The sequence below is a fragment of the Xylanibacter caecicola genome (assembly GCF_013166515.1).
Classification (GTDB): Bacteria; Bacteroidota; Bacteroidia; order Bacteroidales; family Bacteroidaceae; genus Prevotella; species Prevotella caecicola.
In genome coordinates this window covers 1-52,047 of record NZ_JABKKJ010000017.1, presented here as the reverse complement: position 1 = coordinate 52,047, position 52,047 = coordinate 1, and the positions used below count along the sequence as shown (strand labels likewise).

The following is a 52,047-nucleotide window of genomic DNA, read 5'->3' as shown; positions in this document are numbered from 1 at the left end:
GACAATTACATTCGGAATGTCGGAAAGAAACTGAATCTCCGTCCACGCAAAAAACTCAATTTCTCAACTCCAAAAGAAGAATTCTTCAAACAAATCGCTATTTTTGCACTTGCCAGTTGAACCTGCGTTCCACTTGTTTTTATGTCTTTGCAGAATAAAAGCAGGTGGAATGTAACGCTGTTATATGAAAAATATATACCTTTGCCCCGATAAAACCAAAACATATATTGTAGATATGATTAACATTACATTTCCGGACGGTTCTGTTCGCTCGTATGAACAGGGCGTGACAGGATTACAGATTGCCGAAAGCATATCACCGGCTTTGGCACGCGACGTATTGGCTTGCGGTGTGAACGGTGAGACAGTGGAACTTAATCGTCCTATAACCGAGGATTCGAGCATCGCGCTCTACAAGTGGGATGACGATGAAGGCAAGCACGCCTTCTGGCATACATCGGCACACTTGCTGGCAGAGGCGTTGCAGGAACTGTATCCCGGTATACAGTTCGGCTTCGGTCCTGCGATAGAAAACGGATTCTTCTATGACGTGCTTCTTAAGGACGGCGAGTCTATAAAGGAAGCTGACTTCCCGAAGATAGAGGCAAAGATGAAGGAACTTGCCGGCAAGAAAGAGCCGGTTGTTCGCAAGGAAGTAGCCAAGGCCGATGCACTTAAAGAGTTTGGCGCGGCAGGTCAGACGTACAAGTGCGAGCACATCGATCAGGATCTTGAGGACGGCACCATAACAACCTATACCCAGGGAGCGTTTACAGACCTCTGCCGTGGTCCGCACTTGCTCAATACCGGTGTTATAAAGGCAATAAAGCTGACGAACGTTGCCGGCGCTTTTTGGCGCGGTGATGCCACACGCGAGCAGATGCAGCGTCTTTACGGCATAACGTTCCCGAAGAAGAAGATGCTCGACGAGTATCTTGTGATGATAGAAGAGGCAAAGAAGCGCGACCACCGCAAGATAGGTAAGGAGATGGAACTCTTCATGTTCTCCGAGCGTGTGGGTAAGGGACTGCCTATATGGTTGCCCAAAGGCACCGAACTGCGCCTGCGCCTGCAGGACATGCTGCGCAAGATACAGAAGCGTTACGGGTATCAGGAGGTGATAACCCCGCATATCGGCAGCAAGAACCTCTATGTAACCAGCGGTCACTATGCACACTACGGCAAGGATTCGTTCCAGCCCATACATACACCCGAGGAGGGAGAGGAGTATATGCTCAAACCTATGAACTGTCCTCACCACTGTGAGGTGTTCGCATGGAAACCGCGTTCGTATAAGGATCTGCCCCTGCGCATTGCAGAGTTCGGAACTGTGTACCGTTATGAGCAGAGCGGCGAGCTGCACGGACTGACACGTGTTCGTTCGTTCACGCAGGACGACGCCCATATCTTCTGTCGTCCGGACCAGGTTAAGAACGAGTTTTTGCGTGTGATAGACATCATACAGACCGTATTCTCAACGTTCAACTTCTCTGATGACAACGTGGAGGCACAGATTTCTCTGCGCGATCCTAACGACCATGAGAAGTATATCGGAAGCGACGAGGTGTGGGCTTCGGCTGAACAGGCTATCATCGAGGCATGCAAGGAGAAAGGTCTTAAGGCAAAGGTTGAATACGGCGAGGCTGCTTTCTACGGACCGAAGCTCGACTTCATGGTGAAAGATGCCATAGGACGCCGTTGGCAGCTCGGCACAATACAGGTTGACTACAACCTGCCGCAGCGTTTCAAGCTGGAGTATACCGATGAGGACAACACCAAGAAGGCGCCTGTGATGATACACCGTGCACCGTTCGGCTCAATGGAGCGCTTCTGTGCAGTGCTGATAGAGCATACTGCCGGTCATTTCCCGCTGTGGCTGACTCCCGATCAGGTGGCGATACTTCCTATCAGTGAGAAGTTCAACGACTATGCCGCAAGCATTGCAAAATACTTTGACACAGTGGGAGTTCGTGCAATGGTGGACAGTCGCAATGAGAAGATAGGACGCAAGATACGCGACAACGAAATGAAACGCATTCCTTACATGCTTATTGTCGGCGAGAAAGAGCAGGCAGAGGGCACTGTTGCCGTGCGCAAGCAGGGACAGGGCGACCAGGGAACCATGAAGGTGGAAGACTTCGCAAAGAAGATAAACGATGAAGTTGCCGAAATGTTGAAGGCAACCGAAATACATCCATAAAGAATATAGCATATAAAGTAAAAAGCAGCAGATTATTACAATATTATGGTATTGATAATGATCCGCTGCTTTTTTGATTTTTTGTAATGTCTGATACCTATAAATTAAATGTATTATGAAAAAACATATATTCATTATATGTATGCTTCTTATTCTCCCTTTGGGTTGTTTGAAGGCTGAAACACTAAAAATACGAGGAGAACTTTACAACCTTGATGAATCGGGATCTGTGAGTAAAAGGGCTGATTATGACCTTATCATTCATGTCCCTGACATGAATGATAATGGTATGACCGTAATCTTACAGCCTTTGAAAGGAGATAAAAGGGAAATGATAGACTTTCCGATAGATGATGTTTTTTATGATTATGAAAGCATCGTGGATGCAGCTGTACTATATAGTGGTCCGAGATTTAGTACTTATGATGAAGATTACGTTATTGGTTCTGCTGCTCTTATTTCAGTGAAGAGCAGTAAGAGCGATGTGCGTATTGGGATTGTAAAAGAAATAAAACGCATGTTTCTTGCGAAAGATAGTAAGGTGTGGCGGAAGTATGATAACGAAACGGATTTTACATATTTAGGAATATGCCCAAATGAAGAATTGGGCAGCATGATAGGAACAATATTTGCACGTTATAATTTAAAGGAAAGCAGTGTAGAACGTCCTGTGGAAAAAGGAGATCCAATGGAGCCAACAGTCTGTATCGGAGACATGAAAGTCTTTACAGATTATTTCTATGCCTTTAAGGACCACGTTTTAGTTGTTTTAACTCTGGATGCTTTTCATCTGCAATCATTTGACATATCTGCAGAGGTTTATAGCAATTCAACAAAAATTACATCCCAAACAGTGGGTTGTGTGTTGGATTCTGAGCATGAATGGATTTTTAATAAAAAGATCTACATTCCGTATGAGGATTTAAAGAATTGCAGTGAAGGACAATTGCTCGAAATACATATAAAGTGCAATTCAGATGATGGCGAAGTTAAAACAATCTCAGAAGTGACTTTGCCGAAAATTATACGTTATGAAAAATAATAAGATTGTTATATGAGCTGCGCCCCAAAAGTCCGATACAAGACTTTGGGGCGCATTCTTTATGTTGATGTTTTATTAAAAAATACAACATTCAATGTTTTTTGTCAGTTCAGGATCTCCACATACGGTGTATATACTGGAAAACGTTCCGTAAACCATTTGTCGAGTTGTGCTTCTGCTTTGGCTTCAATTTCAGGTGTTATGTGATGGCGCACTTTACGGTAAGCCATTGTTAAGGACATCAGCTCATCTATGATGCCTATTATCGGAAGACGCTTTGATGACATAAGGTTTATTGGAAGTACTATGTATGACAATGCCGACAAAATCATTATCTTGTCCGATTTAGGCGTTTTGTCACTCATCATTACATAATACAGCAAAAGAACGGGGCGCATGCCCTTTCTGCCGGCTTTTTTCGCAAACTCTAAAATGTTATCCCACAAATTAATAATCGTTACATTCATATACAATCTTTTTATATGTTATCAAATATGCACTATAATGGAAGTGCATTGCAAAAATAGGGAAAATATATAACATGCCGTATTTAATAAAATTCAATTCTTTATAAAAAACAATATACGAAGATTTGCTTTTACATATATTATAATATGTCATCGGATATCCTCGTATTTTATTGAAAATATGCTGTTTAATATAAAATAAATTGTTTTTTTATTTTGCAGTTCGTATGTTTTATCGTAACTTTGCAGCCGCTTAACATAAAAAGTTTTGATGAAGAACGACAGAAAGACCAATCAGTATCGTGTAAACGAGCAGATACGTGTAAGAGAAGTACGTATAGTAGGTGAAAGCGGTTCCACCGTGATGCCTACACGGCAGGCACTTGACATGGCACGCCAGCAGGGAGTGGATCTCGTGGAGATAAGTCCTAACGCGCAGCCGCCGGTTTGTCGTCTCATCGACTACAGCAAATTCCTTTATCAGCAGAAGAAGCGTGCAAAGGAACTTAAGGCAAAGCAAGTGAAGCAGGAAGTGAAGGAAATACGTTTCGGACCCCAGACCGATGATCACGACTACAACTTCAAATTGAAACATGCAAAGGAGTTCTTGGAAGATGGAAACAAAGTGCGTGCATACGTGTTCTTCCGCGGACGTTCAATTCTTTTCAAGGAACAGGGCGAAGTCTTGCTGTTGCGTTTTGCCAATGATCTGGAAGAATATGGCAAGGTTGAGCAGATGCCGTCATTGGAAGGAAAGAAAATGTTTCTGTATATAAATCCGAAAAAGGCGGGCGTTGCAAAGAAAAGTCAGCAGAAGATGGATCGCGAGCGTCGTGAAGCCGAATCAAAGGACAGTGCTGTCGCAAATGAAGCAAATGAAATGCCTGCTAACGGAGGACTGCTTGCCAATGCCAAGATAAGTGCCGATGCACTTGAAAAGTTGAAAGGCGAATAACAGAAGGTTTTTCCTTTAATATATAATAAGGTAAAGAGGACGGTGCGTAACGTTTGGTATATACGTTGCCACTATGATTAAATAACAATTTAAATTATAAAACAATGCCAAAAGTAAAGACAAATTCCGGTGCCAAGAAGAGGTTTCGTTTCACCGGTACAGGTAAGGTTAAGAGAAATCACGCTTACCACAGTCACATCTTGACTAAGAAAACAAAGAAGCAAAAGCGTAATCTTGTTCACTCAACTCTTGTTGACAATAGTAACATGAAAGCAGTTCGCGATCTGCTTTGTCTGCGTTAATCAAAGTCAAACAAAAATTTAAAGGAAGAAAATTATGCCAAGATCAGTAAATCACGTTGCTTCAAGAGCAAAGAGAAAAAGAATTTTAAAACTTACACGCGGCTACTACGGAGCTAGAAAGAATGTTTGGACTGTTGCGAAGAACACTTGGGAAAAGGGTTTGACTTATGCTTATCGTGACCGTCGTAATAAGAAACGTAATTTCCGTTCGTTGTGGATTCAGCGTATAAATGCTGCCGCACGTCTGCATGACATGAGCTACTCTACACTTATGGGTGCTCTGCACAAAGCCGGTATCGAGATAAACCGTAAGGTTCTTGCTGACCTCGCTGTTAACAATCCCGAGGCATTCAAGGCTATCGTTGAGAAAGTAAAGTAAAAAATAAGCGATTGTCTTTGTCAATGAGACGATACAATGATATTAAAAGGAGAAAGTTCTGAACGGACTTTCTCCTTTTTTGTTTTAGCCTTTTCGTATTCTCACACCTTCATAAGGTCGCTCATTATACCGTCGCTGACGAACAAGCCGTTGCGTGTAAGGCTCAGATGAGACTGTGACAGGCAGAGATTGCCGGAGGAAATATGTTTTTCGCCATTTGTCAACAGATAGTCGGTGTATGGTTTGCCGAATGTCATTTCGAGTTTTTGTAAATCTATTCCCTCGCATGTCCTAAGTGCAGTCATGACGGTATCGTTGTAACAAGTGTCGGTGTCAAGCTCCTCACTTTCCATGGGGATGATGCCATTGTTTATACTTTCAATGTATTTCCTTATGTCGGCAATGTTCCACTGTCTTGAAACAGTATCAAAAGAATGGGCGGCAGCACCTATACCTATATATGGTATGCCTTTCCAGTAGTTGCCGTTGTGGCGTGAACGGAAGCCGGGAAGTGCGAAGTTGCTTATTTCATAGTGTTCGTAGCCGGCAGCAATCAGACGCTCTGAAAGATTGTAGTACATGGTGCGACTCAGCTCTTCGTCGGTTTCGGAAACAATGCCTTTTGCAAGCATGTTGTGTAGCGACGTTCCTTCTTCGTATGTAAGGCTGTATGCAGAGATGTGCTGTACGTCAAGGGCAAGAGCATGTGATACGTCATCGTTCCATTCGTTTATGGTTTCATCTGGGAAACCGAACATAAGGTCTATACTGATATTGCTTATGTCGGCATGCCGCAGCATGGATATGGCATTGCCTATTTGTTCGGCTGTATGTCTGCGGCGGATGAACTTAAGACGACTGTTATTGAATGTCTGAACTCCCATGCTTATTCTGTTTATCGGAAGTTGAGATATAGTGTCTGCCATGTCGGTGGTGATGTCGTCCGGATTACATTCCATTGTTATCTCGGCATTTGGGGATATGTCATACACCTTATTATTATATATGGTATCAAACAGTCTGTGCAGTTCTTCTTCTTTTAATTGTGACGGAGTACCTCCTCCGATATATATCGTGTCTATTTGTTCATGAATATAGTCACGGCGCAAATCAAACTCTTTGCAAATGGCATTTATGTATTCCCCGCGGAGAGACAATAGTGTTGTTGAGTAGAAACCGCAATATATGCAGCGACTGCTGCAAAAAGGTATATGTATGTATAGACCTGCCATAAACAATATTTTAGGTTGATGATAAACTGATATAATTACCAACAAAATTACTAATATGTTTTAAAAATTTATTCCTTTTATATATAATCTTTTGCTTTTCGGTCAAAAAGTAGTATCTTAGAGCCCAATATATGTTTAACGTCTTAAATCTAATATAGTATGAAAGTTTATCAGACTAATGAAATCAAGAACATAGCCTTGCTCGGTAACGACGGCTCCGGTAAGACCACCCTCACGGAAGCACTGCTCTACGAGGCAGGCATAATTCAGCGTCGCGGGCGTATCACAGCCAAGAACACTGTAAGTGACTATTTCCCCGTAGAGCAGGAATACGGATATTCTGTCTTCTCAACCGTATATCATGTTGAGTGGAACAACAAGAAACTTAATATTATAGACTGTCCCGGTTCGGACGACTTTGTCGGTGCTGCCATGACTGCACTTAATGTAACGGATACGGCAATACTGTTGCTTAACGGTCAATATGGTCCGGAAGTGGGAACACAGAACCATTTCCGTTATACTGAGAAACTTAAGAAGCCTGTAATATTCCTTGTCAATCAGCTTGATTCGGAGAAATGCGACTATAACAACGTGTTGGAGCGCCTGACGGAAATATATGGTCCGAAGGTTGTTCCGGTTCAGTATCCGCTCAACGAGGGACCGGGTTTCAATGCCCTTATTGATGTTCTTCTTATGAAGAAGTATTCGTGGGGACCTGAAGGTGGTGCTCCTACGATAGAGGACATTCCGGCAGAGGAGATGGACAAGGCGATGGAAATGCATAAAGCACTTGTTGAGGCTGCTGCCGAGAACGACGAGACTCTTATGGAGAAGTTCTTTGAAGAAGAGGCTCTTACCGAGGATGAAATGCGCGAAGGTATACGTAAAGGTCTTGTAACACGTTCGATATTCCCAGTTTTCTGTGTTTGTGCAGGTAAGGATATGGGTGTAAGGAGACTTATGGAGTTTCTGGGAAATGTCGTTCCTTTTGTTGATGAAATGCCGAAAGTACACAATACACGAGGTGAGGAGATATCAGTAACTACAGAAGGACCTACGTCTTTGTATTTCTTCAAGACCGGTGTAGAGCCTCATATCGGTGAGGTTTGTTACTTCAAGGTGATGAGTGGAAGCGTAAAGACCGGTGACGAACTCTCGAATGCCGACCGCGGTTCGAAAGAACGCTTCGGTCAGATATATGTATGCGCTGGTGCTAACCGCCAGCCAGTGGACCAGCTTAATGCCGGTGACATAGGGTGTGCTGTGAAGTTGAAAGATGTGAAAACAGGTAACACGCTCAATGGTAAGGACTGTGAAAACCGTTTTGATTTTATAAAATATCCCAATTCAAAGTTCTCTCGTGCCATAAAGGCTGTCAATGAAGGAGAAACAGAAAAACTTATGGCGGCTCTTCTTAAGATGCGTCAGGAAGACCCCACATGGGTGATAGAGCAGAGCAAGGAGTTGCGCCAGACCATTGTTCACGGTCAGGGAGAGTTCCATTTGCGCACATTGAAGTGGCGTTTGGAGAATAACGAGAAGATACAGGTGAAGTTCATTGAACCCAAGATACCTTATCGTGAGACGATAACAAAGTCGGCGCGTGCCGATTACCGTCACAAGAAACAGTCGGGCGGTGCCGGTCAGTTTGGTGAGGTACACCTTATAATAGAGCCTTATGCAGAAGGCATGCCTGACCCGACGGTATATAAGTTCAACGGTCAGGAATTCAAGATGAATATCAAAGGCAAGGAAGTTGTCGACCTGGAGTGGGGCGGTAAGCTCGTATTCATCAACTCCGTTGTCGGAGGTGCAATAGACACAAGGTTCATGCCGGCTATATTGAAAGGTATAATGGAGCGTATGGAACGCGGACCGCTCACGGGCAGTTATGCACGCGATGTACGTGTGATTGTGTATGACGGAAAGATGCACCCTGTTGATTCAAACGAGCTCTCGTTCATGCTCGCAGCACGTAACGCATTTGCCGAGGCGTTCAAGAATGCTGATCCGAAGATACTTGAGCCTATTTACGACCTTGAAGTGTATGTTCCTTCCGATTTCATGGGCGATGTCATGAGCGACTTGCAGGGACGCCGCGCTCTCATCATGGGTATGGACAGCGAAGCCGGATATCAGAAACTGCAGGCAAAGATACCGCTCAAAGAACTTTCCAACTATTCTATATCCTTGAGTTCCATAACAGGAGGTCGCGCCTCGTTTACAACAAAGTTCGCAAGTTACGAGCTTGTGCCCAATGACGTTCAGCAAGAACTAATAAAGGCTCATGAGGCAGATGAGAATGAGGAATGACGTTTCCTTGACAAGAAAAAGATTTAAACAGTGGAGGGTGACAGCCTTTATATAATGAAAGCATAAAGGTCTTTCAAGTCAACAGTTTTCACTGTGATGTATTTAACAGCCATATCATGGTTTCCTACACAGGACCCGGATATGGCTGTTTTTGCAGTCAATTGTTTGCTTGTAGTGTATTGAATATATTATTTCGGTATGCTTTATAGTGTAATATAGATGCCGATACGCAGTCATTGCGATTGCTGCTTTTATTGCATTAATGCGTATTTTAATCTTTATTTTATAATACGAACTTAATAATTATCAACTTTGTTTTTAAATTATTGGTTAATATGATTAAAATTAACGGAATTTATTAACCTAAAATAAACATCGTATTCTATTTTACAATATATTTGCGATATGAAAAAGAGGACAATTTGGATAATAGCAATAATAATGGGGCTTTCGTTCCTTGCGCTTCTCTTCCTCCAGCTGAGATATATCGATGCCATGGTGAGGATGAAGAAGGAGCAGTTTGACGAGTCGGTGAACACCGCCCTGTATCAGGCGTCGAGAAATCTCGAGCTGAATGAAACTTTGCGCTATTTGGAAAAAGATGTCAACGAAACGGAGCGCAAGTCGTTAAAGCAAGATACTACAAGCATGTATCAGGAATACGACAACCGTGCAGGCATGCCCGCACATCAAAATCCAGGTATAGGAAAAAGTGGTGCGATATATTCGTCTTTCGAATTGAAGACAATGGCTGTCAAGCCTTCGTCAATGCCTAAGGCCGTTATTCTGAAGAACGACAAGAACTATATATCGGATGCCACAAAATCGCTTCAGGAAATAGTGAAAAACCGGTATATATATCAGAAAGCATTGCTTGATGAAGTTGTATATAACTTGCTGTACACGGCATCTGACAAGCCTCTGAAAGAACGTATAAATTTCAAGATACTCGATCAGGACTTGAAAACAGAGCTTATAAACAATGGTGTGAACATACCATATCACTTCACCGTCACTACACAGGACGGGCGTGAAGAGTACCGTTGTCCCGACTATACGGATGAGGGCAAGGAGTATTCATATTCACAGATACTTTTCCGCAATGACCCCTCTAACAATCTTGGTGTGGTGAATGTTCACTTTCCGGACATCAACAGCTATATATTCAGCAGCATACGTTTTGCCATACCATCCATACTGTTTACGGTTGTGATGATTATAATGTTCATCTTCACGGTAATAGTTGTCTTCAGACAGAAGAAATACAGTGAGATAAAGAACGACTTTATAAATAACATGACCCATGAGCTTAAAACTCCGATAAGCAGTATCTCGCTAGCGGCACAGATGCTTAATGACGAGGCTGTTACGAAAAGTCCCACGATGATGAAGCATCTTGGCGGTGTTATAAACGATGAGTCGAAGCGCCTGAGGTTTCTTGTAGAGAAAGTATTGCAGATGTCAATGTTCGACAAGAAGAAAGTAACTTTCAAGAAAAAGGAACTTAATCTGAACGAGCTTGTCGAGACTGTGGCAAATACGTTTACACTGCGCGTGGAACATACCGGCGGACATATAAAGACGATACTCAAGGCTGTATATCCTATGATATATGTTGACGAGATGCACTTTACTAACGTCATATTCAATCTGCTTGACAATGCAGTGAAATATAAGCAGCCTGACAAGAGTCTGGAACTGACGATAAGGACATGGAACAACAAGGAACGTCTTTTCTTTTCGGTGAAGGACAACGGTATGGGAATAAAGAAAGAAAACCTTAAGAAGATTTTCGAGAAGTTCTACCGTGTGCACACCGGCAACGTGCATGATGTCAAAGGGTTTGGTCTCGGTCTTGCATACGTCAAGAACATCGTGCATCAGCACAAGGGAGAGATAAGCGTAAAGAGCGAACGTAACGAGGGAACGACATTTATTATATCATTACCAATAATTAAAAATTAAAGATTATGGACGAGAACTTAAGAATTTTATTGTGCGAAGATGACGAGAACTTAGGTATGTTGCTTCGTGAGTATCTGCAGGCAAAGGGTTACACGGCAGAGCTCTGTCCTGACGGTGAAGCCGGTTACAAGGCGTTTTTGAAGAACAAGTTTGATATCTGCGTGCTTGATGTTATGATGCCGAAGAAAGACGGTTTCACGCTCGCCAAGGAAATAAAGCAGGCGAATGCCGAGATGCCGGTTATCTTCCTCACGGCAAAGACGTTGAAGGAAGATATTCTGGAAGGTTTCAAAATCGGTGCGGACGACTACATCACCAAGCCCTTCTCAATGGAAGAACTCGTTTTCCGTATTGAAGCAATTCTACGTCGCGTACGCGGAAAGAAGAACAAGGAGAACACCGTTTACCACATCGGACGTTTCACCTTCGACACACAGAAGCAACTGCTTTCTATTGATGACAAGCAGACAAAACTCACAACGAAGGAAAACGAACTGCTTGCACTTCTATGCAGTCATGCCAATGAGATACTGCAGCGCGACTTTGCATTGAAGACTATATGGATAGACGACAACTACTTCAATGCACGCTCCATGGATGTTTACATCACAAAACTGCGCAAGCACCTCAAGGATGACGACCAGATTGAAATCATAAACATTCACGGAAAGGGCTACAAACTTATCACTCCGGATCAGGATTAATGTGAAAGCATCGTGTTTCTAACGACTTTCATTCATTTGAAGTCTGTATATATGGCGGCTTACCGATATGGTAAGACCGCCATTTTTCATATATGAAAACCTGTCTTGTAACGTCTTGACAATCAGAATGATACCTTTTACGATACAAAAGGTGGCATTTCAGGGGCTGAAAGAGGCTCTTTCGGGAGGTGAAAGGTGCTCTTTTAGAGGCTGAAATGCCACCTTTGGCAAAGATGTGTGGGGTGTTTAGAATTTTAGGCGCAGCTCGGCGTTTAGGCAGAAGGGGGCTCCGCGCTGGGCAAAGTACTGTCTTTTGCCGGATGCGGCGCTGTCGAAGGCAAAGGTGTTGTAGTGTGTGCCGGTTATGTTATTTGCACGTATGCTCAGTACAACCTTGTCCGTAGCCACGTCTATGTGTGCTCCGAGCAGAGCGTAGAAGTCCTGGCTGTAGGTGTTTGCTTCGTCCCACCATATCTTGCCGCACGCCGTCAGCGACGCGCCTATGATGATGTTCTTTACCAGCGAGCCGTTTGTGCGTATGCGGTAGTCGGTGTTGGCGCCGAGCGTGTGCGCCGGAACAAAGGGAACTTTGTTGCCGCGATAGTCAACGGTTGTGACGTCTGCATCGCCCGAGCCGGCGGAGATGTTGTCCTTGTAGTCGCGGAAGATGCTGTGCGTAAATCCGTAGCTTGCCGCCCACGACAGCCGTTCGTCAAAGGCGCTGCCGCGAAGCGATGCCTCGAAGCCGCAACCGGTGCTGCGCCCGGCGTTGACCATCATTCGTCCGAAACCGTAGTTGCCCGCCATTACAGACAGCTGCTGGTTGCGTATGGTCATGTAATATACGGCGATGTCGGCGTGCATCATGTTGCCGAAGAGGTTGAGATGTGCGCCCGCCTCGTAGTTCCAGCTCTCCTCCGGCTTGTAGGCTATCGTGCGGTTCACGTTGTCATAGTCTGCGGCGGTGTGCTCCACGTCATGGTCGCCACGCATTGCCGCCTGGCTGTTGGCGGTTATTTCGGTCTGCAGGATGTCCGAGAACATCTGTATGTTGAAGCCTCCGGCACGATAGCCCTTGCTCACCGTGGCATAGATGTTGCTGCCGCGGCTGTCCGTGCGGTATGTAATTCCCACTTTGGGCAGCAGCTGGTTGTAGGCGTTCGATGTCTTGCTTTTCAACGTCGACGTCAGTGTGTTTGTCGCCTCGCGCCCCATAACGTTGGCGGTTACGCCCATTGCCGCCTGTGTGTCGTAGTGCAGGCGCACGTTGTTGTGGTCGTAGCGCAAGCCGAGTGTGGCTGTGATGTTTTCGCCCAGGTCGATGTTCGACTCGTGGTATATGCCGATGTTCAGCTGCGGAGTGTGGAACATTGCCGGTACGGCAAAGCGTGTGCTCACCGATACGCCGCCTGCACGCTCCACGGCTGCCTTTGCCGCCGCTTCCGCCGCCGTTGCGGGCATGCCGCTCTGTATCATGTTCTCCTTCATTGCACCCACGATTGCCGTGTACATCTGTGCCTGTATGGCGGAGGAGATGCGGCGGGTGAAATCGTTGCCGAAATATACCGGGGCGTCGGTGCGCAGCCATTGGTACGAGGCGTAGACGCCCGTCGTGCGGTGCCATGCGTCGCGTGGGTTGTTCTTCAGCGTAAATTCCTGCGTCACGGCGTTCTGGAACTGGCGTTGTTCAAGATACATGAAGTCTTGCGGAAGATAGTCCTGGTCCATCATCATGTAGTCTTTGAGATACTGATAGCTCGTCGTGGAGTTGAGCAGAAAGCTGTCTCCGCTGTATTTCACGTGCACGCCCGTGTTGAGCATGTTGCGCCGGTAGTTGCCCTCGCGGTTTGTCGCAGGCGAGTCGGTGTCGCCCGTTGCCGTGTCGAGCGTGCCGTAGGGGAATCCGTTCTGGCGCACATACTGGTAGTCGGCAATGAAGTCGATGGTCGTGCGGTGCGTCGGCATGTATATGAGGCGTGTCTTTCCGCCCGCCTCGTTGTACTTGTCGGCGCGTCCGCCCGTGACGGCGTTGCGGAAGAAGCCGTTGCCGCCGTTGTAAAAGCCGGCTGTAGAGAATGCCAACTTGTCCGACGGGCGGTGATAGTGTGCCACCTCGGCATGGCGCATGCCGTGCGAGCCGCCGCCGCCGATTATCTCGCTTCCTCTGTACATCAGCGGGTTCTTGGAATACACGCGCACCAGTCCGCCCTCGGTGTTCATGCCGTAGAGCGTGCCTTGCGGTCCGCGCAGGATGTCCACGCGGTCGGTCTGATAAGAGTGGAAGTTGAACGCGCTCTTGCATACCAGCGGTATCCCGTCGACGTACATGCCCACCGCCGGATTGTTGACGCGCGAGCCTGTGCCGCGTATATACATCGACGATGTCAGTCGGGAACCGTATTCGGGCATGGCGAACGAGGGCACGAAGCCGGAGAGGCTGCGTATGTCGCGCGCACCGGTGCGGTTCATGTCCGCCGTGGTGAATACTGATGAGCTTAGGGGTTGCTGTCTCAGGCGGAACGCTTCTTTGGGAAGTGAGACGACAACCACCTCGTCGAGGTCGACGACGCGTGACGAGTCGGCTGCCGTGCCGTGCGTGTCTGCCGCCGATATAGTTGCCGCCGCCGTTATTGCGAGTACGGCTGATGCCGTGAAACGTTTAATCATTGTCTGTACATTTGTTTAACGGGTGCAAAGGTACTTATAATATGGTGGGCGGGCAATCCATATTTATGTGGATTTTGAGGTGTGAGGGCTTTAAAGTCTTTAAGGTCTTTAGGGTCTTTAAGGACTTTAAGGACCTTAAGGACTTTAAAACAACCTCAAAAAGGGAAGAGCAGCGGCAGCACGAGCATCATCACGGCTCCGATGGCTATTTGCAGCGGCAGTCCCACCCGGACATAGTCCATGAAAGAGTAGCGCCCGGCTTGCATGACGAGCGCGTTGGGCGGAGTGGAGAACGGCGATGCGAAGCACATGCTTGCTCCGAGGGTCACGGCGAAGAGCATGGGGTAGGGGCTTACGCCCAGTTCTACCGCCGACGACAGGGCGATGGGCGCCATGAGCACCGCCGTGGTGGTGTTGCTGATGAACAGCGAGAGCAGCGAGGTGGTGATATAAATGCCGGCAAGGAGCGGCAGCGGACCGGCACTGCCGAAGAGGCTTACCATGGAATGCGAGATGAGCGCCGACGCACCGGTCTTTTCCAGCGCGACGGACATCGGCATCATGGCGGCAATGAGCACGATGCTCTCCCAGTTGATGGTCTTGTATGCAGACTCGACGTTCTTGAAACAGCCCGACAGCACCATCATGACGCCGGCTATCATCACGGCGGTGACAGGGGCGACGGGAATGAAGTCGAACACCATCATCGCCACCATTGCCAGCATTATCGCGGCTGCCAGCGGCGCCTTGTAGTCGAGCGTCACCTTTGCCGCCTCCTCGAGCGGTTGCCCGAGAACCACCCAGCGATCCTCGTCGTTGCCCAACCGGGCGATGTTCTCCCATGTTCCCTGCACAAGAAGCACGTCGCCGGAGCGCAGCTTCGCCTCGGCAAGATTGTCCATTATATACTCGCCGCGCCGCCTTATGCCGATAACGTTTATCGAATATTTTGCCCGCAGGGCGGCTTCGCGCAGCTGTCTGTCTATGAGCCGCGACGCCGGGAGGATTACGATTTCCGCCATGCCGAGGTCGTAGAAGTCGAGGGCGTTGCTGCCGCCGGCCGCATCGCCTGCTGTCGCGGCATTTGCCAACTTGAAGTCGTGGGCGAACTTGCGCGCCGCCTCTTTCTTGCCTGTCACATAGATTATATCCCCCTCGCGCAGAACCGTCGACGGTGCGGCAAGCTTCTGCTCGACGCTCTTGAGCAGACTTTTGCGGCTGTTCTGTTCGCGGCGCACCTCGAGCACGGTCAGTCCGTAGCGGTTGTAAATGTCCAGTCCGGCGACGGTCTTTCCCGCCATGGCAGACGCAGGCGTCACCGCGTAGCGTGCCAGGTTGTCGGCAAGGCGATATTCTTTTACCAGCTCTCGCAGCGTTTTTACGCGTGCCCCTTTTGTGCCGTCCTTGTCTTTCTTTCCCGTCAGCAGCAGCCGGCTAAGCGGAAACAGCACCGCCATGCCGACGACAAGCACCGTCAGACCGACGGGCATGAAGGCGAAGAACGACAGCGGTTCGTAGCCCTCGGCGGTCAGCGTGTCTTGTATCACAAGGTTTGGCGGCGTTCCTATCAGCGTGAGCATGCCGCCGAGGCTGCTTGCAAATGCCAGAGGCATGAGCAGGCGCGACGCGTTGAGCCGTGCCTCCGCCGCCATGCTGACGATGATGGGGAGCATGAGCGCCACGGTGCCCGTGTTGCTGACGAACGCTCCGATGGCGGCAGTGACGATCATCACCATAAAGAACAGCCGTGTCTCGTTGCCTTTGGCGAGTTTCATCATGCGGCTGCTTATCATCTTTGCCAGTCCGGTCTGCAACACGGCGCCGCCCACGACAAACAGTCCCGTCATCATGATGACCACCGTGCTGGAGAAGCCCGACAGCGCCTCCTCGGGCGTAAGGACGCCGATGAGCATCAGCGTGATGAGCGCACAGAGCGCGACGATGTCCGAACGTATCTTGCCCGTGGCGAAGAGTATTGCCGTTATGGCGAGTATTATTAGCGTTATGTACATGATGTTTGTGCCTTTTTTGTTTGCAAAGATAAGCCATGTGATGCGTGTTTCCCGTCGGTGGCAGGCTTTTTTACTATCCTTTAACTTTTAAGGTTGGGGCTTTAGGTTTCAGGTTGGGGCTTTAGGTGTCGGGTGAATATAGTATGGAAATCTGTACTATATAGTATGGAAATCTGTACTATATAGTAGAGAAAGCTGTAGCATATAGTAGAGAAAGCTGTAGCATATAGTAGAGAAATGTATCGCATATGAGATAGAAACGTAACGCATATGAGATAGAAATGTAACGCATATGAGATAGAAATGTAACGCATATGAGATAGAAACGTAACGCATATGAGATAGAAACGTAACGCATATGAGATAGAAATGTATCGCATATGAGATAGAATACTCCCGCTCGGCAAAAAACAAATGAATTTGTTGTTTTGCTCCCGACTTATCCGTATCTTTGCATCAATCGAATCGCTTTGCGACCGTGAACCGGGGCAAAGCCCCGACTTTCACTTTCGATTTTCTGCGAATATACTTCGTATATTTGACGCACAAAATTGGCTTCGCCACCGCGAACCCGGCTAAAGCCGGACTATCGCTATTTTGTTTTGTCGAATATACTTCGTATATTTGCATCTGCTAAAACAGGTATAGATGATATCAGTAGAAGGATTGAAAGTGGAGTTCGGCGTGAAACCGCTCTTCAGCGATGCCGGTTTCGTGGTGAACGACCGCGACCGCATAGCGCTTGTGGGCAAGAACGGCGCCGGAAAATCCACCATGCTAAAGATACTCTGCGGCATGCAGCAGCCGACGGCGGGCAGTGTCGCCATACCGTCGGACACCACCATCGGTTATCTGCCGCAGGTGATGATACTACAGGACGACACCACCGTGCGACAGGAAGCGCGCAAGGCGTTTGCCGGCGTGGTGGAGATGAAGAGGCGCATAGACCGTATGAACGACGAGCTGTCCGAGCGCACCGACTATGAGAGCGATGAATATATGGAACTTGTGCGCCGCTTCACGCAGGAGCACGAGCGGTATATCATGATGGGCGCGGACGGATATGAGGCGGAGATAGAACGAACGCTTGCCGGACTGGGCTTTGAGCGCACCGACCTTGACCGCCCTACAAGCGAGTTCAGCGGCGGTTGGCGCATGCGTATAGAACTTGCGAAGATACTTCTCGGCAAGCCCGATGTGCTGCTGCTCGACGAGCCTACGAACCACCTTGACATAGAGAGCATACAGTGGCTCGAGCAGTTCCTTACGCAGAACGCAAAGGCGGTGGTGCTCGTAAGTCACGACCGCGCGTTTATAAACAATGTGACAAACCGCACGTTGGAAATAAGCTGCGGACGGGTTGTAGACTATCGCGTGAAGTACGACGAGTATGTACGGCTGCGTGCCGAGCGGCGCCAGCAGCAGTTGCGTGCCTACGAGAACCAGCAGAAAGAGATTGCCGACATAAAGGACTTCATCGAGAAGTTCCGTTACAAGCCGACGAAAGCCGTGCAGGTGCAGAGCCGCATCAAGCAGCTTGAGAAGATAGTGCCCATAGAGATAGACGAGGTGGACACCTCGGCGATGCGTCTGAAGTTCCCACCCTGTCTACGCAGCGGCGATTATCCCGTGATATGCGACGGCGTGCGCAAGGACTATGGCAGTCACACCGTGTTCCGTGACGTCACGCTCACAATCAAGCGCGGCGAGAAAGTGGCGTTCGTCGGAAAGAACGGCGAGGGCAAGTCCACGCTCGTAAAGTGCATCATGAACGAGATACCGTATACCGGTATGCTGAAGATAGGGCATAACGTGCAGATAGGATACTTCGCGCAAAACCAGGCGCAGATGCTCGACGAGGAGCTTACCGTCTTCGATACCATCGACCGTGTGGCGCGCGGCGACATCCGCCTGCGCATCAACGACATTCTCGGTGCGTTTATGTTCGGCGGCGAGGCATCGGAGAAGAAAGTGCGGGTGCTCAGCGGCGGCGAGCGCAGCCGTCTCGCCATGATACGCCTGCTGCTCGAACCTGTCAACCTGCTTATCCTCGACGAGCCTACAAACCACCTTGACATGCAGTCCAAGGACGTTCTCAAAGAAGCGGTAAAGGCATTCGACGGAACGGTCATCGTGGTGAGCCACGACCGTGAGTTTCTCGACGGGCTTGTGTCGAAGGTGTATGAGTTCGGTGGCGGTTCGGTGCGTGAACATATAGGCGGCATATACGATTTCCTCCATTCCCGACGCATAGATACGCTCGACCGGCTCGGTTCCCCGGCATCTTCCGATACAAAAGAAAAAGCTTCGCCGGCAGTCAAAGAGGCATCTGCGGATGCGGCGGAAGGCGGCAGACAGAGCTATGAGGAGCATAAGGAGAGACAGAAAAGGAAACGCCGCGCTGAGAAAGCCGTCAAGGAGTGCGAGGAGAAGATAGAAGCATACGAGCAGCGCATAAAGGAAATGGACGACATGCTCGGCCGTCCCGAGCATGCTGCCGATATGGAGCTTATAGCACGATATGCCGACGTAAAGAAGCAGCTCGATGAAGAAGTTGAGCGCTGGGAGGCGGCATCCGAGGAGCTCGAGGCATGCCGGTGACACTATAATATATATGTACGCGCGTACCTATATTATATATAGCATATCGTCAAAAGTAAACGGTAATAGGCGGAATGCCGATTTCAAGTTGCCACATTAAACTATCAATTATATAACATGAACGTAAAACAAATTATTCCTATGGTGCTTCTTGCCTCCGTTCCGGTCGTTGCCGGCGCGCAGACACCGCTAAAGTCGGGTATCGACCTGACAAACCTCGACAACAGCGTCCGTGCTGCCGACGATTTCTATCAGTATGCCTGCGGAGGCTGGATGAAAAACAATCCGCTGCCCGCCGCCTATTCGCGTTTCGGCAGTTTCGACCAACTCGGGCAGGACAACAACAAGCGTATAAACATGCTTCTTACCGACCTGCTGGACAAAACCTATGCAAAAGGAACGACGGAGCAGAAACTCAGCGACTTCTATAGACTGGCGATGGACTCCGTGCGCCGTAACAAAGACGGCGTGAAACCGCTTATGCCGCTCATCAACGAGATTGAAAAGGCAAAGAAAATAGAGGCTTTGCGCGAGCTTCAGCTTAAGTATGCCACGTTTGGTTACGGCATGCCGTTGGGACTGAGCTTCGGTGCCGATGAGAAAAACGCCAAGATGAACATCCTCAACGTATATCAGGGCGGCATGTCGTTGGGACAGAAAGAGTATTATCTTGACAACGACTCGGCAACAGCAGCCATACGCGATGCTTATAAGAAGCATATCGTGCGCATGTTCGGACTATTCGGATTTGACAATGATGCGGCGCACAAGAAGATGCAGCACATCATGAAGATAGAGACGGCACTGGCTAAGGTTTCCAAGTCGCGTACGGAACTGAGAGACGTCGAAGCCAACTATAACAAGATGACACTCAGCGAGTTCGAGACCAAATATCCCAATGTGCGCCTTACAAAGACAATGAATGCCGATGGCGTGAAGACCGATTGTTTCCGCGAGCTCGTTGTCGGTCAGCCCGACTTTGTTGCCGGTGCGGACAAGCTTCTTGCAACAGTTACGGCAGATGAGCTTCGTGCATACATGGAGTGGAACGCCATTCTGTCGGCGGCAGGATATCTCAGTGACGAGGTTCAGGCGGCTGATTTCGATTTCTTCGGCAAGACAATGTCCGGACGCAAGGAAGACTATCCGCGCTGGAAGCGCGCCACATCGCAGGTGGAAAGGCAGATGGGCGAGGCTCTCGGCAAGATGTATGTGGAGCGTTATTTCCCCGCATCGTCGAAAGAACGCATGGAGAAGCTCGTAAAGAACCTGCAGGTGGCGCTGGCAGAACGCATCAAGGCGCAGGACTGGATGAGCGACACTACAAAGCAGTCTGCACTCGACAAGCTGTCCTCGTTCTATGTGAAGATAGGTTATCCGGACACATGGAAGGATATGTCGGGACTACAGATAAATCCCGAACTGTCTTATTATGAGAATGTGCAGAACTGCCGCAAGTTCTGGAGCGACTGGAATAACGATTACCGTGCCGGCAAGCCCGTGGACAACAAAGAGTGGTTCATGACACCGCAGACTGTGAATGCGTACTATAATCCGACGACAAACGAGATATGTTTCCCTGCCGGAATACTTCAGGTTCCGTTCTTCAATCCCGAGGCGGACGACGCTTTCAACTATGGTGCCATCGGTGTTGTGATAGGTCATGAGATGACGCACGGATTTGACGACCAGGGACGTCACTATGACAAGAACGGCAATATGACCGACTGGTGGACGGAGAGCGACGGCAAGAACTTTGCCGCACGCGCGGATAAGTATGCCGATTTCTTCTCTTCGATAAAGGTTCTTCCCGACCTTAATGCCAACGGCAAGTTCACTCTCGGCGAGAACCTTGCAGACCACGGCGGTCTTCAGGTGGCGTTCCAGGCTTATAAGAACGCAACGAAAGACGCCGTTCCTGCCGTTGTCGACGGGCTTACGGGCGACCAGCGCTTTTTCATCGCATACGCAGGAGTGTGGGCAGGAAACATTACGGAGAAGGAGATACGCAGCCGCACGAAGAGCGATCCCCACTCGTTGGGACGCTGGCGCGTCAACGGCGCACTGCCTCATATCGACATGTGGTACGAAGCGTTCGGTGTGAAAGAAGGCGACAAGCTGTTCATTCCGAAGAGCGAGCGCCTGCAACTTTGGTAAAATACACTAAGGGTGTATCAAGAAGGAGATAGAGGGAAGATATGAGGAGATAAAGGAAGATAAAGGACAATAGTCTTATACCAAGCGACAAGGCATACGTCTTTTATCTTCCTTTATCTCCTCATATCTTCCCTCTATCTCCTTTTCGACATACTATCAGTGCTTTCGCCGTGTCAGTTGAAACTCACGATATATGCGTTGAGATATGTCGCAAGTGTCAGCCATGCGATATACGGTATCAGCAAGAATGCTGATGTGCAGTTGTGATAGAAAAGTTTCACAAGATACCATATCGCGGTGATGTCTATGACCGCCATGGTTATAAGACCGAGCAGCGGGCAGCGGAAAAGGAAGAAACAAATGCTCCACAATATATTGAGTAACAACTGCATGGCAAACAGATGGGTTAAAAGGCGCTTGCCGTGATTGTAATCACTGCCCCATACAAGTCCTATCGATGTGCCCATACATATATATATAATGCCCCATGCGATAGGAAACACCCGGTTGGGTGGTGTGAATGTAGACTTTACGAGTGTAGGATACCAAGTTTCTATGGATGCCGACTGGAATATTCCGGCACATAATCCGGTTACAAAACATATTGTAATACCGAGCACGATAAAAACAAACTTTTTCATAACACATTACTTTTTTATTCTTATTAAAAACATCCGGGATGTCACGAGGATGATACGGCAATGCGCGACAGAAGCCTTTCATGTTGCCGTGATGCCCGTACACCGTTGTGCAAAGATAGCTTTTGTATCCCTTATATACCTATTCTCGTGTGATAATTAGAAATCTTTAGGCTTATGGTCTGTAACGGCTAAAAATTTTATTCACAAAAGGTTAATGCAAATAATTATTCATTACGAAATGAAAATATAAGGATATTTCCGTAACTTTGCACTCGGTTTGCGGCATGTTCCGTAAATGCCGGTGAGCCGGTGTGTGTAAATTTATGCACAGACGGATGCCGGTGACAAGTGTAACAATAAAGAAGCATCATTGTAAATGCCTTTAAGAATACCCGATAAACTGCCGGCTGTAGATATTCTGAAGCAGGAGAATATCTTTGTAATGGACAATTCGAGAGCGCACACACAGGACATACGTCCGTTGCGGATTGTCATACTGAACCTCATGCCGCTGAAGGTCACGACGGAGACCGACCTTGTGCGCCTGCTGTCGAACACCCCGTTGCAGCTCGATGTTACGTTCATGAAGCTCGCAAGCCATACGCCGAAGAATACCCCTGCCGAGCACATGGCGATGTTCTATAAAGACTTCGAGGAGCTGAAAGACATGAAGTTCGACGGAATGATAATAACCGGAGCACCCGTTGAAACGTATGAATATGAGGATGTTACGTATTGGAAAGAGGTGACGGGCATCTTCTCGTGGGCGAAAACCCACGTAACGAGCACCCTGTATATATGCTGGGCGGCACAGGCAGGACTGTATTTTCACTATGGCATACCCAAGTATCCGCTTGCAAAGAAAATGTTCGGCGTGTTCGTGCAAAAGCCCATCGACCCGCTGCTCCCTATCTTCCGTGGTTTCGACGACAGTTTCAACATGCCCCACAGCCGCCATACCGAGGTTCGGCGTGAGGATATAATAAAAGACGGAAGACTGTCTCTCATTGCCGAATCGGAAGAAAGCGGTGTCAGCATGGTAATGGCGAACGGTGGCAGAGAGATATTCGTGACGGGGCATCTGGAGTATGTTGCCGACACGCTCGACCGCGAATACAGGCGCGATAAAGGCAAACGCCCGGATGTGGACATGCCCGTAAACTATTATGAAGGCGACAATCCCGACAATAAACCGGTTGTGACATGGCGTGCACATGCCAATCTTATGTTCAGCAACTGGATTAATTATTACGTATATCAAGAAACCCCATACGACATTAACAAAATTGAGTAGAACTATAGAACTGCTTGCACCTGCCGGAAACCTGGCATGCGGCATTGCCGCGATAGACCATGGCGCAGATGCCGTGTACATCGGTGCAGAACGCTTTGGCGCGCGTGCCGCCGCAGGAAACACGCTCGAAGACATCGGGAAACTTTGCACATACGCGCATAAGTTTCTCGCACGGGTGTATGTAACGGTGAATACTATCTTGTATGACAATGAGACGGAAGAGACGTTGCGCCTTATAAGACACCTTGCAGCGGCGGGAGTCGATGCCATTCTGGTTCAGGATATGGCAATAGTGGAGCTTATTCGCGAACGCAGGGCAGAGCTTGGGACATTGCCGGCGCTGCATGCCAGTACGCAGACAGACAACCGCACGCCCGAAAAAGTGAGATGGCTTCGCGGATTAGGGTTTAACCGTGTGGTGCTGGCACGCGAACTCTCGGCAGCCGAAATAGCCGCCATACACCGTGCCGTGCCCGATGTCGAGCTTGAAGTGTTTGTGCACGGCGCACTGTGCGTCAGCTATTCCGGCGTGTGCTACGCCTCGCAGCATTGTTTCGGGCGCAGTGCCAACAGGGGAGAGTGCGCCCAGTTCTGCCGTTTGCAGTTCGACCTTCTCGATGCCGACAACCGTGTGATAGAGCGCGGGCGGCACCTTCTTTCGCTGAAAGACATGAACAGATACGACGACATCGAAACCCTGCTCGATGCAGGGGCAGTGTCGTTAAAGATAGAAGGAAGACTCAAGAACATCGAATATGTCAAGAATGTCACTGCCGCATACAGTGCCCGTCTTGACGAGATTGTTGCAAAAAGCAACGGAAAATACCGCCGTTCTTCGATAGGGCGCAGCCGTTGCGCCTTCACTCCCAATCTTCACAAGACGTTCAACCGCGGCTTTACCGACTATTTTCTCGACGGCAGGCGTCACGACATATCATCGTTCGACACCCCAAAGGCACGCGGCGAGTTTGTGGGAACGGTCAAGGAGATACGCGGAGGCTCTTTCAACGTTGCCGGAACGGCGACTTTTGCCAACGGCGACGGGCTTTGCTTTATCAACGCCGACCACCGGCTTGAGGGCTTCCGTGTGAACAAAGTGCTGAACAACAGGCTCTTTCCGCAGAAAATGCCTGCGTCGTTACGTTCCGGTATGCCGCTGTGGCGCAACAGCGACATGGACTTTGAGCGGCAACTGGCACGCAGCGGCAACTGTAGGAAAATACCCGTAGACATAAGGATGAGCCGCAACGACGACGCTTTTGTCCTGACGGCATGTGTCGACGGGGCGCATAGAGTGTCGGTGAGGTTCGACGATGAGGTGCAGAAGGCGCAGAAGCCGCAGCGCGACAACATTGTGCGGCAGTTGTCAAAACTCGGAAACACCGTTTACGAATGCGCTTCAGTAGAGATAGATACGTCAGCGGCAGAATGTTTCATACCTTCGAGCCGGCTTGCCGACATGCGCCGTGCCATGACCGAAAAACTCGATGATGTGATTGCAAAAGAGGCGTTGCACCGTGCCGATGTGGTAAAAGGCGGCAAGGCACCAATGCCCCTCTATCCTGCCGGATATCCTTATTTGTACAATATATCCAACAGTGCTGCACGCCGCTTCTACCGCCGTGAGGGGCTTGACAGCGATGTCGCAGCCTTTGAACAGGGAACGTCGGTGCCGCATCCGCTTGTAATGCAGTGCCGCTACTGTCTGCGCCACGCCCTCGGATTTTGTGTTAAAAACGGTGGCAGACGTCCCTCATGGCATGAACCACTGTATCTGCAGTCTGCCGACGGGCGGCGCTTCCGCCTGCAGTTCGACTGCTCAAAATGTCAGATGAATATATATGCTGAAGATTAACATACGATTTGTGCCGCTTGCGGTGCTTGCGATAATGGCGTTGACGTTCTTTTCCGGATGTTATCAGGAACGTATGCGTAATGACGGACCGAAACAGACTGTCATGGAAGAGGTAAGTGACACGGCATCGCTGCCCGCCGCATTGCACTACTCGTTGAACTATAATTTTGTGGTGCGCGCAGACTCTCTGTCTCTGCTCAGACAGCGCCCGGAAGAGTATCTCAACGGTATGACCACCGATTCGGTCTCCGTTTTCCGCGGCAATCATCTCGTTGTGGCGGATATCTGCGTTATCCCCACCGACACAATCGACTCGCTGTGGGTTAAGGTGGCGCGCGACCAAGAGACCATAGGGTGGATACACGACTCGTCGCTGCTGCCGGCAGTGGTGCCCGACGATCCCATATCCCAGTTCATATTGATATTTTCGGACATCCACCTTCTTATTTTCCTAATCGTGATAAGCATCATTTCCGTTGCCTATCTGATGCGTACAATCTTCCGCCGCAATGCCAAGATAGTGCATTTCAACGACATACCGTCGTTCTATCCCATGCTGCTTGCCCTTACGGTGGCTTTCTCGGCAACGCTATATTCAAGCATACAGATGTTCGCACCCGACATGTGGCAGAATTTCTATTTTCATCCTACGCTAAATCCTTTCGGACTTCCCATCATTATTTCGGTCTTTATCATGGCTGTATGGGCAATACTCATTGTTGCCATTGCCGCTGTAGACGTGGTTTTCAAGGAACTGCCCTTTGGCGATGCCATGCTCTATCTGTGCGGACTTGCAGGAGTGTGTGCCGTAAACTACATCGTTTTCAGCATCACCACGCTTTATTTTGCAGGATATCTCCTGCTCGCAGCATATCTGTTCTTTGCCCTCCGTCTGTATTTCCGCGGCTCTTATTATACATGCCTGTGCGGCAATTGCGGCGCACGCATGCGTTCGCGCGGACGATGTCCGGAGTGTGGAGCAATGAACGAGTAGATGTTTTCAATTAAAAAAGGTGGCATTTGAGCGTCTCAAATGCCACCTTTTGCTGTCTTAAATGCCACCTTTAAGAAGCTAAAAGGGCACCTTTCATATTGTAATATATTTGCATCTGTTTTCTTGTATAATATCTGTATTATACTTTGTAATATATAAATATGTAAGCAAAATAGTGTGTAAAACTTACGGTTTTCATCGATGTGATGTCGTCGGAGATTATTCGTCGTTCTCCTTTACGTCTGTCAGCTCGTAGAAAGGATTCTGTACATCCTCCGGAAAATACGCCTTCCCGTCATCGTCCACCCATACGGCTATTCCGCACTGAACGGCGGGATGATCCATTGTGAGGTGTACGCGCTTTCTTTCGTCTGTAATGATGTTGTGCATTATGGCAGTCTTCATAGTTGTTGTTATTTTAAAGTTGTTTATAATCGGGGATGTCATTCAAGAAGGTATACTTTCCGCCTTCATAGTCCATGCGGCAGCAATAGTGGCTCATGCCGTTGCTCACCACGAGATAGTCTACGTGCATGAGAATGTTGTATGCGAATATCTGGTTGAATGTTTTCTGGGTGATCTGTATCGTCGGAGCCTTATACTCTATAATCATCCGCGGCTGTAACATGTTGTCGTACAGCACGCTGTCGCACCGCAGGCTTTTCTGTCCGAGGCGCAGTTTCACCTCGTTGGCAAGCAATGATGTGGGATAGCCCTTGTGTTCCGTAAGGTAGTGGATGAAATGCTGGCGCACCCATTCCTCGGGAGTGAGGTTTACATATTTCCTCCTCAGCACGTCGAAAACGGCATGTCTGCCGCCTTTTTCTTTGATTTTTATTTCGTATGGAGGTAGGTTTAATCGATACATTTTATTAATTTTGCAATCGGACTGATGTTTTGTATGCCGCAAAGTTAGTTATTATTGTTGAAATAGTGAAGGATAGGGCGGTTTATCAAAACATCTGTGTCCTTATTTTATGCACTTGAAACAAATGGCAGATAAAAGTACAGCAACTTTCGACACGATAATGCGCGACCTGCGTGCCGGCAAATATGCGCCCGTATACGTACTTATGGGCGATGAGTCTTATTATATCGATAAGATTTCCGACTTTATTGCCGAAAACGCCCTTGCTCCTGAAGAAAGAGACTTCAACCAGACTGTTGTGTTTGGTGCCGATGTGACGGCGAGCCGTGTGGCGGATATGGCAAAACGCTATCCGATGATGGCGGAAAGGCAGGTTGTTGTTGTGAAAGAGGCTCAGAACATAAAAAACTGGGACGGTCTTGAGAAATATCTCGACAATCCTCAGCCTACCACCGTTCTTGTGTTGTGTCATAAAAACGGAACGATAGACGGGAGGAAGAAAATTGTTGGAAAGGCGGCTGCCGTTGGAGTTGTTTTTGAGAGCAGAAAGAAAAAGGAATCGGAACTGCCCGTTTTCATCGAGCATTATCTCAAGGTAAACGGAAATGCCACGATAGACAACAAGTCGGCGTTTATCATAGCAGGGCACATCGGGGCAGACCTCAGCAGGCTGACGGGCGAACTCGACAAGCTGATAATATCGCTTCCGGAAAACGACAGGCGCGTTACGCCCGAGATAATAGAAGGACGTATAGGTGTGAGCAAGGACTTTAATGCTTACGAATTGCGCAGTGCCGTGGCGGCGAAGGATGTGAAGAAGGCAAATCTCATTGTGAGATATTTTGACAAGAATCCAAAGTCGGGTGGGGTGTTCGTGCTTATTCCTACGCTCTTTTCTTATTTCCAGAATTTGATGATAGCCTATTATGCCCCCAACAGGATGAATGAAAACGACGTGGCAAAATGGCTCGACCTCCGCACATCGTGGCAGGCGAGAGACTACATGACAGGTATGAGAAACTATAGTGGGGTGAAGGTGATGCAGATTATTTCAAAAATAAGGGAGATTGATGCCAAAAGTAAGGGTTTGGACAACCCGAATACACCCGTAGGAGAGCTTATGAGAGAGCTTGTTTTCTTCATTTTGCACTGAAAAAAGCCACTTTTCATACCCTTTTTTATCTGGTTTGTTATTTTTTTCGGACAGAAAAAACAGAGTGATTGTGCACATAATCAGACACTTAAATCAAATTTTCCTCTCTATTTTCAGCGTATTTTGAACCGGCAGGACAGATGTTTGTAAATGTCGGAAAAATGCTCTTTTTTTCGATTTTCAGCCATGTTAAATTCAGCTTTAGCACTTATTAATATTTAAAACACTAAAATATAGAGTTGTAAATGTATGGTATTGTAAATTAAATTTACATTTTACAACGATAAATAATTTGTTGTTGTAAATAATCTCAGTGCTTAAATAAACAATTAAAGATACAAATATTTACATTTAAATACGAATACGTATATTTATACAATATTGTTTATGCAACATAAGTAGTTGAAAATCACCGTATTTATGTAAAAATATGTTGTCGTGACTACTAAAAAACGGCATTATACTCGATATTATAATGCATATTGGTAAATAAAGGTTTAATTTTGTTGTAATTAACCATTTTACAGTCATGTAATTACGAAAAATCTCTGTATAAATGATTTTCGAGTCTTTAAAGACGTCAATTTACATTTGTGTTTGTAAATAGCGGATATACAATAAACATGTATTTATATTTACAAATTTAAATAAATAAATTCAATATTCGTGTTTGTATGTTTTCTTTACATTTGTTGTCTGTGTCAGAAAAATGCTTTACCTTTGTAAAATCTTTGAAAAAGCGGACTTTCAGTCCATATTTATTATATAACAGCTTTATGAAAGACAGAATTAAGCAGATAATGGAGGCGCAGCACATGACGCAACAGACGTTCGCCAACTTCATAGGAATGTCTCCCGCTTCGCTCAGCAGCATCTTCAACGATCGTACCAAACCTACAATCAACACCGTGGAGGCTATAAAAAGCAAAATGCCTGCCATAAGTACCGACTGGTTGATGTTCGGCAGAGGGACAATGTTTGTGGACGAGGTAGAGGGTAATGATGCCGTACAGAAAGAAAACAATGGCGGATATGGCAGCGAACCGGCTCTTGACTTCATGGATGCTCCGGTTGCCCATACGACATACGGACAAGACAATCGTGCGCAGAATGCAAGGCGTGTCGCCGATACTGCCATGAACATCAACCTTGGGCAAGCAGAACGCCCCGTGCGCAAGATAACGGAGATAAGGGTCTTCTTTGACGACCAGACATACGAGAGTTTCGTACCTAAAAAATAAGGAGGTGGATGCCGCATTTGCGCTATTTTAGCGTATCTTTGCATACGCAATGTCTTTTATGTGGCATACAGGGTGTGTTTAGGACAGGCATTTCCTTAATATATAATAATGTGTGATGAAAAAGTATGTATTGGATCTTACGGTGGTATCCGTAGAGCATATAAACGATAAGTATGTGCTTATAAAACTCACAAGCGAGGCTCCGTTGCCGGATATGAAACCCGGTCAGTTTGTAGAGGTGAGAGTAGACGGTTCGCCTTCTACGTTTCTTCGCCGCCCCATTTCAATAAACATGGTCGACCGGGATACAAACCTGTTGTGGCTTCTTGTAGCTACCGTGGGAGACGGTACGCGCAGGCTTGCCGGTCTGAAAGGTGGCGACAAGCTTAACTGTATGCTGCCTTTGGGCAACGGATTTACCTTGCCGGAAGACAAAAACAAGCGTATTCTGCTTGTCGGAGGCGGCGTTGGTGTGGCTCCGTTGCTGTATATGGGACGCGTGATGGCGGATATGGGCTGTGAGCCGACGTTTTTGTTGGGAGCCCGTTCGGCAGGCGATTTGCTTATGATCGATGAGTTTAAAAAGTACGGGCGCGTGTGCGTGACGACGGAAGACGGCACGGCAGGCGAAAAAGGATTTGTCACAAACCACTCCATATTGTCTTCCGAGACGTTTGACAGGATAAGTACTTGCGGTCCCAAGCCTATGATGATGGCTGTGGCAAAGTATGCCGCACGGACGGGTACGGACTGTGAAGTGTCGCTCGAGAATAAGATGGCATGCGGTGTCGGAGCCTGTCTGTGCTGCGTAGAAGGCACGGATGAGGGTAATTTGTGTGTATGTAAGGAAGGTCCGGTGTTTAATACAAAAAAACTGTTATGGCAGATTTAAGAGTTAGAATAAAGGATTTGTGTCTGAAAAATCCGGTTATGACGGCATCGGGTACATTCGGATATGGTTTGGAATTTGCCGATTTCATGCCTTTAGACGGTATCGGCGGCATAATAGTCAAGGGAACAACGCTCCGTTCGAGACAGGGAAATGATTATCCGCGCATGGTGGAGACGGCATCGGGAATGCTCAACTGCGTGGGGCTTCAGAATAAGGGCGTGGACTATTTCTGCGAGCATATATATCCTCAGATCAAGGATATAGATACCAATATGATAGTGAATGTGAGCGGTTCTTCGCCAGACGACTATGCCGAGTGTGCAGCCCGCATAGATGCGTTGGAGAATATTCCGGCAATAGAGCTTAATATTTCGTGTCCTAATGTGCGCCAGGGAGGTATGGCGTTTGGTGTTACCTGTGAGGGTGCGGCAAGCGTAGTAAAGGCTGTGCGTGCACGATATCATAAGACGCTGATCGTAAAACTGTCGCCAAATGTTACTGACATATCCGAGATTGCACGTGCTGTTGAGGCAGAAGGAGCTGATAGTGTTTCGCTGATAAATACTCTTATGGGTATGGCTATAGACATAGAACGGCGCACACCGATGCTAAGTATAGGGACAGGAGGATTGAGCGGTCCGGCGGTGAAGCCAGTGGCTTTGCGCATGGTATGGCAGACAGCAAAGGCTGTGAATATTCCGGTTGTAGGTCTTGGAGGTATATGCAATGCAAAAGATGCAATAGAGTTTATGCTTGCAGGGGCTACTGCTATAGAGATAGGTACGGCTAATTTTATCGACCCTGCAGTGTCGGTAAAGGTCAGAGACGGTATAAACGAATGGCTTGACAGCCATGGATGCAAGTCGGTTACAGAGATTATAGGGGCATTGAAAGACTGAAAATTCAGTACTTGCTTTCTTTCTTCGTAGCTAATACATGCACGATTATTCCCACTATGACAAGAAAAACGGATAGAAACAACATTGTGTTGACGTTGCTTCGGATGAAAAGGCTACAGGTGATAAGCATTGTCAGACCTGCATAGACGAGCCATAAGCCAATGTCGCTTATATATTTTCTTGGAATGTGAGCCATTGTGTTTGCAAAGATACGCAGAATATTCGACAAAACAAAATAGCGGAAGTCGGGCTTTTTTAGCCCGGTTCGCGGTGGCGAAGCCAATTTTGTGAGTCAAATATACGAATAAGTCGAGAGCAAAACAACAAATTCATTTGTTTTTTGCCGAGCGTGAGTATATAAGACGAAGACGTAGTCGAAGTCAAAGATACGTAGAATAATTGGCAGAAGACCGGTCCTTTGATATAAAATCACCGGTCGTTTATCGTAATAAAATAAAAAATAAGTTAAAAGCAATGCGGTTTCATGTCGTTTGTTTACCATATATAAATAAAAAGATGTAATTTTGCACCGCATTTTGCAAATTAACATTTAATTAATTATTTAAATTAGTATGAATCAATACGAAACCGTTTTCATTTTAACTCCCGTTTTGTCTGATGAGCAGATGAAGGAAGCGGTCGCTAAATTCAAGAAGGTTCTTACCGATAAAGGTGCTGAGATCTTGAACGAAGAGACTTGGGGATTGAAGAAGATGGCTTATGCTATTCAGAAGAAATCTACAGGTTTCTATTGCCTGTTGGAATTCAAGGCAGAGCCGGAAGTAATCAAAACTCTTGAGACAGGATACCGTCGTGATGAGAAGGTTATCCGCTTTATGACAGTGAAGCTCGACAAGTACGCTGTACAGTATGCCGAGAAGAGAAGAAACAAATTTGCTAAAAAAGAGGAGGCTTAAATCATGGCAGCACAAGAATCAGAAATAAGATATTTGACTCCACCTTCAGTGGATACAAAGAAGAAGAAGTATTGCCGTTTTAAGAAGAGCGGTATAAAGTATATTGATTATAAGGATCCTGAGTTCTTGAAGAAATTCCTCAACGAGCAGGGAAAGATTCTTCCCCGTCGTATCACAGGAACTTCACTGAAGTATCAGCGCCGTGTGGCTCAGGCTGTCAAGCGTGCACGCCAGATAGCCCTGCTTCCTTATGTAACTGATATGATGAAATAAAATGTAAGTTTATGAGTTCGTAAGTTTGTAGGTTTTCAATAAAACTCAAAACTAAAAAACTCAAAGACAAAGAAACTCAAAACTTATAAGAATTATGGAAATAATATTGAAAGAAGATATTATCGGCTTAGGATATAAGAACGATATAGTAAACGTAAAGTCCGGTTACGGTCGTAATTACCTTATTCCTCAAGGTAAAGGCGTTATCGCATCACCTTCTGCAAAGAAGATTCTTGCTGAGAACCTTAAGCAGCAGGCTCACAAACTGGCAGCTATCAAGGCTGAGGCTGAGAAGAAGGCTGAGGCTCTTAACGGTGTTGTGCTTGTTATTGAGACTAAGGTCAGTGCTACAGGTGTTACTTACGGTTCGGTAAATGCAAACATCGTGGCTGAAGAGCTGAAGAAGAAAGGATTTGATATTGACCGCAAGATTATCGTAATGAACGATATCAAGACTGTCGGCGACTTTTCTGCAAAGATATGCTTCCACAAGGAAGTTGAGGTTGAAGTACCTGTAAAGGTTGTTGACGCGAATGCAAAGCCGGAAGTAAAGGCAGAAGAAGCACCGGTTGAAGAAGCTCCCGTAGCAGAGGAGACAACAGTAGAAGAATAATTTTCGCACTGTAAAGCAGTTTTATATAAAATCCCGATAAGCCATGCGGTTTATCGGGGTTTTTGTTTTAATAGTATGTATTCTGCAATGTGATGTGACGTTGAATGCAGTGTTGTTATTTTCTTGCGGACTATTTATTTTTATTGTAGAGAATTATCTGCCGGATAATAATAAATCCTACTTTAGCCAGTCGTTTATTCTTTTCTTAACGAGTGATGTTTCGCATAAGATACGTATGAATTCTTTTGATGATTTCTTTTTATATGTTCCTTTAAGCATCTGTACGGAACCTTCCATCCGGCAGTCATCGCGGTTTATCGGGATTGCTTTTAAACAGTCATCTTCTTCTGTGGCAGAGTTGGATAGAATAGTGTACATGCCTGTATTTCGTACTAAACGTAGCAATGGTGTCACTTCGTCTATTTCCACACGTATGTTCAGTGCTGTCACACTGTCAGCAAGTATCTTGTCGAGCATGTTGCGTGCCTGTAATCCCTTTGCCGGCAGTGCAGCAGGATATCTTTCGAGGTCGTGAAGAGAGATATTGTTTTTTTCTGCAAGTGGATGATTTCTGTTGACTATTACAGACAAATGGTCGTCAAACAAGATATGCGATTCTATTTGCGGATAGTATTCAGTGGGGCGGAATGACAGTACGAAGTCAAGTTCTCGGCATGCAAGCCTTTTTATAAGTTCCTCCATCGGTTTGTATACAATGTTCAGATGTATTCCGGGATACCGGTGAATAAAGTCTTTTACCGTATCATTCATTACCATGTTGAACGAATGGGTTACGCCAATGTTTAATGTACCACATTTCAGTTCACGCAAATCCTCCATGCGGTTTGTACAGTTTTCAGCCATTTGTAGGGTTTTTTCTGCGTATGGCATGAGTTCCTTACCCGCTTCCGTCAGAGACACTTCGTGCGAATTCCTAAAGAACAGAAGGCAGTCCAGTTCTTCTTCAAGCTGTTTTATTGTCTGTGAAAAAGTGCTTTGCGTCACGTACATTTCCCTTGCAGCTTCAGAGAAATTCAGAAGACGAGCTAATGACATGAATGATTTAAGATGTCTTAGTTCCATATTATTTATTATATTTATATGTCAGGTACATAACCCTGTTGCAAAGTTAATAAAATCATCTTGTAGCAGAGAACGAATATTTATCAAAAAAGAATATAGGTATGGTGACACCTATAAGCATCAATAATATTATGATAGTGCATACCAGTCCGTTGTAACTCATTGTGCAAAGGTTGTGTATGAGAATGTTGTCCGGGCTTGGTTCGGTGCATTGCAGAAGTGCGTTTATTGTCCGATAGGCATACATTCCCGGTATCATAGGCAGAAGAGCCGGATATGACATGCTTTCAGCCGGTGTTTTCAGGTGTGACGAGACCGGAATGGATAACAGTCCGATGACGATGCTTCCTGCGAGACTTGCCCATATTATGGATATACATGACATACCCATCAGCAAGGTGCGTGTGCCATGTCCGGCTGCGGCAAGAAATGCGCATCCATAGAAAGCTCTTGTCGGAATATTGCTTATACTTCCGAATCCGACTGCTGCTATTGCTGCAAAAAAGCAATCTTCAATTATCGGTAACATTATATAAAAGGTATATTTCAGTGTGTTAATCCTATTCTCATTATCGTCATGGCTGCATAAAGCCCAGTAGACAGGCATATTGTCATTATTCCCGCATGAATGAAACGGCATATTGCGCATATATAATGGCGATTGATAAGGTCGCTTGCCGCATTGAGATAATGTATTCCCGGTACGAGATAGAGCACGGAAGTGGCAAGTGCAACGTCGGGTGTCTTGCCTATATTGAATACATAACCGGCGCACGACAGTATTGCCGACACACATCCTGCCATGAATATGGCGGCTCTTGCGTCCAGTTTCCATTTGCTGCAAAGGTTTCCTTTCATATAAAAACCACATGCAGTGGCAACAAGCACTATAGCCATCGATGCGTAGTCGCCGCCGAACAGACGGCAGAACGATGCGTTTGCGAGTGCCGTAAGCGATATTACCGCCGACGATGAAATTCTCCGTGCATTCACTATCCGGCGGTATTGTCTCATTATTATCTCCTGTTTCGGATGTCTGTCGTGACATCTCCAGCTAAGTCTGCTTAGTGCCGTTATGGTAGAGAAGTTTATTTCCCAGTCGGGTATCGCCCTGCTTCTCGTCGTGTTCTTTCCATTCCCGACATTCGTAACATTTACATCCACGTGGCGTGGATAAATGTTTATTTCCGCATGATAACCGCATGCGCCGGCAATCCTTTGCACATTCTTCTCTGTTCTTACCGTTGTCGCCCCACATCTCAGTATGGTTGCCGCATAGTCTGCAAGGAAATCTACCGGGAACACATTGCCTTCATTCATAGTCTTCGTCCTCGTCATCTTGCGTATATATAGTATTGTTATCCCATGTTATGATGTGATATTTGCTGTTCAGCTTGTTTACCTTGTGCCAAACCTTACTACCGAATGCAGTTAACAATACTAATGTGATACATCCATAGATAATCCATGTGTCATTGATGTTGAATAATGCAGATGTCATGATTTTCCTTTCTTTTATTTTTGTGCAAAGTTATTTGTTTATAAACTTATGCATACATATTTGCATGTGGTTGTTCTTATAGATGCTATCGTAAAAAATGAAACATGCTTATACTTGATATCATGGATTTCATGGGATAGCTGTCGGTTTTTTTATAAGAAAACAGACTGCCGTTGATACCGTTTATACCTGTTAACCATGAAAATCCGGAAAATAAACATGTATTGTTAATGATATATTTATTAATTTTGTACGCAGTGTTATATATGTTATTGATTTAATCCACACCATTTATAATTTATATGATTAACCGCAATGTTTTTTGTAAGGCTGCGTTTCTTATGGTTTTCGCGTTGATGATATCCGTTATATGCGGTGCCCGAGGCAGGTCGTTGGAAAAAGAACTGTTGTCTTATGTCCGCTCATGCCGGGCGAAGATAGGCGTTGCCGTGATTACCGATACCAATGATACCGTATGTGTGAACAATGACAGGCGCTACCCCATGAATAGCGTTATGAAGCTGTATCAGGCAATGGCAGTTGTGGAAACAATGCAGAATAAAGGAATATCTCTTGATTCATTGCTTTTTATATCTGACGAGGATTTGCATCCGGAGACTTACAGTCCTATGCGTGATGCTTGTCCGAAAGGTAACTTCAGAATATCTGTTGCCGGACTGTTGAAGTATTCTTTGCAACAAAGCGACAATAACGCGTGCGATATCCTTTTCGACAGGGTCGTCGGAACAAATGATACAGACGGATATATAAGGAGTTTGGGAATTGACGGGTTTGCAATAAAGGTGAACGAAAAGGAGATGTTCAATAATCATGAATTGTCCGTAAAGAACTGGAACTATCCTTTGTCGGCAGCTGCATTGATAAACAAGCTTTTTACGGAAAGGCTTTATTTACCCGTTTATAATGAATTTCTTATGGAAACATTGGTTTCCTGCAATACAGGGCAAAAACGCCTGTCTGCGCCGCTTTTGTCAACAGGTGCCGTTATAGGTCATAAGACAGGTACCGGCTTTACGTCGCCCGAAGGCTTACCGCAAGGCATAAATGATGTGGGTTTTGTCATGCTTCCCGACGGCAGGCATTATGCTATAGCTGTGTTCATAGAGTCTTCGTGCTGCAATATGGAGGACACGGAGCGTATGATAGCCGATATATCGGGGCTGGTTTATAAGTCTTTTATGAAAGAGTAAGGTCGTTTTAAAGCCGTCAGTAGTAGATAAAAGAAGATAAAGGGAGATAATAAGAAGATAAAAGACGTATGCTTTATAATGCGTGAACAGGAGATAAAAGGATAGAGGAAGATAAGAGAATGAGATAAAAGGCGATGTCCTTGTTCTAAGACTATTGTCTTTTATCTTCCGTGGCATAGCCACATATCTGCTTCTATCTTCCTCTATCTACTTTTTATTCTCTTATGTCGCCAAACTTACCAAGCAATAATCAATTCAAGAACCTGCGTACAAGTTCATCCACAATATCCGCAGCAACCTCCGTTTTAGGCTTCTTTTCATATTCTTTCACGGAGTCTTTGGATATTATCGTTATCTTGTTGTCGTCGCTCCTGAATGTCGTTCCCTCGTTGCGTGTGGAGTTCAGCACGATGAAGTCCAGATTTTTCTTTTCAAGTTTTTTGCGTGCATTGCTTTCCTCGTCATTTGTTTCGAGGGCGAAACCTACGAGTCGCTGGTCGGGTCTCTTTATTTTTCCAAGATGCCGGGCAATGTCATGTGTCGGAGAAAGGCGTATGACCATGTCCTCGTTGCCACGCTTTATTTTCTGCTCTTCCGTGTGTTCGGGGCGGAAATCAGCCACGGCGGCACACAATATCGCCGCATCGGCATCCTTAAATTCGGCTACTGTCGCGTTATACATCTCCTCACAGCTTTCCACATCGGTTCTTTTAATGCGCGATGATGCCTTCATGCTTACCGGACCGGCTATGAGTCTTACGTCCGCTCCGCGTGCAGCACACTCCTCGGCAATGGCAAAGCCCATTTTTCCACTTGAATAGTTGCCTATAAACCTCACCGGGTCTATCTTCTCGTATGTGGGTCCTGCCGTTATGACTATTTTCTTTCCTTTCAGTTCTTGCGGTTTGTTGTCGAAATGATGTTCCAGTATTTCAGCGATAATCTCCGGTTCTTCCATGCGCCCCTTTCCCTCAAGTCCGCTTGCCAGAAAGCCCTTTTGCGGTTCGATGATAATGTTTCCATATTCCTGAAGCCGTTTCAGGTTCTGCTGGGTTGACGGGTGTGCAAACATGTCGAGGTCCATAGCCGGAGCAACAAATACCGGAGCTTTCATCGACAGATAAGTCGTTATGAGCATGTTGTCCGCCACTCCGCCTGCCATTTTCCCTATTGTACTTGCCGTACATGGCGCTATGAGCATGGCGTCTGCCCAAAGACCGAGGTCTACATGCGAGTTCCATGTACCGTCGCGTTGTGAGAAAAACTCGCTTATGACGGGCTTATGGGTCAGCGCAGACAGTGTTATGGGAGTGATGAACTCCTTGCCTGCCGGTGTGATTACGACTTGCACTTCCGCCCCGCGCTTTATCAGTTCGCGTATTATGAGGCATGATTTGTATGCAGCTATGCTGCCTGTTATGCCTAAGACTATCTTTTTTCCTTTTAGCATAAGACTGTCTTATAATGTTTCTTAGCCTTTCCTGTTAGTATATTCTTTCAGCCTGATGCGTGTCAGTACCTGCTTGGTGTTGTAGGTAAAGTCGTTGCTGAGCATCCAACTGAAGTAGCCCGGGTCGCGGTTCAGCACTTCCGCCACGCTCCAACCTTTGTATTTTCCGAAGTTAAATGCCTCCTGAAGTCTTGGCTTGCCGTCCTTGTCGGTAAGTACATTGCCTGCAGCGTCTTTCATTTCCTTCCATACTATGCGTCCTGCAAAGTCAACATTGTTGTTTGTCTTCGAGAATTCAGCCAGTTCGTCCATGTCGTTGTTCAGCTGCCGCTCCGGTTCTTCCTGCTTTCCCGGTGCATACATGTCCAGTTCGGCTTGCAGCACCCTGTATGTCGCCTCGGTGTCCTGGTCGGCTCTGTGCGCCTCAAAGTCGTCCTCCATCTTGCGTCCGCAGTAGAATTTGTATGCGGCAGCGAGATTGCGGCGTTCCATTTTGTGGAATATTGTCTGCACGTCTATCAGTCGGCACCTGCTGAAATCAAAGTCAATGCCGGCACGCAGGAACTCTTCGGCGAGCATCGGAATGTCGAAGTGGTTGGAGTTGAAGCCGGCAAAGTCACATCCCTTGAACTCCTCTGCCAGTCCTGCCGCCAGCTCCTTGAATGTAGGCTGTCCCTTAACGTCATCGTTTGAGATGCCCGTAAGCTCTGTTATTTCCTGCGGTATGGGCTTGCCCGGGTTTACAAAGAGGTTCTGTCGTTTTTCCGTTCCGTCGGGATTGGCTTTGATATAAGATATCTGGATTACTCTGTCTTTTACAAGATCCAACCCTGTTGTCTCCAGGTCGAAGACAATCAGGGGTTTTGTTAGGTTTAGTTTCATAATGATAAATAACCGGTTTCTGCCGTTAAGTAGATGTTCAAAATTAAACGTATATATATTAATCGGTAGATGCTATTATTTATTTTACCATTATATCGTACGTTATTTGTTTAGTAATTAATTTCGAACATCTATTTTTCTTTAATTGTTTTACTGTATTTATAAATAAAAAGGCGAGGATGTGTTTTTGCGCACAGCCTCCCTTTTTTCATGTATATTCTATTTCTTTAAGAACGTTCTGCAATCAGTCGTTGAGCAACATCGGCATTATGAGCATCAGTATGTCCTCGTTCTCGGGCTGTTCGGACGGGATGATGAGACATGGGCGGCTCGGGTCGGCAAGCTCCATGGTCACTTCCTCGCTGTCAAGGTTGTTCAGAATGTCTGTCAGTGACGGTCCCTTGAACCCTATGCTCATCGGATTGCCGATATAGTCGCATACGATTTCTTCCTTTGCACTTGTGTAGAAGTCTATGTCCTCCGACGATATTTCGAGCTTGCCCGTTTCGATGTGCAGGCGTACAAGCTGGCTGCTCTCGCTTGCAAACGGCAGTACGCGGCGCAGTGCCCCTATAAGCACCCTGCGGTCTATCGTCATGTGGTTCGGGTTGTTCTGCGGTATCACGGAGTTGTAGTTTGGATAGCGCCCTTCTATAAGCCGGCATACGAGCGAACCCTCGTTGAAGGTTATTTCCGCGTTGCGGTCGTCAAAGCGTATCACGGCGTCTCCCTCGTCTTTTGCAAGCACGTTTTTCAGCAGGTTTGCCGGTTTCTTGGGCAATATGAATGCCGCCGGTGTCTCGCTCTTTATATTGAAGTTCTTGTTTCTTACCAACTTGTGCCCGTCGCTTGCCACGATTGCCAGCGCATCTGCCGTCAGGTCGAAGTAGATGCCGTTCATCACGGGGCGCAACTCTTCGTTTGCCGTGGCGAATATCGAGCGTGTGATGTTGTTAGCCAGTATGTTTGCCGGAAGCGTCAGCGTTGTTACGTTTGCCGGAAGTTCCTGTGTGCGTGGATATTCGTCGGCGTTTTGTGCCGTGAAGTTGTACACACCGTTCTGGTAGACAACCTTTACAGCCATTGTTGCGGTGTCCACGTCGAGTGTCAGTGGCTGCTCCGGCAGTTCTTTTACCGCGTCGAGTATGGTGTGGCTGTTTATGGCGAACTGTCCGTCGGCGTCCGATTCGTCAAGTTGCATGGTCGATTTCATCACATTCTCGCTGTCCGATGCCGTGATAGTCAGTATATTGTTGTTTATTTCAAACAAGAAGCAGTCCAATATCGGCAGTGAGTTCTTGCTGTTCAGAACTTTAGACAATGTGGAAAGACGGCTGTTTAGAGTCGTGCTTGACAGTGTTAGTCTCATAGGTGGTTTATTTTAATATGTTTTTATTTATACAAAATGCAGCTACAAAAATACAAAAAACATATCGTAATACAAAAAAACAAGGTGGAAAGTTCCTTAATTTAGAACTATTTTATTAATTTCGCAGACTGTATAAATCGAGATATAAAAACAAGAATATGGAAATAGAAGGAAAGATAATCATGGTTCTTCCGGAACAGAGCGGTGTTTCTGCCCGTACAGGCAATGCCTGGAAGTCGCAGGAGTTTGTAATAGAGACGCACGAGCAGTATCCACGCAAGTGTTGTTTCAGGGTTTTCGGGGCAGACAGGCTTGCAACCATGAACATACAGAGCGGCGAGGAACTGCGCGTAAGCGTGGATATAGACGCTCGTGAGTATAACGGACGCTGGTTTAACAGTATAAACGCATGGAAAGTGGAGCGCATAGACCCCATGGCGGCTCAGGCTGCCGCACAGGCGCCACAGCCTTCTGCCACAGAAGCCTTTCCGCCGGCACCCGGTGCTCCTGCTGCACAGGCTTCCGCTGCACCGTTTGCACCGGCATCTGAGGAAAGCAGCGCGGACGATCTGCCGTTCTAAATGATTTTATCCGTAAACCAAAAGACCGCAACGTAGGGAACAATACCCATGTTGCGGTCTTTTGGTTTACGGATACAGATAAAGATATTTGTAGTATTTTTGCCCTTGTCACAGATAATTCGTATTTTTGCAACAATTCATACAGTGTATGGTGATACGTCTGTTATAGTGATACAGTTTATAATTTCAAGTAATGTCAAATCTTAAAATTAAAGAGCTTATGATATAAACAGTCATATAAAGACATATAAATAAAGAAGCGTTAGCTTATATTCTTGCTTATCGAAATTCGCCAAATTAAAAATAAGCCACAAGAGTGAAAGTTAATGCTCACGCCTATGGCGTGGGCTTTTACTCGTATATGTGGCAATGGTGTTTGGCGATACCTCGATAAGCGTAGACGAAGTTATTGGTCCGCGCTTTTTTATTGTCTGTTATCGTGGTGTCGGACTTTTATTTGCTTAACATTTAATTATATTTTATACAATGAGAAAGTCTATATTTGCAGTTGTTTTCATGTTTGTTGTTATTTGCGCGCACGCACAGAACCCGTCTGCTGCCAAGGAAGCGGCTTATAAGTTATATAACAGAATGTCGTTGTCTTACAGTTCAAAGAGTGCCGATGTCAAATATATTGATTACGATGTCTCGCTTGACGGCATTGCTTTGGCGTGGACAATAGGTATTCCTGTAAGTCAGACCGTTCCTTTATACATGGAGACCGGACTCCGTGCCGCTTATAATTGGGGCACGGACGACCTTGTTGATTTCGAGGAGAATGAGTATATGGATTTAAAACACCACTTGTTTTCGGTGCTTGTACCGGTCAATCTTACTTGCAGGTTTCAGATACCAAATACAAACCTCAGGCTCTCTCCATATTCGGGATTATACATGAGGGGGAATATAGTAGGACGGACTGAGGTTAAATCAAAGAACCTGCGGGGTACATTGGATTGGGCGGATAGTGTTCCGGATGACGGTATAGGAATGAAGACGGTTTCTTTTGGATGGCATATAGGTGCCGGACTTGAAATAAGTCGGTTTTATCTTGGGCTTGGTTATGAGCGTGACTTGACCGATTTTGCCAAGATTGTCAAGGCGTCATCCGGTTTTTCCGTTACGGCTGGAGTTGTATTATAATATGTTTTGTCGGCAAATGTTGCGGTAGAATACGGCTGGGGAATAAAATATGTCTTTTGCTCATGCCTCATGAGCAATGTTGCTTTTATTGTAATGTTCGGCACTTTTATGTTTTTAATAGACATGGAGTGACGGACATTACATGATTTTTAATATTTCGGTTTAGATATGCAGGTATTAATCCGGTGGCAAATCAATGGTCCAAATAGCTTTTGTAAACGGCATTTCATATTTGTTGCTTTCTATGTTAATTTGTGTTTTCATAGGTTAAAACCACGACTTCGTTTTCTTCACTTATTATGTTGTAAAATAGAAAAGCCTCTGCACAAAAGCAGATGTTTGTGCAATTAATTTTGTTAAAAAGGATATTGTAAAGGCATGAATTGTGCACAGAACTTCGGGTAATGTGCAATCGCAGTGCGATAAATTACATTTTTTAACACGTAGAAGATGTTTTCCGCCTGTTTTTTCAACTCCTTAAAACCACGTTTTGCTGCATATTTATAATGGTTTCGGGCATGATTGGCATGTAAAACATGCTGTTTTACCTTGTAAAATAGGCATCTTTAGCGTGTTAAACGCCATGTTTTACGATGTAATATATGCCACTTTGCAGGGTAATATGGCGTATTTTGCATAGTAATATGGCATATATTGCAGAATAAGGCATATTTTATGTTATCATGAAGAGATATAAGTGATTTTTCAATGTCGGTAACTTCATGAGACTTGGATATTTCGTGCGAGCGATGAAAATATTCGGGAAGCATGGCTTTTTCATGTTAAAACGGAACTTGGCATTGTTAATTTATGTAATAAAATAAGGCGTTTCTTATGCTTTCCTGTACTTGTGAGTGTTGTTGCTATATGTGTGTATAAGTAGGAAGATAAAAGGAGATAGAGGAAGATATGTGGCTAAAGCCACAGAAGATAAAAGACAATGGTCTTGTCTAAAGCAGTTGCATTTGTCTTTTATCTCCATTTATCTTCCCTTATCTTCTTTTATCTCCTTCTTCTATTGTCTCTTATCTCCTGTGGCGCAAGCCACATATCTCCCTCTATCTTCTTTTATCTTCCCTTATCTCCCTTATCTTCTTCTTTGCTTCCCGTTGTTTCAGAAGAATGAGAACATTATCTTTTGGTGCATTTGTATCTGCTTTGCATTGTTGTCATGGTCAGGCAGCCATTTCTTCATGCTTTTTATTACGCGGTATCCCTCTTTTGCAAACAGGCGTATACACTCGTTGTATATGTCTTTCTGCTGTTTTGCAGGATATTTTTCCAGACTTGCTTTGTCGTAGCTGTTTATCTTGCATTCGGTTGCCGTAATGTCGGTGATGCTTCCGTCCGGGTTTATCGTGAAGTGCATAAGCACTTCGCCCTCCGCCTTTATGCTTTTTGCAAGTTCGGGATATTGCAGGCTGTTGCTTATGAAGTTTACGACGCCTTTCCAACCTTTAGGATAACGTGCGTACACGGCAGAGTTAGCATGACTTGTCATCATCTTGTACGAGGCAGAATCTAACACTTCCAGTGCATATTTCAGCTTCATGATATCCACCGTGCCGAATATCACCTTGCCTTTTGTGTCGAGGAGATACATCGTCGGCAGCCATTTAATGTGGTAGTCTTTGGATATACCTGTTTGTTTCCATGGTTTCAGCTCGCTGTGGTGTATCCATGACATCCCGTTGTTGCGTACACATTTCTGCCAAACCTCCTTGTTTGTGTCGAATGAAACGCTGACGAACGCCACCATATCCGAAGAGTACCGCCTGTGAAGTTCCTTCATTTCGGGTATGTCCTTGCGGCAGCCCGGACACCATGATGCCCAGAAGTCGAGTACCACGAACTTGCCCTTCAGCGAACTTAGCTGTTTGCCGGCAAGACTGTCGCCGTTGGATATGATGAAGTCCGGTGCCTGCTCCCCGTATTTCAGCAAGTCGGTGGCATACTTCTTGTCAAGATCTTCCTGTGCGTTGCAGTACAATGAAATGAACATGGATAATGTGAGGAATAAGAATATTTTTTTCATAGTTTGGATAATAATATAAATAAGATGAAAACTGTTGATGTGAAGACAAATCGTCGTAATCTGTCTTCAAAAATACAAAGATATATAATCTGTTTGTAAACCACAATAAAGTGATTTAAAATATGAAGTTTTTTAATAAAATGGAGATAGGGGGGAGATTTTTATAAGGAGATAAATGAAGATAGGGGAAGATATGTGGAGATTCTTATAATGAGATAAAGGAAGATAGAGGAAGATATGTGGCTAAAGCCACAGAAGATAAAGGACAATAGCTTTGGAAAAAGCAATCTGGCATTTGTCTTTTATCTCCATTTATCTTCCCTTATCTTCTTTTATCTCCTTATAAAATCTCCTTTTACGAAATAATATGTGTAATTTTGCAGCGCCTCGGAAGGAGTCGCCGGGAATTTCTGCAGCCCTCAAGAAGGCAACGCGTTTTTTATTATGAATTGGATTATCCTTATTGTCGCAGGGCTTTGCGAGGTTGGTTTTACATTCTGTCTGGGTCGTGCTAAGGCAACCGAAGGCATACAGTGGTGGTGCTGGATGGGAGGTTTCATCGTTTTTACAGTCTTAAGTATGGGGCTGCTGGCAAAAGCCACGCAGACCCTGCCCCTTGGAACGGCATATCCCGTATGGACAGGTATCGGAGCCGTGGGCACAGTGCTTATGGGAATTCTTGTTTTTCACGAGCCCGCAACCCTTTGGCGGCTGTTTTTCATCACCACACTGATAGCATCTATTGTAGGACTTAAAACCGTATCATGACTTTTTCCATTAGTCCTTATTGGTCCTATTAGTCTTATTGGTCTTATTAGCCTTATTAGACCAATTAGCCTTATTTGTATTATCGCCCCTGTCGCCCAGCCACATCACTGTAATGACGCCGCAGGTGAGCGCCTCTGCCAATGGAATGGCAAACCAAAGTCCTGCCACTCCCGCCATGTGGGGCAGCAGCATGAAGCACGGCACGAGCAATATCACGCCGCGCAGAAGCGTCAGCAGCGTGGATCTTGTCGCATGTTCTATGCTCTGCCAGTAGCCGATGAAGGCGATGTTAACGGCGAAAAATACTCCGCACACGGCAAAACGGGGCAACCCCGACACTGTTAGCGACCATGCTTTGCTGCCAACGGGAAGGAATAGGGTGGCTATTGTCTCAGCACCCGCCGCAAGGAAGAACGTGACGAACAGTCCCGATACCAGCGCAGCCTGCAGAGACAGGCACAGCGCGCGGCGCACACGGTCGTGACGACCGGCACCGTGGTTGTAGCTGATGATGGGTTGTGCCGACTGTGCCACAGCGTTTCCGATGGAGAACACCACGGGGAAGAGATAGCACACCACGGCAAACGCTGCCACACCGTCCTCATCAAGTATTGAGAGAAACATGCGGTTGCCCGTAAACATCATCACACCCATTGCCAGTTCGGTGAGCATTGTGGCAAAACCAATCTTTGCCATGTAGCCCGTGTTGCGCAGAGTGAGCAGCAACGAAGTGACGGATAGTTTCAAACGATAGAAGCGAAGACGGTCGCCGAATAGCGGAAAATAAGCCAATGCCGTCAGTCCGCCCGCCACATTTGCAATAGACGTGGCAATTGCAGCGCCCATGACACCCATGTGCAGCGGGAAGATAAAATACCAATCCAGTACGATGTTTAGTGCAGCCACCACCACCTGTATCCACATTGCATATCGCGGTGAGCCGTCAAGACGGATAAGCATCATGCCGACATATTGCACGCAGAGGAACAATATGCCCGGCAACATCCACAACAGATAGTGTATGGCATCGGTTTCGAGAATAATACTGGCACCAAGCAAGCCCACAATATGCCGTGGGAAAAGCAGACACACGCCGCATATAACCGCCATCAGCAGCGAACCGACGGCAATTGCCTGTGTCATGACTATGCGCGCCGTCTTGATGTTGCCCTCCGACATGCGTATGCCTGCTATCACCGATGCGCCGACGCCGAACATAAGTCCGATGCCTGTACCCAGCATATACACCGGAGCCACAATATTCACCGAGGCAATGCCGCACGCACCAACGCCATGACCAACGAATATTCCGTCGATGACAGTCAGTGCCGATGTGAAAATCATTGCTATTAGTGTAGGAAAGAAAAGTGCGCGAAATAGCGAACCTATCTTTCCGTCGCCAAAGTCGAGCCTGTCGCGGTCGAGGTTTCTCTCATTCTTTTTCATAACATTTCCCTTATTTGTTTTCATTGTGCAAAGGTAATGATAAAAAGATGCAGTGGCACGTTGATTTTTCGGGGTATAATGGTACAAATCAATACTGGGAATGATGTAATGTTATGGAAATATAGTAATTTTGTCTCCGTATGAACATTCTTTACAAAGAAGATTCTACGGGCGTAACCGATTGGCAACAAAGTGTAGGACGCCCACTAAGAACCGCCGGATGCCTGTTGTTTTTGTGCACGGCAGGTCGTGCCGTTGTGTCTGTAAATATGCAGAAGAAACCGTTGCGTTGCGGTAGCCTGCTCGTTGTCACGCAAGATATGTTTGCCATGCCCGAGGCTGTATCGGTTGATTTCGCGGCGCGCTATGTTTCGCTGTCGGACGCTACACTTTGGACTGCTTATTATCGCATACCGGACACATCGCTGTGGGGCATACTTTCTTCCTCGCCCGTTCTGTTTCTGGGACCGCATCATGTACAACTCGTTGCCGATTGGTTCTCGCGTGCAGCCTATCTGCTTACCGCCATTGAACCGCCTGAACGTACCGTCATGCTGGGTTACGAGGCTTATAATCTTTTCTCTGCCATAGGTGTTGAGTTGGCACGTCACGGAATGAAATTAGAAGACGCTGACATACATCCTGCTCGCTTCGTGACAAATCGCTTTTGGGCATTGCTTATGAGGCACTCGCCGCATCGGCGCGATGTGAAGTTCTATGCAAATGCACTAAACATCACACCCGACTATTTATATAAGGTGTGTCGCAGCGTATATGGCACTTCACCCAAGGCACTCATCGACCAACAGTTGACGGTGGAGATAAGAACCCTTCTTGCAGACACCGACATGAGTGTCAAGGAGATCGCCGCCCGTTTCTGTTTCGAAGACGACTCATACCTATGCCGCTTCTTCCGCCGTAACACGGGGCTTTCGCCAATGGAGTTTCGTCTCGGTCGGAAGTCCGATCAGTGGAGGAATGTTGAAATGCGAAGTTGAAAGAAGTCGTTAGCATACATCATGGAAAATAAAGGACAATAGGTTAAAACTTTTATCAACAAAGCATACGTCTTTTATCTCCTTTTATCTTCCTTTGCCTCCCTCTATATCCTTCATACTATCACGATGCAGCCGTGCCCTGTTGTGCATAATCGTATCGAAATTTTCACGTCCCCATTCAATCAGTCCCTGTACGTGGGGTAGGAGCGTGCGCCCGAACTCCGTGACAGAGTATTCCGTTCGTGGAGGCACGTCGGCATAAAGCCGGCGCTCGAGCAGACCGTCGGCACAGAGTTGTCGCAGTACTGCCGCGAGAACTTTCTCCGACAATGAGGGAATGGTGCGGTAAAGTTCGCTGAAACGAATCGTCCCGTTGCTTTCCGCCACTTTCAATAACACCACAAGTGTCCATTTGTTTCCTATCCACTCGAGCATGGGAGCCGCCTTGCAATATCCGTAGTCCAATTTTTTTGCCATATCTTTTCCTTCGTAACGTCTTTGCAATGAGCGATACTAACCTGCCGGTAAGGGTCAAACCTTTTGGTAAGTCATTGCAAATACGACGTTTATCGTATAATTTTGCATCTGCAAAGTTAAACAAAAACAATGAATTTTATGAACCAGCCACAACTACATTTCACCGGACAGGTATGGCGTCCGCCTTATGAGGCTGCCTCGCAACTGCTACAGCTTACCTCCGGATGCACCTGGCACAGATGCAAGTTCTGTACCCTGTACCACGGCACGCGCTTCCGCATGTCGCCACTCTCCGAGATTGAGACCGACCTCAAAGTTATCCGTCAATGGCAGCCCCGCGCCCGCCGTGTCTATCTTACCGGCGCCAATCCTATGGCGTTGAGCTACTCACGCCTGCTCGACGTGGCATTGTTGATGCGAAAGTATCTGCGCCACATGGTGTCGTTCGGCATGTTTGCCCGTGTAACCGACATTGCACCCAAAACGATAGACGAACTCAAAAACCTGCACCACCTCGGATTAGACGGTATAAACATTGGCATGGAGACTGCCCACGACCCTACGCTGCACCGTATGGACAAGGGATATACTGCCGCTGATATCCTTGCCCAGCTCTCTAAACTCGATGAGGCAGGCATACGATACAATGTGTTCTATCTCAACGGGCTTGCCGGACGTGGCAACGGCATGGCGAGTGCCACAGCCACCGCCGATGTTCTCAACCGCTTGCATCCTTGTATCATTAACATCGTTTCATTGACAGTGTTTCCCGAGTCGCGTTTGTATAGTGAGGTGGTGGACGGTACTTACGAGGAGACGCCCGAGATAGAGCGCCTCGCAGAGACCCGCACTCTTATCGAACGGCTTACTATCAGGACCAATATTCTCGGTCATCACGTATCAAACACTGTGCCCGTAACCGGTGCTTTGCCACATGACCGCGCCGCCTTGCTTGCAGAGTTCGACCGTGCCATGGCATCCTTTCCCGAAGAGGAACTTAAGGCATACCGCGACGGCATAAACCACTTGTAGGTATGCATACATTAGAGTGAGTTCCGGATAAGTACATCCGGATATGTCTTCCACTGCTGGGGCTTTTATTGTACGATGTGTTTGTCGGCATAAAAGAAACGTAAATAAAAATGGAAAAACAACCGTTGGTGTCACTTTTATAATGTTTTACAATTGTATTTTCGTACAAAAGTACTATCTTTGCGTATCGTTCAGCTTAAGGCACAACGGTTTATGATGAAATTCTGTGGTGTGGGATGAGGAACATCTTACCATTCAGACTTTATCATGACATGCTCTTAATGTAACAGTATCAACCCCGTCTTTCTTATAAGAGTATCACGGGAGAGTCATAAACAATTAAAAAAGGAGGTTTAGAGACAAACACGAGAAGAAAGGAACGCAAAACAGAAACAGGGAACACGACAGCCGGAAGGCTGCATCCCACAGGGTTCAGTAGAAAAAACGCCGCACCGGAACACGGGCGGCAAAGACAATCCAACTAACCGAAGAAAGCGTCTCCGTTCCGATACACTTGAAAAAAGGACATATATAACATACTATATAAAATATTGAGCTTTTAGCTCTTGTTCTCTCATCTATGAATACCGCCAATATTCGCACATTGAGAACAAGCGGACTGAAGGTTCACGCTAGTAAGGCGTGAACTATTCTGTGCTTGTTAATGTGCAGGTCACTTGGCGGTAACCGATAGATGAGGCAAGCAAAGGAATGGTTACACGCCTTTTTCATAATCAAATTAATTAAAAATCATGGTATTATGAAGAAAATATATTCTTGTTTTATATTGCTTTTTGCAATATGTTTAAGTACATTTGCCCAATCTACTATCAGTTATGGGCAGATCAGTTGTTTTTGCCCTCAAACGGGACAGACACTTGGCGGCGGAAGCATTGTTGCAATTACTTTCTACGATGGGTATATATATCATCCTTTATACGGAAAACTGTGGGCGATTCAACGGAATGGTGACGGTTCAACCTCTTATATGCCGCAGCAGTTTGCCGGTACACCAGCAATGCAGTTAGATGCAGTGCTGATTTCGGAAGACAGGCAGAGAATGGAAGAAAGAATAACATCCACTATGGGAAATATGAGTATAAATATGATTAACACATTCACCTCAGTGGGAGAGGATGGTGGACAAGCTGCTCAGCGATGGGCAGACGCGCAGGCTGCTTCAAAGAGAGGTGGAACAATTTCAAGACGTAATGAAGACAGAGAATGCAGATCATGTGGAGGGACAGGTGTTTCCAAAACTCCTCACTCAGGTGGTTCGCGCACTTCTTGGGTCGCTTATTACAATTCTCAGGGTAATAAATGTCCGTATTGTAATGGATATACAGGGCATTATCATGATAAGTGTTCAAGTTGCAGTGTACCGTCATATTAAACTTAGTAAATTAATCAAGCAAGACCGTTTCTCAAAGAAGAGTGAAAAACGGTAATATAAGAGCGGAAATACATTTTTATAAGAGTATTGTTGGACAGTTATTTGTGTGGTGGAATGGGTTTCGTGCCAGTTCCACCGCATGTTTATGTTTTGTATGTGATTTTCGGATTGTGGTGCGGATTGTAGCTCTGGATGCGCGAGTTTATCTCTACAGCTCGGCGAAGCGCGAGTAGGTAGCGCGCGCATTTGTTGTGTTCGTGCGGTATTCGGGGCGGAAGAAGTCGAGACGATCCGTGCGTGGATGCCAGTTGCCAACGATATGCCCGTTGCTGACTATTACGGGACGGAAGATGCCGTTGTTGCTGAAGGCGCAGGCACGGAAGTCGTCTTCGAGCACGTGGTGGCGGCTTTTGTATCCTATGAGATACTCATCGTATGGCGGCAGGAGTAGTGTGTGAGGAGTGGATGATAAGTTGTTTGGAGTGGTTGCGATGTTGGAAATGTCATGATGAAGATAGTAGGTATCGCCGTCAATGGTATGCTCTGTCAGTTCCGCTGCGATGGCAGATATGGCGCGGCGGCATTCTCTGACAGGAAGTCCTGTCCACCAAGTGAAGTCGCGCAGCGTGGCGGGGGAATGGCTGCGGAAGTATTTGTGCGCCAGCAACGCCATTGCCTTTTCACGTCCGGGCATACTTTGGGCTTCCGATGATATGCGCGAGGCAATGAGGGCATATGTGTTCCGGCGCTCGTCTAGGTGTCCGCTGCATATAATACCGTCAATCTCGGCACGCCGAAGGTATATGGAGAGTCTATATTCGTCAGTGCTGAACCCTCGTTCAGAGAGCGCGGTGGTCAGTTCTTCCTTGCGCATGGAGTCATGTCCTTGCAGTATCTCTTCCATCATACGGTTGAACCGTGCATATTCTTTCTCGCTGATGACGTGCCCGTGTGATGCGAGATAACTGTTTATTGCGCGGCGGTTGCGGTCGGCACAGAGCGAGAGCATCCAGTGCAGGTCCTCGGCGGCAACAAGTTGCCAAGTGCAGCGGAAGAGATGTGTGCGGATGATGCGTCTTTCGTTGTATGCGCGGCGGAAAGCATTTATGGATGGTTGCCGCGTGCGCATTGCCACAGCCCAACGCATCGATTTGTAATCCTGTGCCTGCACCATGCCCATCCATTCTACTGCATCGTGTGGGTCATCAAATCTTGGTGAGTCAAGTTGTTGGGCGAGCAGTCGCAGACGGGGTATATCGGCGGCAGTAAGCGAAGTGCCTGACATTGGTGTGGATGTAATGGAATTTGTGGCGTTGTGGGATAGGATGGACATATCTATATTTGCTTTAAACAGGATTGTGTGCAGATTTTCTTTTCTCCATACGTGCCACGGCCCACTGCGTCAGTTCGGCGATGATGGGCAGCAGGGAGTCGCCCTCGGACGTTATGGAGTATTCTACGCGTGGCGGTACGTCGGGATAGGCGCGGCGGCTTATCAATCCGTCGGCTTCGAGTTGCTTAAGCGTTGAGCTAAGTACTTTGGGCGAGATGTCGGGTAGGGCGCGTTCCATTTCTCCGAACCGCAGGTAACGGCACTCGCCGAGCATGGTGAGTAACAGCAGTCCCCACTTGGTACTGAAGCGCGAAATGATGTTGCGGATAGGGCAGTCGGCGGTGTCTGCATATTTTTTTAGTTCTTCTTTCATCTTTTTTCTCTCTGATACTCAGCAAAAGTTACCGTCGGGTAAGTGGGTTACCGCACGGTAACTTATTGTGGGAGTGATAGTTTTGTTGTAATTTTGCAGTGTCGCAAGGGTCCCTATCGGGACGTTGCGCAAAGGTAACATAAATAACATTAAAACAAGAAGAAATCATGAACGAACTGAAAAAAACGAACGAAGGCAACGGCTATCGCAGGTTCAACTGGCAAGTGCAAAAATAGCGATTTGTTTGAAGAATTCTTCTTTTGGAGTTGAGAAATTGAGTTTTTTGCGTGGACGGAGATTCAGTTTCTTTCCGACATTCCGAATGTAATTGTC

General features: G+C 46.6%; 47 protein-coding genes and 2 pseudogenes. 28 read left to right on the top strand and 21 right to left on the bottom strand.

All coding sequences use genetic code 11. The annotated features are described in order from the left end of the window. The 3 genes and pseudogenes from HPS54_RS13130 to HPS54_RS09730 form a co-directional block, all read left to right on the top strand. A pseudogene (locus tag HPS54_RS13130) lies at window positions 1-120 on the top strand (IS30 family transposase); the annotation flags it as partial. A gap of 115 nt (window positions 121-235) precedes the next feature. After that, window positions 236-2,200 (top strand): threonine--tRNA ligase, encoded by a 1,965-nt coding sequence (thrS, locus tag HPS54_RS09735; RefSeq protein WP_172345260.1) that lies wholly within the window; start codon window positions 236-238, stop codon window positions 2,198-2,200. A 115-nt stretch (window positions 2,201-2,315) separates the two neighbouring features. Further along, complete coding sequence (locus tag HPS54_RS09730) at window positions 2,316-3,242, top strand: hypothetical protein (RefSeq protein ID WP_172345259.1); 927 nt, start codon at window positions 2,316-2,318, stop codon at window positions 3,240-3,242. Between the two features lie 104 nt (window positions 3,243-3,346). Here HPS54_RS09730 and HPS54_RS09725 read toward each other — a convergent pair whose 3' ends face one another. Further along, entirely contained in the window at window positions 3,347-3,709 is a 363-nt protein-coding gene (locus HPS54_RS09725; RefSeq protein ID WP_172345258.1) for a YkvA family protein, read from the bottom strand. A 271-nt stretch (window positions 3,710-3,980) separates the two neighbouring features. On the opposite strand from HPS54_RS09725, the gene infC reads away from it, so the two are divergent. The 3 genes from infC (at window position 3,981) to rplT (ending at window position 5,345) form a co-directional block, all read left to right on the top strand. Next, window positions 3,981-4,664: a translation initiation factor IF-3 gene (gene infC, locus HPS54_RS09720; protein ID WP_172345257.1), complete on the top strand. Its 684-nt coding sequence runs from the start codon at window positions 3,981-3,983 to the stop codon at window positions 4,662-4,664. Between the two features lie 104 nt (window positions 4,665-4,768). Then, on the top strand, window positions 4,769-4,966 hold the full coding sequence (rpmI, locus tag HPS54_RS09715; protein ID WP_172345256.1) for a 50S ribosomal protein L35: 198 nt from the start codon (window positions 4,769-4,771) through the stop codon (window positions 4,964-4,966). A 34-nt stretch (window positions 4,967-5,000) separates the two neighbouring features. Further along, window positions 5,001-5,345 (top strand): 50S ribosomal protein L20, encoded by a 345-nt coding sequence (rplT, locus tag HPS54_RS09710; RefSeq protein ID WP_172345255.1) that lies wholly within the window; start codon window positions 5,001-5,003, stop codon window positions 5,343-5,345. Window positions 5,346-5,446: 101 nt separating this feature from the next. Here rplT and hemW read toward each other — a convergent pair whose 3' ends face one another. Then, entirely contained in the window at window positions 5,447-6,577 is a 1,131-nt protein-coding gene (gene hemW / locus HPS54_RS09705; protein ID WP_172345254.1) for a radical SAM family heme chaperone HemW, read from the bottom strand. 159 nt (window positions 6,578-6,736) lie between these two features. Here hemW and HPS54_RS09700 point away from each other — a divergent pair, with 159 nt between their 5' ends. The 3 genes from HPS54_RS09700 to rprY all read left to right on the top strand — a co-directional run bounded on the left by HPS54_RS09700 (window position 6,737) and on the right by rprY (window position 11,562). After that, window positions 6,737-8,893 carry an elongation factor G gene (locus tag HPS54_RS09700; RefSeq protein ID WP_172345253.1) on the top strand — a complete coding sequence of 719 codons (2,157 nt, stop codon included), beginning with the start codon at window positions 6,737-6,739 and terminating at the stop codon, window positions 8,891-8,893. Window positions 8,894-9,298: 405 nt separating this feature from the next. Next, window positions 9,299-10,858 (top strand): sensor histidine kinase, encoded by a 1,560-nt coding sequence (locus HPS54_RS09695; protein WP_172345252.1) that lies wholly within the window; start codon window positions 9,299-9,301, stop codon window positions 10,856-10,858. A gap of 5 nt (window positions 10,859-10,863) precedes the next feature. Next, window positions 10,864-11,562, top strand: coding sequence for a response regulator transcription factor RprY (gene rprY, locus HPS54_RS09690; protein ID WP_172345251.1), 699 nt, complete (start codon window positions 10,864-10,866; stop codon window positions 11,560-11,562). A gap of 246 nt (window positions 11,563-11,808) precedes the next feature. On the opposite strand, the gene HPS54_RS09685 is transcribed toward rprY, so the two are convergent. Together HPS54_RS09685 and HPS54_RS09680 are read right to left on the bottom strand one after the other, a co-directional pair. Further along, window positions 11,809-14,229, bottom strand: a complete 2,421-nt coding sequence (locus tag HPS54_RS09685) for a TonB-dependent receptor (RefSeq protein ID WP_172345250.1) — start codon at window positions 14,227-14,229, stop codon at window positions 11,809-11,811. A 155-nt stretch (window positions 14,230-14,384) separates the two neighbouring features. Next, window positions 14,385-16,241 carry an SLC13 family permease gene (locus HPS54_RS09680; RefSeq protein WP_172345249.1) on the bottom strand — a complete coding sequence of 619 codons (1,857 nt, stop codon included), beginning with the start codon at window positions 16,239-16,241 and terminating at the stop codon, window positions 14,385-14,387. Between the two features lie 648 nt (window positions 16,242-16,889). Between HPS54_RS09680 and abc-f the strand changes: the two genes are divergently transcribed. Together abc-f and HPS54_RS09670 are read left to right on the top strand one after the other, a co-directional pair. Then, window positions 16,890-18,842: a ribosomal protection-like ABC-F family protein gene (abc-f, locus tag HPS54_RS09675; RefSeq protein ID WP_172345248.1), complete on the top strand. Its 1,953-nt coding sequence runs from the start codon at window positions 16,890-16,892 to the stop codon at window positions 18,840-18,842. A 117-nt stretch (window positions 18,843-18,959) separates the two neighbouring features. Further along, entirely contained in the window at window positions 18,960-20,999 is a 2,040-nt protein-coding gene (locus HPS54_RS09670; protein ID WP_172345247.1) for a M13 family metallopeptidase, read from the top strand. Window positions 21,000-21,172: 173 nt separating this feature from the next. On the opposite strand, the gene HPS54_RS09665 is transcribed toward HPS54_RS09670, so the two are convergent. Beyond that, the gene (locus HPS54_RS09665) at window positions 21,173-21,640 is read right to left on the bottom strand and encodes a TspO/MBR family protein (RefSeq protein ID WP_172345246.1); all 468 of its coding nucleotides are present in this window, start codon (window positions 21,638-21,640) and stop codon (window positions 21,173-21,175) included. A gap of 376 nt (window positions 21,641-22,016) precedes the next feature. Between HPS54_RS09665 and metA the strand changes: the two genes are divergently transcribed. Genes metA through HPS54_RS09650 form a run of 3 tightly spaced genes read left to right on the top strand, consistent with a single transcriptional unit; the run spans window position 22,017 to window position 25,783 of the window. After that, window positions 22,017-22,934, top strand: a complete 918-nt coding sequence (gene metA, locus HPS54_RS09660) for a homoserine O-acetyltransferase MetA (protein WP_172345245.1) — start codon at window positions 22,017-22,019, stop codon at window positions 22,932-22,934. After that, window positions 22,927-24,789, top strand: a complete 1,863-nt coding sequence (locus HPS54_RS09655) for a peptidase U32 family protein (protein ID WP_253951984.1) — start codon at window positions 22,927-22,929, stop codon at window positions 24,787-24,789. Before metA ends, HPS54_RS09655 begins: the two co-directional genes overlap by 8 nt. After that, entirely contained in the window at window positions 24,776-25,783 is a 1,008-nt protein-coding gene (locus HPS54_RS09650) for a zinc ribbon domain-containing protein (RefSeq protein WP_172345243.1), read from the top strand. Before HPS54_RS09655 ends, HPS54_RS09650 begins: the two co-directional genes overlap by 14 nt. 219 nt (window positions 25,784-26,002) lie before the next feature. Here HPS54_RS09650 and HPS54_RS09645 read toward each other — a convergent pair whose 3' ends face one another. Then, window positions 26,003-26,188 (bottom strand): hypothetical protein, encoded by a 186-nt coding sequence (locus HPS54_RS09645; RefSeq protein ID WP_172345242.1) that lies wholly within the window; start codon window positions 26,186-26,188, stop codon window positions 26,003-26,005. Between the two features lie 13 nt (window positions 26,189-26,201). Then, complete coding sequence (locus HPS54_RS09640; protein ID WP_172345241.1) at window positions 26,202-26,651, bottom strand: type I restriction enzyme HsdR N-terminal domain-containing protein; 450 nt, start codon at window positions 26,649-26,651, stop codon at window positions 26,202-26,204. A 124-nt stretch (window positions 26,652-26,775) separates the two neighbouring features. Between HPS54_RS09640 and holA the strand changes: the two genes are divergently transcribed. From holA to HPS54_RS09620, 4 genes are all read left to right on the top strand, one after another. Beyond that, window positions 26,776-27,804: a DNA polymerase III subunit delta gene (gene holA / locus HPS54_RS09635; protein WP_172345240.1), complete on the top strand. Its 1,029-nt coding sequence runs from the start codon at window positions 26,776-26,778 to the stop codon at window positions 27,802-27,804. Window positions 27,805-28,580: 776 nt separating this feature from the next. After that, a complete protein-coding gene (locus HPS54_RS09630) occupies window positions 28,581-29,045 on the top strand; it encodes a helix-turn-helix domain-containing protein (protein ID WP_172345239.1) in 465 nt (154 codons plus the stop codon). Window positions 29,046-29,160: 115 nt separating this feature from the next. After that, window positions 29,161-29,937 (top strand): dihydroorotate dehydrogenase electron transfer subunit, encoded by a 777-nt coding sequence (locus tag HPS54_RS09625; protein WP_172345238.1) that lies wholly within the window; start codon window positions 29,161-29,163, stop codon window positions 29,935-29,937. Beyond that, window positions 29,925-30,836, top strand: coding sequence for a dihydroorotate dehydrogenase (locus HPS54_RS09620; RefSeq protein ID WP_172345237.1), 912 nt, complete (start codon window positions 29,925-29,927; stop codon window positions 30,834-30,836). Before HPS54_RS09625 ends, HPS54_RS09620 begins: the two co-directional genes overlap by 13 nt. Window positions 30,837-30,840: 4 nt before the next feature. On the opposite strand, the gene HPS54_RS09615 is transcribed toward HPS54_RS09620, so the two are convergent. Beyond that, a complete protein-coding gene (locus tag HPS54_RS09615) occupies window positions 30,841-31,032 on the bottom strand; it encodes a hypothetical protein (protein ID WP_172345236.1) in 192 nt (63 codons plus the stop codon). 376 nt (window positions 31,033-31,408) lie between these two features. On the opposite strand from HPS54_RS09615, the gene rpsF reads away from it, so the two are divergent. The 3 genes from rpsF to rplI all read left to right on the top strand — a co-directional run bounded on the left by rpsF (window position 31,409) and on the right by rplI (window position 32,639). Beyond that, complete coding sequence (rpsF, locus tag HPS54_RS09610) at window positions 31,409-31,753, top strand: 30S ribosomal protein S6 (protein WP_172345235.1); 345 nt, start codon at window positions 31,409-31,411, stop codon at window positions 31,751-31,753. A 48-nt stretch (window positions 31,754-31,801) separates the two neighbouring features. Then, window positions 31,802-32,026 (top strand): 30S ribosomal protein S18, encoded by a 225-nt coding sequence (rpsR, locus tag HPS54_RS09605; protein WP_352230687.1) that lies wholly within the window; start codon window positions 31,802-31,804, stop codon window positions 32,024-32,026. Window positions 32,027-32,120: 94 nt separating this feature from the next. Beyond that, window positions 32,121-32,639, top strand: a complete 519-nt coding sequence (gene rplI, locus HPS54_RS09600) for a 50S ribosomal protein L9 (RefSeq protein ID WP_172345233.1) — start codon at window positions 32,121-32,123, stop codon at window positions 32,637-32,639. A 177-nt stretch (window positions 32,640-32,816) separates the two neighbouring features. Here the strand turns inward: rplI and HPS54_RS09595 are convergent, their stop codons facing one another. From HPS54_RS09595 to HPS54_RS09580, 4 genes are read right to left on the bottom strand one after another with little or no spacing between them, the layout of a single operon-like run. Further along, window positions 32,817-33,722, bottom strand: a complete 906-nt coding sequence (locus HPS54_RS09595) for a LysR family transcriptional regulator (RefSeq protein ID WP_172345232.1) — start codon at window positions 33,720-33,722, stop codon at window positions 32,817-32,819. A 55-nt stretch (window positions 33,723-33,777) separates the two neighbouring features. Next, window positions 33,778-34,251, bottom strand: a complete 474-nt coding sequence (locus HPS54_RS09590) for a threonine/serine exporter family protein (protein ID WP_172345231.1) — start codon at window positions 34,249-34,251, stop codon at window positions 33,778-33,780. 17 nt (window positions 34,252-34,268) lie between these two features. Continuing rightward, window positions 34,269-35,042: a threonine/serine exporter family protein gene (locus HPS54_RS09585; protein WP_172345230.1), complete on the bottom strand. Its 774-nt coding sequence runs from the start codon at window positions 35,040-35,042 to the stop codon at window positions 34,269-34,271. Next, window positions 35,035-35,223 carry a hypothetical protein gene (locus tag HPS54_RS09580; protein WP_172345229.1) on the bottom strand — a complete coding sequence of 63 codons (189 nt, stop codon included), beginning with the start codon at window positions 35,221-35,223 and terminating at the stop codon, window positions 35,035-35,037. Before HPS54_RS09580 ends, HPS54_RS09585 begins: the two co-directional genes overlap by 8 nt. Window positions 35,224-35,564: 341 nt before the next feature. On the opposite strand from HPS54_RS09580, the gene bla reads away from it, so the two are divergent. Beyond that, window positions 35,565-36,434, top strand: a complete 870-nt coding sequence (gene bla, locus HPS54_RS09575; protein ID WP_172345228.1) for a class A beta-lactamase — start codon at window positions 35,565-35,567, stop codon at window positions 36,432-36,434. A 250-nt stretch (window positions 36,435-36,684) separates the two neighbouring features. Here bla and coaBC read toward each other — a convergent pair whose 3' ends face one another. From coaBC to dnaN, 3 genes are all read right to left on the bottom strand, one after another. After that, the gene (coaBC, locus tag HPS54_RS09570; protein WP_172345227.1) at window positions 36,685-37,884 is read right to left on the bottom strand and encodes a bifunctional phosphopantothenoylcysteine decarboxylase/phosphopantothenate--cysteine ligase CoaBC; all 1,200 of its coding nucleotides are present in this window, start codon (window positions 37,882-37,884) and stop codon (window positions 36,685-36,687) included. A 21-nt stretch (window positions 37,885-37,905) separates the two neighbouring features. Beyond that, entirely contained in the window at window positions 37,906-38,766 is an 861-nt protein-coding gene (locus tag HPS54_RS09565) for a 3'-5' exonuclease (protein WP_172345226.1), read from the bottom strand. A gap of 244 nt (window positions 38,767-39,010) precedes the next feature. Further along, window positions 39,011-40,135, bottom strand: a complete 1,125-nt coding sequence (gene dnaN, locus HPS54_RS09560; protein ID WP_172345225.1) for a DNA polymerase III subunit beta — start codon at window positions 40,133-40,135, stop codon at window positions 39,011-39,013. A gap of 158 nt (window positions 40,136-40,293) precedes the next feature. Between dnaN and HPS54_RS09555 the strand changes: the two genes are divergently transcribed. Continuing rightward, entirely contained in the window at window positions 40,294-40,716 is a 423-nt protein-coding gene (locus HPS54_RS09555) for a DUF3127 domain-containing protein (RefSeq protein ID WP_172345224.1), read from the top strand. Between the two features lie 486 nt (window positions 40,717-41,202). Continuing rightward, window positions 41,203-41,859: a hypothetical protein gene (locus HPS54_RS09550; RefSeq protein ID WP_172345223.1), complete on the top strand. Its 657-nt coding sequence runs from the start codon at window positions 41,203-41,205 to the stop codon at window positions 41,857-41,859. A gap of 1,114 nt (window positions 41,860-42,973) precedes the next feature. Here HPS54_RS09550 and HPS54_RS09545 read toward each other — a convergent pair. Then, complete coding sequence (locus HPS54_RS09545; protein WP_172345222.1) at window positions 42,974-43,894, bottom strand: thioredoxin-like domain-containing protein; 921 nt, start codon at window positions 43,892-43,894, stop codon at window positions 42,974-42,976. Between the two features lie 444 nt (window positions 43,895-44,338). Here HPS54_RS09545 and HPS54_RS09540 point away from each other — a divergent pair, with 444 nt between their 5' ends. Then, window positions 44,339-44,662, top strand: a complete 324-nt coding sequence (locus HPS54_RS09540; protein ID WP_172345221.1) for a DMT family transporter — start codon at window positions 44,339-44,341, stop codon at window positions 44,660-44,662. A 9-nt stretch (window positions 44,663-44,671) separates the two neighbouring features. Here the strand turns inward: HPS54_RS09540 and HPS54_RS09535 are convergent, their stop codons facing one another. Beyond that, window positions 44,672-46,108, bottom strand: coding sequence for an MATE family efflux transporter (locus tag HPS54_RS09535; RefSeq protein WP_172345220.1), 1,437 nt, complete (start codon window positions 46,106-46,108; stop codon window positions 44,672-44,674). A gap of 140 nt (window positions 46,109-46,248) precedes the next feature. Between HPS54_RS09535 and HPS54_RS09530 the strand changes: the two genes are divergently transcribed. Then, window positions 46,249-47,106: a helix-turn-helix domain-containing protein gene (locus HPS54_RS09530; protein WP_172345219.1), complete on the top strand. Its 858-nt coding sequence runs from the start codon at window positions 46,249-46,251 to the stop codon at window positions 47,104-47,106. 84 nt (window positions 47,107-47,190) lie between these two features. Here HPS54_RS09530 and HPS54_RS09525 read toward each other — a convergent pair whose 3' ends face one another. After that, complete coding sequence (locus tag HPS54_RS09525; RefSeq protein WP_172345218.1) at window positions 47,191-47,583, bottom strand: winged helix-turn-helix transcriptional regulator; 393 nt, start codon at window positions 47,581-47,583, stop codon at window positions 47,191-47,193. A gap of 129 nt (window positions 47,584-47,712) precedes the next feature. Between HPS54_RS09525 and HPS54_RS09520 the strand changes: the two genes are divergently transcribed. Further along, complete coding sequence (locus tag HPS54_RS09520; protein WP_253951983.1) at window positions 47,713-48,615, top strand: radical SAM protein; 903 nt, start codon at window positions 47,713-47,715, stop codon at window positions 48,613-48,615. A 760-nt stretch (window positions 48,616-49,375) separates the two neighbouring features. Further along, the gene (locus HPS54_RS09515; protein ID WP_172345217.1) at window positions 49,376-50,008 is read left to right on the top strand and encodes a hypothetical protein; all 633 of its coding nucleotides are present in this window, start codon (window positions 49,376-49,378) and stop codon (window positions 50,006-50,008) included. A gap of 208 nt (window positions 50,009-50,216) precedes the next feature. Here HPS54_RS09515 and HPS54_RS09510 read toward each other — a convergent pair whose 3' ends face one another. From HPS54_RS09510 to HPS54_RS13125, 3 genes and pseudogenes are all read right to left on the bottom strand, one after another. After that, window positions 50,217-51,341 carry a winged helix DNA-binding domain-containing protein gene (locus tag HPS54_RS09510; protein WP_172345216.1) on the bottom strand — a complete coding sequence of 375 codons (1,125 nt, stop codon included), beginning with the start codon at window positions 51,339-51,341 and terminating at the stop codon, window positions 50,217-50,219. 13 nt (window positions 51,342-51,354) lie between these two features. After that, entirely contained in the window at window positions 51,355-51,714 is a 360-nt protein-coding gene (locus tag HPS54_RS09505; protein ID WP_172345215.1) for a winged helix-turn-helix transcriptional regulator, read from the bottom strand. A gap of 213 nt (window positions 51,715-51,927) precedes the next feature. Further along, a pseudogene (locus HPS54_RS13125) lies at window positions 51,928-52,047 on the bottom strand (IS30 family transposase); the annotation flags it as partial.

Bases quoted from the DNA above. Each gene is read 5' to 3' on its own strand.
- thrS (WP_172345260.1), top strand. From the start codon at position 236: ATGATTAACATTACATTTCCGGACGGTTCTGTTCGCTCGTATGAACAG.
- HPS54_RS09730 (WP_172345259.1), top strand. From the start codon at position 2,316: ATGAAAAAACATATATTCATTATATGTATGCTTCTTATTCTCCCTTTG.
- HPS54_RS09725 (WP_172345258.1), bottom strand. From the start codon at position 3,709: ATGAATGTAACGATTATTAATTTGTGGGATAACATTTTAGAGTTTGCG.
- infC (WP_172345257.1), top strand. From the start codon at position 3,981: ATGAAGAACGACAGAAAGACCAATCAGTATCGTGTAAACGAGCAGATA.
- rpmI (WP_172345256.1), top strand. From the start codon at position 4,769: ATGCCAAAAGTAAAGACAAATTCCGGTGCCAAGAAGAGGTTTCGTTTC.
- rplT (WP_172345255.1), top strand. From the start codon at position 5,001: ATGCCAAGATCAGTAAATCACGTTGCTTCAAGAGCAAAGAGAAAAAGA.
- hemW (WP_172345254.1), bottom strand. From the start codon at position 6,577: ATGGCAGGTCTATACATACATATACCTTTTTGCAGCAGTCGCTGCATA.
- HPS54_RS09700 (WP_172345253.1), top strand. From the start codon at position 6,737: ATGAAAGTTTATCAGACTAATGAAATCAAGAACATAGCCTTGCTCGGT.
- HPS54_RS09695 (WP_172345252.1), top strand. From the start codon at position 9,299: ATGAAAAAGAGGACAATTTGGATAATAGCAATAATAATGGGGCTTTCG.
- rprY (WP_172345251.1), top strand. From the start codon at position 10,864: ATGGACGAGAACTTAAGAATTTTATTGTGCGAAGATGACGAGAACTTA.
- HPS54_RS09685 (WP_172345250.1), bottom strand. From the start codon at position 14,229: ATGATTAAACGTTTCACGGCATCAGCCGTACTCGCAATAACGGCGGCG.
- HPS54_RS09680 (WP_172345249.1), bottom strand. From the start codon at position 16,241: ATGTACATAACGCTAATAATACTCGCCATAACGGCAATACTCTTCGCC.
- abc-f (WP_172345248.1), top strand. From the start codon at position 16,890: ATGATATCAGTAGAAGGATTGAAAGTGGAGTTCGGCGTGAAACCGCTC.
- HPS54_RS09670 (WP_172345247.1), top strand. From the start codon at position 18,960: ATGAACGTAAAACAAATTATTCCTATGGTGCTTCTTGCCTCCGTTCCG.
- HPS54_RS09665 (WP_172345246.1), bottom strand. From the start codon at position 21,640: ATGAAAAAGTTTGTTTTTATCGTGCTCGGTATTACAATATGTTTTGTA.
- metA (WP_172345245.1), top strand. From the start codon at position 22,017: ATGCCTTTAAGAATACCCGATAAACTGCCGGCTGTAGATATTCTGAAG.
- HPS54_RS09650 (WP_172345243.1), top strand. From the start codon at position 24,776: ATGCTGAAGATTAACATACGATTTGTGCCGCTTGCGGTGCTTGCGATA.
- HPS54_RS09645 (WP_172345242.1), bottom strand. From the start codon at position 26,188: ATGAAGACTGCCATAATGCACAACATCATTACAGACGAAAGAAAGCGC.
- HPS54_RS09640 (WP_172345241.1), bottom strand. From the start codon at position 26,651: ATGTATCGATTAAACCTACCTCCATACGAAATAAAAATCAAAGAAAAA.
- holA (WP_172345240.1), top strand. From the start codon at position 26,776: ATGGCAGATAAAAGTACAGCAACTTTCGACACGATAATGCGCGACCTG.
- HPS54_RS09630 (WP_172345239.1), top strand. From the start codon at position 28,581: ATGAAAGACAGAATTAAGCAGATAATGGAGGCGCAGCACATGACGCAA.
- HPS54_RS09625 (WP_172345238.1), top strand. From the start codon at position 29,161: ATGAAAAAGTATGTATTGGATCTTACGGTGGTATCCGTAGAGCATATA.
- HPS54_RS09620 (WP_172345237.1), top strand. From the start codon at position 29,925: ATGGCAGATTTAAGAGTTAGAATAAAGGATTTGTGTCTGAAAAATCCG.
- HPS54_RS09615 (WP_172345236.1), bottom strand. From the start codon at position 31,032: ATGGCTCACATTCCAAGAAAATATATAAGCGACATTGGCTTATGGCTC.
- rpsF (WP_172345235.1), top strand. From the start codon at position 31,409: ATGAATCAATACGAAACCGTTTTCATTTTAACTCCCGTTTTGTCTGAT.
- rplI (WP_172345233.1), top strand. From the start codon at position 32,121: ATGGAAATAATATTGAAAGAAGATATTATCGGCTTAGGATATAAGAAC.
- HPS54_RS09595 (WP_172345232.1), bottom strand. From the start codon at position 33,722: ATGGAACTAAGACATCTTAAATCATTCATGTCATTAGCTCGTCTTCTG.
- HPS54_RS09590 (WP_172345231.1), bottom strand. From the start codon at position 34,251: ATGTTACCGATAATTGAAGATTGCTTTTTTGCAGCAATAGCAGCAGTC.
- HPS54_RS09585 (WP_172345230.1), bottom strand. From the start codon at position 35,042: ATGAATGAAGGCAATGTGTTCCCGGTAGATTTCCTTGCAGACTATGCG.
- HPS54_RS09580 (WP_172345229.1), bottom strand. From the start codon at position 35,223: ATGACATCTGCATTATTCAACATCAATGACACATGGATTATCTATGGA.
- bla (WP_172345228.1), top strand. From the start codon at position 35,565: ATGGTTTTCGCGTTGATGATATCCGTTATATGCGGTGCCCGAGGCAGG.
- coaBC (WP_172345227.1), bottom strand. From the start codon at position 37,884: ATGCTAAAAGGAAAAAAGATAGTCTTAGGCATAACAGGCAGCATAGCT.
- HPS54_RS09565 (WP_172345226.1), bottom strand. From the start codon at position 38,766: ATGAAACTAAACCTAACAAAACCCCTGATTGTCTTCGACCTGGAGACA.
- dnaN (WP_172345225.1), bottom strand. From the start codon at position 40,135: ATGAGACTAACACTGTCAAGCACGACTCTAAACAGCCGTCTTTCCACA.
- HPS54_RS09555 (WP_172345224.1), top strand. From the start codon at position 40,294: ATGGAAATAGAAGGAAAGATAATCATGGTTCTTCCGGAACAGAGCGGT.
- HPS54_RS09550 (WP_172345223.1), top strand. From the start codon at position 41,203: ATGAGAAAGTCTATATTTGCAGTTGTTTTCATGTTTGTTGTTATTTGC.
- HPS54_RS09545 (WP_172345222.1), bottom strand. From the start codon at position 43,894: ATGAAAAAAATATTCTTATTCCTCACATTATCCATGTTCATTTCATTG.
- HPS54_RS09540 (WP_172345221.1), top strand. From the start codon at position 44,339: ATGAATTGGATTATCCTTATTGTCGCAGGGCTTTGCGAGGTTGGTTTT.
- HPS54_RS09535 (WP_172345220.1), bottom strand. From the start codon at position 46,108: ATGAAAAAGAATGAGAGAAACCTCGACCGCGACAGGCTCGACTTTGGC.
- HPS54_RS09530 (WP_172345219.1), top strand. From the start codon at position 46,249: ATGAACATTCTTTACAAAGAAGATTCTACGGGCGTAACCGATTGGCAA.
- HPS54_RS09525 (WP_172345218.1), bottom strand. From the start codon at position 47,583: ATGGCAAAAAAATTGGACTACGGATATTGCAAGGCGGCTCCCATGCTC.
- HPS54_RS09520 (WP_253951983.1), top strand. From the start codon at position 47,713: ATGAATTTTATGAACCAGCCACAACTACATTTCACCGGACAGGTATGG.
- HPS54_RS09515 (WP_172345217.1), top strand. From the start codon at position 49,376: ATGAAGAAAATATATTCTTGTTTTATATTGCTTTTTGCAATATGTTTA.
- HPS54_RS09510 (WP_172345216.1), bottom strand. From the start codon at position 51,341: ATGTCCATCCTATCCCACAACGCCACAAATTCCATTACATCCACACCA.
- HPS54_RS09505 (WP_172345215.1), bottom strand. From the start codon at position 51,714: ATGAAAGAAGAACTAAAAAAATATGCAGACACCGCCGACTGCCCTATC.